Consider the following 57671-nt stretch of genomic DNA (forward strand, 5'->3'; position numbering starts at 1 on the left):
GATGGGCCTGCACTTCATGGACGAAGAGCCGTTCCATACGGTTTATGTCCACGCTCTCGTTCGCGACAAGAACGGCGCGAAGATGTCGAAGTCGAAGGGCAACGTCATCGATCCGCTCGAACTCATCGATGAGTATGGCGCGGACGCGCTGCGCTTCACGCTGGCGATCATGGCGGCGCAGGGTCGCGACGTGAAGCTCGATCCGGCCCGCATCGCCGGCTACCGGAACTTCGGCACCAAGCTCTGGAATGCGACGCGCTTCGCCGAGATGAACGGCGCCGTTCACGGCGGCGATTTCGATCCTAAATCTGCGACCCTCCCGGTCAATCGCTGGATTCTGACGGAACTCACCCGGACTGCGGGCGAGATGACGCGCGCGATGGAGGAATACCGCTTCAACGAGGCCGCCGCGAGCGCCTACCGGTTCGTCTGGAACCAGGTCTGCGACTGGTATCTCGAGCTTCTGAAGCCCGTGTTCATGGCCGGAAGTGCAGACGAGCAGGCCGAAGCACGAGCCTGCGCCGGCTTTGTCCTCGATTCCATCTATCGCCTGCTCCATCCGTTCATGCCGTTCATGACGGAAGAGCTGTGGCGGGTGACAGCCACGGGCGAGGGCCGTGCAACGCTTCTGTGCCACGCCCAATGGCCGACGCCGGACTTCGCCGACGAGGCCGCAGCCGGCGAACTCAACTGGCTGGTCGATCTCGTCACCGGCATCCGGTCGGCGCGTTCAGAGATGAACGTTCCGCCCTCGGCAACGGCCCCGCTGGTCGTGGTTGGTGCATCCGCCGACACCGTCTCGCGGCTGGAACGCCAGCGCGATGCAGTCGGCCGGCTGGCGCGCGCAACGTCGATCGAGCATGCCGAGACGCCGCCGCGGGGTGCGGCACAGATCGTGGTGGGAGAGGCGACCTACTGCCTGCCGCTCGGCCAGTTGATCGATGTGGAAGCCGAAAAGGCGCGGCTCGACAAGGCGATCGGCAAGGTCGATGCGGATCTCGCCAAGATAGGCGGTAAGCTCTCGAACGAAAAGTTCGTCGCCAACGCGAAGCCGGAAGTCGTCGAGGCCGAGCGCGAGAAACTCGCCGACCTCGAAGCTCAGCGCGCCGGTCTGGTAGCAGCCCGCGAGCGGATTGCTGCGGCCGACTGACGACCCTTCGGAGGCGCGGGACAACCAGTCCGCGCCTCCCATCCACCAAGCGACCGCATTGGTGGATCCGACCGCGGAATCCCGTTGCTGACGAGCGTGAATCAGCACCTGTCGACACCCGATGACGGGCTCAAATCAGCCGCTTCACCCACCTTACGTAACGGCAGATCGCGTAAGGAAAGCCCGATATGGCGCTTTGCGGCAGAATGTTGCGCAACGGCAACAAATCCGGGCTCACGGCCAAATCGTGTTCTAAATCGGGCCGTTCCTGCCGCAATCCACCAAAAATTTCGTCGAAACCGCCAGCCGGGGCTCTGAAATAGAGCGATTCCGAGCATCGTCATGCCGCTTAGAAGAAATCGCCCGAATGCGCACATATTGCCATTCCGCAGCGAACAAGTACCCATTTCACCACGCTCGTTTGACTAGACTGATCGGGGAGGGGTTACCATGAAGCGTGCACTACTTATTTCGACGGCTCTTGGCGTCGCATTTTCGGCCAGCCAGGCTTTTGCCGGCGGTCTGGAACGCGGCGGCTACAACATCGATCTCCTGTTCGATCCGAGCGACTACGCAGCTGACGCCAGCGTGACCTACGTCATGCCGAAGCGCGAACTCGACAACGTCGTGGACGTCAATCCTGCAAACGGCCTGGGTTCGAACGGCATTGGCGGCGGTCAGTCCAGCGGCGTTCGTGACACGGAAAGCTATTTCGTTCCGCGTGTCGGCTTCAAGGCCGGTTTCGCCGAAGCGGCAGACTGCCTCGTGCAGTACTCGCAGCCTTGGGGTGCGCATTCCAATCCGGGTGCTGACTGGGTCGGTGCGAACTCGAACATCGAGACCAAGATCGACAGCCACAGCGCCGACTTCACCTGCTCCTACCGCTTCGCGGTCGGTCCCGGCCAGTTCCGCATCATCGGCGGCGGCTACTACCAGGAAGTCGAAGGCTTCAAGGAGCGTCTTGTCGCTCCGGTTCCGCTTCTCGCACCAGGCGCCGGCTCGGGCGTCGGTCGTCTCGACCTCGAAGGCAACGGCTGGGGCTACCGCGTCGGCGCCGCCTACGAGATGCCCGAGATCGCCCTTCGTGCAAGCCTCGTCTACAATTCCGAAGTCGATCTCGGCGATGTGACAGGTACGCTCGACCTGCGGCAGGTCCCCGGTGCCATCGATCCGACAAACCCGTTCCTCGGCGGCGTCACCGATGTTTTCGGCACGGCGACAATGCCGCAGAGCGTCGAACTCAAGGTTCAATCGGGTGTTGCTCCGGGCTGGCTCGCATTTGGTAGCGTGAAGTGGGTCGACTGGAGCGTCCTGCAGACGCTGCCCTTCTGCCCGACCGCGTTCAGCGCCATTCCTTGCTCGTCAGGTGGCCCGACGGAAGCAACGTCGCTGGAACTGCTCTACCAGGATGGCTGGACAGTGTCGGCGGGTGTCGGCCACAAGTTCTCCGAGACGATCAGCGGTGCTGCATCGCTCACTTGGGATCGTGGCACATCGACAACGCTCGGCACCCAGACAGACACGTGGACGGTGTCCGGTGGCCTGTCCTACACGCCAAGCGAAATGGTTGAACTGCGCTTCGGCGGCGCGCTCGGTGTGCTGACGTCCGGCTCGTCGATCGACAGCGATGTCACCTACGATTTCGGCAACGACTTCGTCGGCGCGCTGCAGGCCGGCGCCAAGATCCGCTTCTGATACAACCTTCAAGTGTTGAATACGAAACCCGGCGCATGCGCCGGGTTTTTTTGTGCTTTGAGCCAAGTCTAAGTCGTCCCGCTACTCTCACTTTTCTCCAATGTGGCGCTTTGGTCACAGTCGTGAGCAGACAAGTTTGCTAACCATTTCGCCGGCATGATCTGCCCCTGTGCCGCCACAAACCGGGGGCAGTTGGAGGGGGCTCGAGGGGGACCGCGATGAACGCGGAGTTCGAGCAAGAGAGAGTGCCGGGGTCGGGTCATTCATGGACGTCAAATCGTTCGACAAATCGAAACTTCCGAGCCGTCATACGACGGTAGGTCCAGCGCGGGCTCCGCACCGGTCGTATCTTTATGCCGTGGGTCTCTCGGCTGAAGAGATCAATCAGCCGCTCGTCGGCGTTGCCAGCTGCTGGAACGAGGCGGCGCCGTGCAACATCTCGCTTATGCGCCAGGCGCAGGTGGTGAAGAAGGGCGTTGCCGCCGCGCGTGGTACCCCGCGCGAATTCTGCACCATCACCGTGACCGACGGCATCGCCATGGGCCACCAGGGCATGAAGGCGTCGCTCGTTTCGCGTGATGTGATCGCCGACAGCGTCGAGCTTACCATGCGTGGCCATTGCTACGATGCCATTGTCGGTCTCGCCGGCTGCGACAAATCCCTGCCGGGCATGATGATGGCGATGGTTCGCCTCAACGTGCCTTCGATCTTCATTTATGGCGGGTCGATCCTGCCCGGCTCGTTTCGCGGACGCCAGATCACCGTTCAGGACGTCTTCGAGGCTGTCGGCCAGCATTCGGTGGGTGCCATGTCGGACGAGGACCTGCTCGAGATCGAACAGGTCGCCTGTCCCTCCGCCGGTTCCTGCGGCGCGCAGTTCACGGCCAACACGATGGCGACCGTCGCCGAGGCGATCGGCCTTGCGCTGCCTTATAGCTGCGGCGCGCCGGCACCATACGAAATTCGCGACCGGTTCTGCTACGCCTCGGGCGAGAAGGTGATGGAGCTCATCGCTCGCAACATCCGTCCGCGCGACATCGTGACGAGGCGGGCGCTCGAAAATGCTGCAGCCGTCGTCGCGGCAACAGGCGGTTCCACGAACGCCGCGCTGCACCTCCCGGCGATCGCGCATGAATGCGGCATCGAGTTCGATCTCTTCGACGTTGCCGAGATCTTCCGCAAGACGCCTTATATCGCCGATTTGAAGCCCGGCGGACGTTATGTCGCCAAGGATATGTTCGAGGCCGGCGGCATTCCGCTCCTGATGAAGACCATGCTCGAGCACGGCTATCTTCATGGCGATTGCATGACCGTCACAGGCCGCACTATCGCCGAAAACATGGAATATGTCCGCTGGAATGAGCAGCAGGATGTCGTTCGCCCAGCCGATAAGCCCATTACGGCAACGGGCGGTGTCGTGGGGCTACGGGGCAACCTCGCGCCGGAAGGCGCGATCGTGAAGGTTGCCGGCATGACGAACCAGAAATTCTCCGGAACCGCGCGCTGCTTCGACAGCGAGGAAGCCTGCTTCGAGGCCGTTAGCCAGCGCGACTACAAGGAAGGCGACGTCATCGTCATTCGCTACGAGGGTCCCAAAGGCGGCCCCGGAATGCGTGAGATGCTGGCGACGACCGCTGCGATCTACGGCCAGGGCATGGGCGACAAGGTCGCACTGATCACCGACGGTCGGTTTTCTGGCGCAACGCGCGGCTTCTGCATCGGCCATGTCGGCCCGGAAGCGGCCGAAGGTGGTCCGATCGGACTGCTGCGCGACGGCGACATCATCGAGATCGATGCTGTCGCCGGCACGCTGAACGTCAAGCTGACGGACGAGGAACTAAAGGCCCGAGCTGCGGATTGGAGACCGCGGGAAAGCGATTACGCCTCAGGCGTGCTCTGGAAATACGCACAGACGGTGGGATCGGCGCGCTACGGCGCTGTGACCCATCCGGGCGGCGCTAAAGAAAAACACTGCTATGCGGATATTTGACATCATGCTGCGTCGGTCGCGTCTTTGTCGGATGATGGGTTTTGTTGCGAGCGTCGCGACCGTTTGCTGTGCGGCAGCGCCGGCGCGTGCATTCGATCCAGATGCCGGCGTGACGCGCGAATCCGGGCCTTTCGATCTCTTCCGCTTCGGCTTTTCCGCTTACAAGAACGGCGACAAGAACGGCGACAAGGACGACGCCGTCGAAGCCTATCGCTATGCCGCCGAAAAGGGTCATCCCGGTGCGCGCTGGGCACTCGCCAACATGTATGCCTATGGCGATGGCGTCGAAGAGAACGACTACGAGGCCTTCAAAATCTACCACGAGATCGCCCAGCAGGGTGTCGAACCGGGGTCCGAAGATCTCGGCTATTTCGTCAATGCCCTGATGTCGCTTGCCGGCTACTACAAGCGTGGCATTCCGGGAAGCCCGGTGGCTGTCGACATGGTGCAGGCTCGCCAGCTCTATTTCCACGCGGCTTCGGCCTTTGGCCTGGCCGATGCGCAGTTCGAGCTCGCTCGTTTGATGATGGACGGGCTGGGTGGCGACGACGATGTCCACCAGGCGAAGAAATGGCTGAACCGCGCGGCTCAGACGGGCCATGCAGGCGCAACCGCGCTGCTGGGGCACCAGCTCTTCACCGAAGGCCAGGTCGTTCGTGGCTTGGCCTATATGACGAGCGGCCTGGAACGGGCAGGCGACGCCGAGAAGATCTGGATCCGCACGCTGCAGGAACAGGCCTTCTCGATCGCAGACGAGAACGACCGTCGCACTGCGATCGCACTGGCCCAGGATCTCATTGCGCGCCAGTAGCTTTCGTCCAGCCGCGACGTTCTGTGATCAGCAGGAGCCGGGTTGGCGCAGCCACGACGTGTTGTTCAGCTCCATGCCACATAGTGCGTTATAACGCTCGCCGTTGACGTCGAGGCAGATCGTATCGCCTTGAGCGACACGCTCTCCCTGATGCCGGCAGCGCCCGCTACCGCCCATTGCGGGATCGTCGCCGCGGTCCTGAGTTTCGCCAATGACACTTTGGCTCGGCCATTCCCGAGCAGGCTCCTGGGCGGACGACGCGCTCGCCATCAGTGCGGACAATAAGAGAACTTTTCCCAGCGTCTTCATTGCTTCACCTCCCGCGCTCCCGTTCGCAGGATAGCGCCGGGGTAGCTGGCTGCGCAATGTCGCCGAATTCGGCCTGCCGTGGTCAGAAGGCCAGGACGGCCGCTGCTGGCACGTGGTCCGACGGCTTTTCCCAGCTGCGCACCTGCCGGTCGATGTCGGCGGATACGAGCTTCGAGGCAGCTTCCGGCGAGAGCAGCAGATGGTCGATCCGGATGCCGTTGTTCTTCTGCCAGGCGCCGGCCTGATAGTCCCAGAATGTATAGAGCGCTGGCGCGTCGCTCACCGCGCGCACCGCGTCGGTCATGCCGAGGTGCTGTAGCATGCGGTAGGCGTTGCGCGTTTCGGGCTGGAACAGGGCATCGCCCAGCCATGCAGCCGGGTTATAGCAATCATAGGGCTCGGGAATGACGTTGTAGTCGCCGGCAATCACGATCGGCTCCTCGAGCGCAAGGCGCCCTTCCAGCCAGGTGTGAAGCCGCTTCATCCAGGCGAGCTTGTAGGGGAATTTCGGCGTGTCGATCGGATTTCCGTTCGGCAGATAGATGCACGCGACCCGCACGACGCCTGAGGCGGTGGAAAAGACCGCTTCCATGAACCGCGCGTGGTCGTCGGCATCGTCTCCGGGAAGACCGCGTAAAACCTCGTCAGGCGATGTGCGCGACAGGATCGCGACGCCGTTGAAGCCCTTCTGGCCGTGAGTCTCGACATGGAAGCCGAGCGTCTCGATCTCAAGCCGCGGGAAGTTCTCGTCGACGGATTTGATCTCCTGAAGGCAGATCACGTCGGCATCCGTCTCCTTCAGCCATGTGAGAAGATTGTCCAGCCGCGCCTTGATTCCGTTGATGTTCCAGGTGACGATTTTCATGCCGATGATCTCGCTCGGGAGGTGAGGCGCCGCGCAGCGACGATCGAAGAAATGGCGGCGGTCACCACGGGTAACAGAACGAGGCTGACGCCGAATGCGAGCAGGGATAGATCATGCGGCTCGTCCGTCAAGGCATGGCGCAGTTCGGTGCCGATGATCACCAACAATCCGGCTGAGATCATCGAGCCGAGCACCAATCGTCGCGCGAGCAACCCGGCCGAATAGCTGACGAGCACAGGCGGCTGGAACCGGCGCCTCGGCCGATCAGATCGAGAAGCTGGTGCCGCAGCCACAGGACGCGATCGCGTTCGGATTGCGGATCTGGAAGCTCTGGCCCATCAAATCATCGACGAAATCGATCTCCGAACCGGCCATGTAGACGAGCGACATGGAATCGATCAGCACCTTTCCCGTGTCTCCGCCGAGAACGAGATCGTCGTCCTGCTGGTCGTCCACCAGATCGAACTTGTAGGAAAACCCTGAGCAGCCGCCACCTTCGACCGAGACGCGCAGGGCCGATTTCGATGGTTCGGCAGCGATGATCGCGGCCACGCGACGGGCGGCGGCCTCCGACAATGTCACTTTCTGGATATCTTGGATGGTCATGATCACTCCGTCGACAGGGCAGCGCAGCGGCAGCAAGAATTCCTGTAACTATATATCTATAGGTATGAAGCCGGCGAGGGGGCGTCAATGGCGCTTGTCTCGTGCTTCAGAGGTGTATGCGGCGACATGGGATGGGCGGAGATGCTGGACAAGAGCCTGCTGGGCTACGGATTTTGCGAACGGGCGCCCTATGCGGCCGACCCGGCGAGCACACGCGGCCGGCTGGTTCCCGAAGAGCAAAGCCGTACCCGCTCCGATTTCCAGCGTGACCGAGACCGTATCATCCATTCCACGGCCTTCAGGCGGCTTGCGCACAAGACTCAGGTTTTCGTGGCGCTCGAAGGCGACCATTATCGCACGCGCCTCACGCACACGATGGAAGTCGCCCAGATCGCCCGCGGTCTCGCCCGGGCGTTGCGGCTGGATGAAGATCTCGCGGAGGCCGTGGCCCTCGTCCACGATTTCGGCCACACGCCTTTCGGCCACACCGGCGAGGATGTGCTCGACGAGGTGCTCGGCCATTGCGGCGGCTTCGACCACAACGCTCAGTCGCTGCGCATCGTCACCGCACTCGAACGTCGCTACGCGAATTTCGATGGCCTGAACCTTACCTGGGAAACGCTGGAGGGCCTGGTCAAGCACAACGGCCCGTTGGTCGGCCCGCATGCAAACGGGGAACCGGTACCGAAGCCGATTCTCGATTTCGACGCGCGGCTCGATCTGGAACTCGACAGCTTCGCGAGCCTGGAGGCGCAGGTGGCGGCGATCGCCGATGACATCGCCTACAACACGCACGACATCGACGACGGCCTGCGGGCGGGCCTGCTGACGCTGGAGATGCTCGAAGAGGTCCCATTCCTGGCCGACATGCTCGCATCGATGCGGGCGCAGCATCCCGATCTCGATGCGGGACGCATCGCTCATGAGATCATGCGCCGCCAGATCACCTCCATGGTCGAGGACGTCATCACCGTCGCCCAGACACGCATCGGCGAGGACAATCCGCAATCGTCCGGCGACATCCGCGCCGCGGGCCGGGCGTTTGCCGTGTTTTCGGAAGAAATGGACGCGACGGACAAGGCGTTGAAGCGCTTCCTTTTCGCCAACCTTTATCGTCATCCGGACGTGATGCGGGTTCGCAAGGCGGCGGCCCAGGTGCTGCACGACCTGTTCGACGCCTTGATGGACGATCCGAGCCTGATGAAAGGTCATTTCTGGCAGGACGGCGTCGTGGGCGCATCGGGCGACGACAAGGCGCGCCATGTCGCCGACTATCTGGCCGGGATGACGGACACCTACGCGCTGTCGATGCACCGGCGATTGTTTGACCATACGCCTGAATTGCGTTAGCGCAGGCCCGACTTCCCGCTTCCCCGTCGTGACGGCGTGCGCGCTCTTCAACGCCGTGGACGACTGCATTTCGGACTGAAACGATGAATCTGTTCAAAGACTTCGAAGGCCGCATCAAGAGTGGGCTTCAAACCCTTGAAGACATTGCAGCTGCCGAAGGTTTGCCGCTTGATCGTATTGCCGTGGAGCCGCCACGCGACACCACCCATGGCGACGTTGCGACGAATGCGGCGCTGGTTCTCGCCAAGCCGCTGGGCATGAACCCGCGAGCGCTTGCCGAACGCATCGTACCGGTTCTGGAAGCCGACCCCGACATCGCTGCCGTCTCGATCGCGGGGCCTGGCTTCATCAACATGAAGCTGTCGCCGGCCTATTGGCAGAAGCTTCTTGCCTATGTCCTGAAGCAGGGCACCGATTTCGGTCGCTCCGAGCTCGGCGTCGGCAAGGCCGTCAACGTCGAATATGTTTCGGCCAACCCGACGGGCCCGATGCATGTCGGCCACTGCCGCGGCGCCGTCGTCGGCGACACGCTCGCCAACCTGCTTGGCTTTGCTGGCTACGAAGTCACCAAGGAATATTACATCAACGATGCCGGCGCGCAGATCCAGGTGCTCGCCCGTTCCGCCTATCTCCGATACCTCGAAGCGCTCGGCGAAACGATCGGCGAGATCCCGTCCGGCCTCTATCCGGGCGACTATCTCGTGCCGGTGGGCGAGGCGCTGAAGGATGAGTTCGGCGATGATCTGAAGCATATGCCGGAAGAAGAGTGGCTGCCGCTCGTCTCGGATCGCGCGATCGACGCGATGATGGTGATGATCCGCGCCGATCTCGCCCAGTTGAACGTCGTGCATGACGTCTTCTATTCGGAACGCTCGCTCCATGCCGAAAATGGCGGCGCGATCCTATCAGCGATCAACGATCTTACCTTTAAGGGTCACGTATACAAGGGCACGTTGCCGCCGCCGAAGGGCCAGTTGCCGGAAGACTGGGAAGACCGCGAGCAGACGCTGTTCCGCTCGACGGCGGTCGGTGACGACATCGACCGGCCGCTGGTCAAATCCGATGGCACCTTCACCTATTTCGCCGCCGATGTCGCCTATTTCCGCGACAAGTTCGAGCGGCATTTCGACGAGATGATCTATGTGCTCGGTGCCGACCACGGCGGCTATGTGAAGCGGCTGGAGGCCGTTGCCCGCGCCGTTTCCGAAGGCAAGTCCAAGCTCACAGTACTCTTGTGCCAGCTGGTCAAGCTCTACCGCAACGGCGAGCCCGTGCGCATGTCGAAGCGCTCGGGCGATTTCGTCACCCTGCGCGAAGTGGTGGAAGAGGTCGGCCGCGACGCCGTGCGCTTCATGATGATCTACCGCAAGAGCAGCGAGCCGCTCGATTTCGATTTCGCCAAGGTCACCGAACAGTCGAAAGACAATCCGGTGTTTTACGTCCAGTACGCCCATGCGCGCTGTGCCAGCGTGATGCGGCAGGCTGCCGAAGCGTTTCCGGGTGTGGCACTCGACGACGCCGCATTCGCTGAAAATCTCGACCTGCTGACCGATCCGAGCGAACTGCAGCTCATCGGAAAACTCGCCGAATACCCGCGCATGGTGGAAAGCGCTGCCATCTCACAAGAGCCTCATAAGATCGCATTCTACCTCTACGATCTGGCCAGTGAATTCCATGGGCACTGGAACAAGGGTAAGGATTTTCCGGAATTACGCTTTGTTAACGATAAAAATCGAGAATTAAGCTTCGCCAGATTGGGTCTGGTGCGCGCAGTTGCCTCAGTCCTTCGTTCCGGACTGACCTTGACGGGCACTGAAGCACCAGAAGAAATGCGGTAGCAAAGCCACCATTTCCCCACAATAGTCTGGCATCCGAAACCGGTTTTGCGGGCGAGTGAGTGGTTATGGCTGACAATCAAAGGACGCGTTACACGGGTAGAGACGCGCCGTTCCTGTCGGATGGCGATCCTCTTGCGGAGCTCGCACGTATTGCGGGCTTCGATCAGCCCGAGGAGGAAGTGGTCGAGCAGCACTCGACTTCGACCGAGGACGCGGATGCATCCGCATTCGATCTCGAAGCTGAGCTCATGCGCTCGATCGGCCTCGAAGATGCCCCCGAAATCACGCCGGAGACGGTCGAAGTCCAACAGTCCGATAGGCACCAGCCCGTCGAATTGAGCGAAGAAGAAATCCCCGCTTTCCTCAAGGCGCGGCCCTCGCTGGTCGAATCGGATGAGCCTTCTCCCGTCGCAAGCGCGCTGCAGGTCGTCGTCGAAGAGCCGATCATGGCGTCGGCCGCTGACGAAGCGTTGCCGGACCAGACCGAGCTTTCGGACGAACTGCTGACGTTCGACCCTTCGGTTTCAGAGGTTGATGCTCACTCCACCGCCGATGCCGAGCTTGCAATCGATCAGCGCTTGGACGCGGTTGGGGAGACAGCTCCGGTTGCCGACATCGATGAAGCCGTTGCAGGCGAGGCGATGTTTGAACTGGACGAGTCCGCGGCGCTCGCGTTTGCCGAAGAAACGGCGGTCGAAGAGGATTTCGGTAGTGTCGAGGAATTCGATGCCACCGATGAGGCGCAACTCAGCGACGAGATCCTGCGTTCGTTCGACGAGGATCTCGAAACCGCATCGCTCGATGAGCACGCTGTCGAGGCATGGGAGCCTGCCACGGCACCGGGTCCTCTGCCGGCGCTTGCCGCCTACGCCCAGCCGGCCGAGACCGGTGCTCTCACGGATTTTTCTGCGGTTGACGGTTCGGACGACGATGCCGTCTGGCGCGAGATGGTTCAGTACGCGCTGCCTCGCAGCGATGTGCAGAACGCCGTAGCCGCTCCCTCAGAGACAGAGCAGGACTATTTTGAGCCAGAGCATGTCGATGCGGACGCTGTGGCCGAAGACGTCCATGCCGAGCCTGTGTCGGTAGCGCCGATCGCAGCTGCCATCGCTCCAGCCCCTGTCCTGGCCAACGATCACTGGGATATCGCCGACGAGCTCGAGGCCGCGTTTGCCGATTACGGTTCGCCGAAGGCAGCGGTAATTTCCGAGCCGTCCGCCGAAGTGAATCAGCCGGAAGCCGAGCTCGAACCCTTGGCCTTAACCGAAGATTTCTCCGAAGACGATCCATCGCTTGCTCTTGCCCTCGATCTTCCGGAGGCGCCCGAAGTCGCGCCGTTCGAAGTCTATGAGGCTGGCCCCGAGGCCCATGCCGAACCGGCTGCCGTCGTCGCTGAATCCTCTGAGCCAGCAGGCGACGCCGACGTCGAATTTTACGAAAGCGCCGAACTTTTCGCCGAAGAGCCGGCCGTAGAGTTTGCGCCAAAGCCTCAGCCCGAGGCCGAACAGGAGCCGGAAATCGAGCTCGATTTCTCGGCACTTGCGAATCTCGATTTCAACGAGCCGCAGGATGAACCGGCGGACGAACCGCTGGTTTCCGCTGTCGCCGAGCCCGAGACGGCGCAACCCGATCCCTTTGTCGAAGAACTTCCCTTCGACAACGCCTTCGACGAGCAGCAGGCAGCCGTGGCGATGGCCACGGACCATGCCTTTGCGGATATCGATCCGTTGTCGTCCGACGAAGCATCGTTCAACGATGAACAGGACATCAATTTCGACTTCTCGGACTTTGAGTTCGAATTGCAGGATGCAGGGCCGGCAGATCCGGTGCCTGCCGAACATGCAGCCGCTTCCGAGCAGGTCGCGGACGAACCTTTTGCAGAGGAGACAGCCCAGCAGGATCAGCCGGTAGAGCCAACGATCTCGCCGGCTCCAATCCTTGCCGGTGCGACGGTGGTCGCCGCCGCGCCAGCCCTCGCATCGCTGCTCGGTCGGCGGGCGAGCGAGCCCACGCCGCCCCGCGTCGAGCCTCTGCGGAACGATCCTGCACGCGCTGAGCCCCAGCGCAGTGAGACGGTGCGGCTCGAGCCTGCGCGGTTCGAGCCTGTTCGCCCGGAGCCTGTACGTTCAGAGCCTGCGCGTCAGGAAGCCTTGTCGTTTGAAGCGGCCGTTGCCTGCCGGCCGAAGCCGATCCGTCAGGAGCCCGCCGCGCCGGCGGTGCTGCCGTTCGAGTTTCACGATGTCGCCGACACGAGCGATGTGATCGAGCAGGTCCGCGAAATCGAAGTTCCCGATCTGCCGGAAGACGAAGAATTGCCGCGCGCCGACACCAGCGACGATTTCGATCTATCCGGTCTCGAAGCAGAGTTCGCCGACATCCTGGCACGCAACGACACGAGCGATGCCGCCGAACCATCGACGGCGCAGAACACCTCTGCGTCCGCCGTCGTGATCCCTCTGGCATCTGCAAGGCCCGAAGCCCCGCGGCGGGATCCTGAGCAGATCGACTTCAGGGACTTCGATTTCAGCCAGGCCTCCCGTCCAGCCAGCCCTGCGACCGACCATGAGAAAGAAAGAGATGTCGACGATATCTCGTTCGCGGATCTGGAGCGTGGCGAAATCGCTAAAGGTGCTGTCGCTCAAGGCGCCGCTGGTCGGCGTCCGGCTTGGAAGACCGGTGCTGCGGCGCTGGCCATCATTGCGGCTGCGGGTCTTGCCGCCTACGCTTTCATGGGCAACCCTGGCGGCGGCAGTGGCGAACCCCGCATCATTGCGGCGAGCGAAGAGCCGATCAAGGTCGCTCCTGAAGATCCGGGCGGGCGCACGGTCCCGAACCAGGATCAGGCTGTCTATGGACAGGTCGATGGCAGCAGCGCCAACGGCGACGACATCAATCTGATCTCCCGTGCCGAGGAACCCGTCGACGTCGTCCAGCGCACGGTCGATCCCAACGTTTTGCCGCTGGAGGGTCGCCCGTTCTCCGGTGGAGCGCCCGAAGACGACATGGACGTGATGGATGAGGAGGTGGCGGCCCTTCCCCAAGACGATCTCGCCATGCGTGGCGCGGTGAACGATGAGGATCCGCTGGGCGTCGCACCCCGCATGGTTCGCACCTCCGTCGTTCGTGCCGATGGAACGCTCGTCCCCGCCGCTCCGGTCGACCTCTCGGCGGCAGCCGATGTGCCGGTGGTTGGCCAGGATGCGCAGTTGCCTGGCGACGAAGCAGAAGGGATTGCCTCGATCAGCGACCAGGCCGCCTTGGATGCCACCCAATTGATCGCAGCCGCCGAAGCGAGCGCAGGTCTCACCGATGGCACCGCTCAGGTGCCGGCTGATCAGGCCGCGGCGTCGACCCTCGATGGTACGGCGTCGCCTGCGCCGGGTGTCCCGCTGCCGCAACCTCGGCCGAACGCGGCTTCTGCGCCTGCTGTGTCCAACGAGCGGCTTCAAGCCGAAGTGCCGCCAACTTCAGCGGAATCGGTGGCGCCGGTCAGAACGGTTCAGACGACCACCTTCAGCAATCCGGCTCAGCCGACCCCGGGTGACCGGCCGGCAGACCAGCCGGTGACGATCGTCGGGCAGACCTCGACAGCTGCAGGGCAAACGCCGCAGCAGGCAGCGCCCGCCGAGCAGCCTGTGCAAACAGCTGCCGTCGCCCCGTCCACCGCGCTGGACAATCCGGGTGGCTACGTGGTGCAGATCGCGTCGCAGCCGACGCAAGAATCGGCGCAGTCGACCTACACCAGTCTGGCCTCGCGCTATGGCTCGATCATCGGGGGCCGCCAGGTTCAGATCCAGCCAGCGGAAATCGCGGATCGCGGAACGTTCTACCGCGTGCGGGTCGCAGGCGGTTCACGCGAAGAGGCCGTTGCGCTCTGCGAGCAGTACCAGGCGGCAGGTGGAAGCTGCTTCGTCGCCCGCTGAACCGGTATCGGGAAAGATGTTGATGGCCGGGTGGTCCGCTACCCGCTCTTCGTCGCGGCAGCTATCATCGCCCGATGACCGAATCAAAAGCGATGATCCTGGGCCTTAAAGGTCCTGAAATTCTTCCGGAAGAGCGCAGCTTCTTCGAAGCGGAGCGTCCTTGGGGGTATATTCTCTTTGCCCGCAACATCGTCAATGCGGATCAACTTCGCGCCCTGACGGCAGACCTGCGGTCGATCGCCGGAGACCGGCCCGTGCCAATCTTCATCGATCAGGAGGGCGGACGCGTCCAGAGGCTGAGACAGCCATTTGCACCGAACTATCCGCCGGGCGCCCGACTGGGAGACATCTATCGACAGGACCGGCAGAGCGGCTTGCGTGCCGCCTGGTTGTTGTCGCGCATCCATGCCTTCGACCTCCATCGTTTCGGCATCAATGCCGATTGTCTTCCGGTTCTCGATGTTCCGATTCCCGGCAGCCATGATGTCATCGGCGATCGTGCTTATGGCACCGATCCGATTACGGTCGCGGAGATGGGCGAGGCGGCCATGCAGGGCCTTCTGGCGGGTGGTGTTCTTCCGGTCATCAAGCACATTCCCGGCCACGGCCGGTCGCGTGGAGATTCGCACTTGGAGCTGCCGGTCGTGGATGCCACGATCGAAGAGCTGGAAGCGACCGATTTCAGGCCCTTCGCTGCACTGAACAAGGCGCCGATGGCGATGACGGCGCATGTCGTCTACCGCGCGATCGATCCCGATCATCCGGCTACGACATCCAAAAAGGTCATCGCCGACATCATCCGAGGCCAGATGGGCTTCGACGGGCTGCTCATGTCGGACGATGTCTCGATGAAGGCGCTGGCGGGCTCCTTTGCAGACCGAACGCGCGCGATTTTCGCTGCCGGCTGCGATGTCGCTTTGCACTGCAACGGGGACATGGGCGAGATGACCGCGATCGCGGCGGAAACGCCAATCCTGGAAGGTCGCCCGCTCGAGCGTGCCGAAGCCGCGCTTGATGGCCTTTCGCATAGGGAAAATGCGGACGAACGGACAATTCGCGATGAATTTGAGGGACTGACCCAAGCCGTGGCTTGAGAGAGCTGTCAGATGCTGCCGAAGCCTGTCGATACCAGTAGCCATACGACCGCACGCTCGGAGGATCCAACGCCTTGGGATGCACCTGAACGCCGGCCGGACGAAGCTCTGCATATCGATGTCGATGGTTTCGAAGGCCCGCTCGATCTGCTGCTGCACCTGGCGCGGCACCAGCGCGTTGACCTCGCGCGCATCTCGATTCTGGCGCTTGCCGAGCAGTATCTCGAATTCATCGACAAGGCGCGGCAGGTGCGGCTCGAACTCGCGGCCGATTACCTCGTCATGGCGGCCTGGCTCGCTTACCTGAAATCGCGGCTTCTCTTGCCGAAACCCGCCAAGGATGACGAGCCGAGCGGCGAAGAGTTGGCAGCGCAACTCGCCTTCCGGCTGAAGCGCCTCGAAGCCATGCGCGATGCCGCGGCACGCCTCGTCAACCGCAACCGGCTCGGCCGCGACGTGTTTTCGCGAGGCGCACCGGAGGAAATCGAAGTCGAACGCGGCTCGAAGTTCCAGGCATCGCTCTACGATCTCCTGATCGCATATGCCTCGCAGCGCCAGCGCCTTGCCGTCACCACGGTGACGATCGCCTCGCGGGCGGTCTGGTCGCTTGCCGATGCCCGCGCGATCCTGACGCGCATGGTCGGCACGATCGACGAATGGACCGCGCTCGATCAGTTCCTTGTGCGCTACCTGTCGCGGCCCGAAGAACGCGCCAGCGCCATGGCCAGTGCCTTCGCGGCATCGTTGGAACTGGTGCGGGAAGGGCATCTCGACATCAGGCAGGCCGAGCCCTTCGCCCCGATCTACCTGCGACGGGGCCCCAAGGCGGGATCGCTGCCGGATGGCTGATATCGTTCCTACCAAGCCCGGTCAGCAAGTCAAGGTGACAACGCTCGACGCCGATATCGAAGAGGCCGCGCGTATCGCCGAAGCGCTCGTTTTCGCATCGGCCGAGCCCGTCGAAGAAGCGCTGATCGTCCGCAAGCTCCCGCAGGGCGTCAACGTTCGGTCCGTGATGGACCGTCTCGTGCAGCAATACGCCGACCGCGGCGTGAACCTCGTCCGGGTCGGCGATGCCTGGGCGTTTCGCACGGCCGCCGATCTTGCCTTCCTGATCCGGGACGAAAAGACCGAGATACGCAAATTGTCGCGGGCCGGGCTCGAGGTCCTGGCGATCATCGCTTATCACCAGCCAGTCACGCGGGCCGAGATCGAGGAAATTCGCGGTGTGGCGACGTCCAAGGGTACGCTGGACGTGCTGCTGGAATCCGGCTGGGTGCGCATGCGCGGCCGCCGCCGGTCTCCAGGGCGTCCGGTGACCTACGGAACGACGACCGGATTTCTGGATCATTTCGGCCTGGCCGAGCTCGGCGATCTTCCAGGTGTCGAAGAACTGAAGGGTGCCGGTCTCCTTTCGGGGCGCATTCCCGCCAACTTCAGCTTCCCGATGCCGGGGGAAGGCGACGAACTCGCCGAAGATGAGGACCCGATCACGCAGATGGACCTCGAAGAGCTCGGTCTGCTTGCTCCCCGCGGCGAAGAGAATTGAATGCACTGCGGAATAGATCGCTCGGCCAGCCGTTTATCAGCTTGAAGACTGACGCCCAATCGATTGCACGTGCGCATTGATTGGGCTAACCACTGGCAGGATCGAATTTGAAAGGGGCGGGCTCGTATCCCACATGAGGGAAGCGGGCGTGCCGCATGGGAGATTGTGATGGGTAGCTTTAGCATCTGGCACTGGCTGATCGTTCTGGTCGTCGTTCTGCTTCTTTTCGGCCGTGGCAAGATCCCCGAGCTGATGGGCGACGTCGCAAAAGGCATCAAGAGTTTCAAGCGCGGAATGAACGACGACGAGACTGCGGCAACGCCCGACAGTTCCAAGACGGTCGAGCATCAGGCTGAAGAGCGCAAGGATCGGGTGAGCTAAGTCGGCCTGACCGCCTTTAGAGCTCAGCGCGAGGAGCGTTCAATTCGATGTTCGACCTAGGTTGGGGAGAAATCCTCGTCATCGCGATCGTGCTGATCCTCGTCGTCGGCCCGAAGGACTTGCCGCGTGTTTTGCGGACGTTCGGGCGGTCGATGACGAAGCTCAGATCCATGGCCGGAGAATTCCGCAGCCAGTTTGACGAGGCCTTGAAGGAAGCGGAGCTCGATGACGTTCGAAAGACCGTCAACGACGCCCGCAAGCTCAATCCGGCCCGCGAATTGCGTGATGCGCTGAACCCGCTGAAGCAGGCCGGCGACGAAATCCGCTCCGATATCAACCGGGCGATGCGCGACAAGCCAACCGTCGCGCAGAAGGATCCTTCGGCTCCGGCACCCGGTTCGGAACCAGCGGACCCCGCACCGGCACAGACGGTCGCGGCTGCTGCTTCGTCGACTGCTACGTCGTCGATTGCTGCAGCATCCGCCACGTCGGCTTCAGCATCATCCGCTGCGGCCGTTTCGAAGACAGCTACGGTCGCGAAACCGGCAGCGACCGCAAAGCCTGTCGCTCCAGTCAAACCGGCCGCACCCGCCAAGCCGGCTTCGTCCAGCAGCGGCTCGCCAAAGAGCGCAGCCGGAGTCGCCAAGCCGGAAGTTGTGAGCGCGGCAACGGTTGGCGCGCCTCCGAGCAGTGTACGCAAGCCAACGGCCGCGAAGACACCCAGGTCCAAGCCGTCGGCACCGGCCGGTGCTGCCAATCCGAAGCCGAACCAGGCGTCTGCCGATAAGCCTGCTGCGGCCCCAAGGGCCCGCGCAGCAGCGAAAAAGACAGGTGAAGCGTGAGCGCGGATATCGAGGACAAGCCACAGCCACTGATCGAGCACCTGATCGAGCTTCGTTCGAGGCTCATGTGGGCCGTCGGCGCATTCTTCCTTGCCTTCCTTCTGTGCTTTTTCTACGCGCAGCCGCTGTTCAACATCCTCGTTTATCCATTCCAGTGGGCCGTCAGCTGGGCTGGCCTGGATGGCCGCGAGGTCGAGCTTATCTACACCGCGCCTCAGGAATTCTTCTTCACGCAGATCAAGATCGGCATGTTCGGTGGCTTCGTGCTCGCCTTTCCGGTCATCGCCGCGCAGATCTACAAGTTCGTTGCGCCAGGCCTCTACAAGAACGAAAAACAGGCATTCCTTCCGTTCCTGGTCGCATCACCGATCCTGTTCCTGATCGGTGGGGCGCTCGTCTATTTCTTCTTCACGCCCATGGTCATGTGGTTCTTCCTGGCGATGGAACAGACCGGCGCCGGTGGTGAAGTCGCCATCCAGCTGCTCCCGCGCGTTTCGGAATATCTCGGGCTCGTCATGACCCTGATTTTTGCGTTCGGGCTTGTGTTCCAGCTGCCCGTGGTGACGACGCTGATGGTGAAGACCGGCCTGATCTCCGTTCAGGCACTGATCGACAAGCGCAAATTCGCGATCGTCATCGCGTTCGTGGCTGCCGCAATTTTGACCCCGCCGGACCCGGTGAGCCAGATCGGCCTCGCCCTGCCGACGATCCTTCTCTACGAAATCTCGATCATGATCGGCCGCCGGATCGAAAAGCAGCGCAAGAGCGACCAAGCCAAGGATGAGGCAGCCGTAGCGCCGTCGGACGATTGACGGCCCGGCTGGGCGCATGCGCGGAGTAGGACTTCCGCTTCCCGCTCAAATCGCGTAGAGCGCGCGCAGTTCTATACGCCAAATCCACGCACCTCGAAGACTTCTGGACGCGCCATGCTCGATATCAAATGGATCCGTGACAATCCCGGCCTCATGGACCAGGCGTTGAAGAAGCGCGGTGCGGAGCCGATTGCCGAGCGTCTGATCGCGCTCGACGAAGCACGCCGTGCCGAGATCGCGCGTCTCCAGGACATGCAGTCGCGTCGAAATTCCGCGTCCAAGGAAATCGGCGCCGCCATGGCCGCCGGCGACAAGGAACGTGCCGAGGCACTGAAGGCCGAAGTCGCGGGTCTCAAGCAGGCGATGCAGGACAGCGAAGAGGCCGCCCGTCGCAACGATGAGGAGTTGTCGGCTGCTCTCAGCGTGCTGCCGAACATCCCCGCCGACGACGTGCCGGAGGGCGCCGATGAGGGCGACAACGTCGAAATCCGCACCCACGGCGAAAAGCCGACCTGGAACCACCCCGCCAAGGAGCATTTCGAGATCGGCGAAGCGCTTGGCGGCATGGATTTCGAGGGTGCCTCCAAAATATCCGGCTCACGCTTCACGGTCCTGAAGGGCGATCTCGCGCGGCTGGAGCGCGCGCTTGGCCAGTTCATGCTGGATCTGCACACGACCGAACATGGCTATACGGAAGTTTCGCCTCCTTTGCTGGTGCGCGACCCGGCCCTGTTCGGCACGGGCCAGCTGCCGAAGTTCGAGGAAGATCTCTTCAAGACCGGCGACGGCCGCTATCTCATCCCGACCGCCGAAGTGCCTTTGACGAACCTCGTGCGGGACGAGATCGTCGACGTCGCCGATTTGCCGCTGCGCTTTACGGCGCTGACTCCGAGCTTCCGTTCGGAAGCGGGTTCGGCCGGCCGCGACACACGCGGCATGCTTCGCCAGCACCAGTTCATGAAATGCGAACTCGTCTCGATCACCGATGCCGAGAATTCGGTCGCGGAGCATGAGCGCATGACGGCTTGCGCCGAGGAGGTGTTGAAGCGCCTTGGCCTGCATTACCGTGTCGTGACGCTGTGCACCGGCGACATGGGCTTCAGCGCCCGCAAGACTTACGACATCGAAGTGTGGCTGCCTGGCCAGAACGCCTATCGCGAAATTTCATCCTGCTCGGTCTGCGGCGATTTCCAGGCGCGTCGGATGAATGCCCGCTACCGCGTGGCAGGCGAGAAGACGACGCGTTTCGTCCACACGCTGAACGGCTCGGGCATTGCCGTTGGCCGCGCGCTGATCGCCGTTCTCGAGAATTATCTGAACGCGGATGGGTCCGTTACCATCCCCGAGGTCCTGGTGCCGCACATGGGTGGCAAGACGCGGATCGAAGCGATCCGCTAGTTCAAACGATAAGGGGAGCGGAACGCTTGCGCATTCTTCTGACCAATGACGACGGCATCCATGCCGAAGGCCTGAAGGTACTGGAGCGCATCGCGGCGACGCTGTCGGACGATGTCTGGGTCGTGGCGCCCGAGACCGACCAGAGCGGGCTTGCCCACTCGCTGACCCTGTCGGAGCCGTTGCGGCTGCGCAAAGAAGGCGATCGGCGCTTCGCGCTGCGCGGGACGCCTACCGATTGCGTCATTATGGGCGTGCGTGAAGTGATGGACAGTCCGCCGGATCTCGTGCTGTCCGGCGTCAACGCAGGCCAGAACATCGCCGAAGACGTGTCCTATTCCGGCACTGTTGCCGGTGCGATCGAAGGCACGCTGCTCGGCATCAGGTCGATTGCACTCAGCCAGGCGTTCCTGTCCCATCGTGAACGTCGCATCGACTGGGAGACGGTGGGCCGCCACGCGCCGGCACTGTTGAAGCGTCTCATTGATCTCGAAATACCGCGCGACACCTTCCTGAACGTCAATTTCCCGCCATGCGGTCCAGAAGCGGTCGCGGGTGTGAAGGTCGCCTCCCAGGCGCGCCGGCTGCATGGACTGTCGATGGAGAAGCGCGCGGATGGGCGCGGCTTTCCCTATTACTGGCTGCGGTTTTCACGCGACGCCGCGGAGGATGTCGCGCCGGGCACCGATGTGGAAGCGATGGCGGAGAATCGCATCTCGGTAACGCCGCTTAAACTGGATATGACCGATTATAAGTTTCAGGCGCACCTGGCAGAGGTGCTGCAAGACGCAGCAGAGTGATCGTCGTCCTTGATTGACAGCCGAAATCCTCTTGGAGAGATCGAAGGCTTTGCGAGCCTCTTGCTGCGTTTGCGGCGGGAAGGCATCGCGGACGCGACCTTGCTTGCCGCCTTGGAAGAGACTCCGCGCTCGCAGTTCGTACCGCCGATCCATGCGGGTCTGGCGTACTCGTCGCGAATGATCCCCATCGAGTGCGGCACCTTCATGGAAGGGGCGGACCTGATGGCCCGTCTCCTCTACCAGCTCGATCTGAAGGCTGGGCAAAGGGTGCTGGAGGTCGGAACCGGCTCAGGATTCGCCGCAGCCGTCATGGCCCGCATCGTCGATCGGGTGGTCAGCGTCGAGCGCTACCGCACGCTGCACGCCATTGCCCAGCAGCGGCTCGATCATTTTGGCCTGCGCAACGTCGCTCTCAAGCTCGCCGATGGCCGACAGGGCATTGCCGGCGAGGGGACGTTCGATCGCATATTCGTTGCCGGCGCCTTCGAGCAGATGCCGAGAAGCTTCGTCGATCATTTGGCCCCTGAAGGTCAGATGTTGACTGGCATCATCAAGGAAAACGGCAGGGTCGTCCTGTCGAGGCTGACCCGCATCGGCAATCGCTTCGAACGCACCGATGGCGCCGAGCTGCCATACCTGCCGCTAGTTCCCGGCGTCGCCGCCCGCATTTAGTGCGAAATCCCCAAATTCGATCGGCTTTTCGGCAGGTTATTCGCATCTCCAACACGACAAACTGTGCCTCATTAACCGGCAGGTAACATTAACGAGGCTTAATGACGGTCATGCGTATCTGCGTCGTCTTGGGGCTCTACATGCGAACGATTGGTCCTTCCACCTCCGCCAAATCCGCCCGCGTCATCGGCGCGGCACTGCTGGCCGTCCTTCTCGCCGGCTGCAGCTCCGAATCCCTGAGGCTCGGCGGTCTCGACAATTTCACCACCGCCACGGTGCCGACCCCGCAGGCAACCGTCGGGCAAGGCGGTATGGGGCAGGGTATGGCTGCGCCTCAGCAGGCAGCGGTCTCCCAGCCTTACCCAGGCGATCAGTCCAGCTCTTCCGGTCAGTATGCGCTTGCGCCGACCAGTGGCGTGCAGCGTTCGCAGCTGGCGCCGACATCGTCCGCTCCGATGGCGCCGGATACCATGACGACCGCAACGAACCCGGTTGCCACGACGCCGGTCATGCAGCCGGCAACGGCGAGCGCCAATCGACCGCGCGGCTGGTCCACCGAAGGCGCACCACGCGTCACGGTGCAGCCGAACGAAACGCTTTTCAGCATCTCGCAGCGCTACAGTGTGCCCGTCGAGCAGATCATGCAGGCGAACGGCATCACCGATGCGTCCCAGATCAGAAGCGGTCAGCAAATCGTGATCCCAGGCTATAGCCGCGGCGGTACGGTCGCTTCGGCGGCACCTGCGCAGCCGGCAGCTTCTGCGACGCAGCAGACGGCTGCCGCTTCGCCGGCCGTAGACCCGCGTCTCGCTGAACGTTCACTCAACGAACAGGCATCCGCGCTGGGTGCTCCTTCCGCAGGCGGTTCGAGCTACACCGTCAAGGCGGGTGATACTCTGAGCAAGATTTCGCGCGAGACAGGCGTCTCAGTCGCGGCATTGCGTCAGGCAAACAACATCACCGGCGACAACATTCGCCTTGGCCAGACGCTGAACCTGGGTGGAACTGCATCGCCTCAGCCGGCCACGACCGCTGTGGCCCAGGCACCGGCTCAGCAGCCACGCGTCGATCCGCAGCAGACGGCTGCCGTAACCGCTCAGCCGCAGCAGCCTGCTGCGCCACAGCAAAGCTATACGCCGCCGGCCGCCAGCGAACCTGCTGCCCGGATCGATGAAGCCGTCGGCAACGACGTCGCTGCGATCGCACCGGAAGCAACTGGCATCGGCAAGCTTCGTTGGCCGGTCCGCGGCCAGGTCGTCACAGGGTTCGGTGCCCAGGATGGCAGCGTGCGCAACGACGGCATCGACATTTCGGTGCCGGAAGGTTCCGAGATCAAGGCCGCCGAAAATGGCGTCGTGATCTATGCGGGCTCAGGGCTCAAGGAGTACGGCAACACCGTCTTGGTTCGTCACGACAGCGGGCTCGTCACAGTCTACGGCCATGCGAGCGAGCTCAAGGTCAATCGCGGCGACAATGTCACGCGCGGTCAGGTCATCGCGGCATCGGGCATGACGGGCACTGCCAGCCAGCCGAAAGTCCACTTCGAGGTGCGTGAAAACGCCACGCCGGTCGATCCGACCCGCTTCCTCGACTGACGGTTTCGACAAATGTTTCAGAGATCGCGGCGCCCTTGTGGCGCCGCTTTCGTTTGGGCGTTCAGTTGCGCACGGCAGTCAGCGACTTGCCGCTGCGTCCGGCGAGGTCCTGGATGTACTGCCACGCGACGCGGCCAGACCGATCACCACGCGTCGTTGCCCATTCGAGCGATTCCCGCCTGAGCGTATCCGCATCGACATCGAGGCCGTAGTGGCGGGCATAGGATGTCACCATGGCGAGATAGTCGTCCTGGCTGCATTTGTGGAAGCCGAGCCAAAGCCCGAAGCGATCCGACAGGGATACTTTTTCCTCCACCGCCTCCGACGGGTTGATGGCCGTCGAGCGTTCGTTCTCCATCATGTCGCGCGGCAACAAATGGCGGCGGTTGGAGGTCGCGTAGAACAGCACATTCTCCGGACGTCCTTCGATCCCGCCATCGAGCGCCGCCTTCAGCGATTTGTAGTCCGTGTCGTCGTGGTCGAAGGAAAGATCGTCGCAGAACAACAGGATGCGGTAAGCGGTCTCGAGGCGCAGCAGCGCCATCAGGCGTGGCAGAAGGGCAATGTCCTCGCGGTGGATTTCCACCAGCTTGAGCGGGGGAAGGGCGGGATCGGCGCTTGTCGTCAGCGTCGCATGCGTCGCCTTGATCAGGGATGACTTGCCCATGCCGCGGGCGCCCCAAAGCAGCACGTTGTTGGCCGCAAGCCCGTCGGCGAACCGTTGCGTGTTCTCGACGAAAATGTCGCGGACGCGATCGATGCCCTTGATGAGGCCAAGGTCGATGCGGTTCGGCTGGGGGACCGGCTTCAGCGTTCCGGTTTCACCCTCGAAGAGGAAACATTGGGCTGCGGCCAGGTCCGGTTTGGGCCACTGACGGCCGCCTCGTTCGACAGCCATGCGCAGCAAACGCACTTCCTCGATCAACTCGCTCAACACTGCCTTCGTCATTAGCCTTGACCCTGCCTCCGCCAACGTTGAGGGCGCGGTTAGCACGACGCGCCCTCCGGCGAAAGACGACGGCTTGGATGACGCGGCCACTTCGGTTGCATTCCAAGGCGTCGTGGCTATATTCCGCGCACGCCAAGGGGGGCAGAAAAGCCGCCGCAACGAGTTTTCCGAAGGAGCCAATTCATGTTCGTCACTCCGGCCTATGCGCAGTCCGCCGGCGGCGGCGCCGAGATCGTCATGTCGATCCTGCCGTTCATCCTGATTTTCGTCATCATGTACTTCCTCATCATCCGCCCCCAGCGCCAGCAGATGAAGAAGCGCGAGGAAATGCTCAAGGGCATCCGTCGCGGCGACCAGATCGTCACCGGTGGTGGCATCATGGCGCGCGTCACGAAAGTGATCGACGACACGGAACTGGAAGCGGAAATTGCCGAAGGCACCAAGGTGCGCATCGCGCGCGCGCTGATCGCAGACGTCCGCGTCAAGGGCGAGCCGGTCAAGGAATAGTCCTTCGCCGTAGAAAGACCATTCTGCGCTCCTAGAGGGGGCGCTTAGACCGCGGACCGATGGCGCCATCGGTCCGCAATCCAATTGGAAGCACCCGTCATGCTGTATTTCGCCCGCTGGAAAACCATCCTCATCTGGCTCGTGGTTCTCGCCGGCGTCATCGTCGCGGCACCGAACCTCGTCTCGCAGGAACGGCTGGCGGCATTGCCCGATTGGCTGCCCAAGCGGCAGATGACGCTGGGGCTCGATCTGCAGGGCGGCGTCCACCTTCTGCTGGAAATCGACCGCGACGACATCGTCGAAGAACGGCTCCGCACTGCCGAAAGCGATGTCCGGCAATATCTGCGCGATGCGGGTATCGGCTACACCGGGCTTGTACGCTCGGACAATTCGGTACGCGTCCGCATTCGCGATGCCGAGCAGCTGGCAGCCGCGCGCACGGCATTGCAACCGCTGACGGCGCCGGTCAACTCCGGCCTGTTCGGCGGCGGAACGGTCAGCGAAATCTCCATCGAAGAGCCTGAAACCGGTGTCCTGAACATCGGTTTGACCGATGCCGGTATCGATTACCGCATGTCTTCCGCAGTTGCCCAGTCGGTCGAAGTGGTTCGCCGCCGTATCGACGAACTCGGCACCACTGAGCCGACCATCCAGCGCCAGGGCTCCAACCGCGTGCTCGTCCAGGTGCCGGGCGAAGCCGATCCGCAGCGGGTCAAGGATCTGATCGGCCAGACCGCTCGACTGTCGTTCCGCATGGTCGACACGTCCATTCCGGTTCAGGAAGCCATCGACGGGCGCCCGCCGGCCACGTCGGAAGTGCTGCCGTCCGTCGAAGGCGACCAGCCCTATCTCGTCGAAATCCGCGAGCTTGTCTCCGGCGAAAGCCTCACCGATTCCCAGGCCGGTTTCGACCAGCGCACCAACGAGCCGATCGTGACGTTCCGCTTCGATTCGCGCGGCGCCCAGGCGTTCGGCGCGGCAACGCAGCAGAATGTCGGACGCCCCTTTGCGATCGTTCTCGACGACCAGGTGATTTCGGCACCCGTCATCAACGAGCCGATCCTTGGCGGATCAGGCCAGATTTCCGGCAGCTTCACGCCGCAGACCGCCAACGATCTGGCCATCCTCCTGCGCGCCGGTGCGCTGCCGGCGGATCTCACGGTCGTCGAAGAGCGTGCCGTCGGTCCAGGCCTCGGTGCCGATTCTATCTCGGCCGGCCAATTCGCATCGATGATCGGCGGCCTCCTGGTCGTCGTGTTCATGGTCATCGCCTACGGCCAGCTCGGCGTCATCGCCAACATCGCATTGGTCGCCAACGTAACTCTCATCATCGCGATCCTGACATTTCTCGGGGCGACGCTCACCTTGCCCGGCATCGCCGGTATCATTCTCACTATGGGTATGGCGGTCGATTCCAACGTCATCATCTATGAGCGCGTCAAAGAAGAGCGCAGGCAGGGGCGCAGCCTGGTTCAGTCGCTCGACGCAGGCTTTTCACGCGCTATGGCAACGGTTCTCGATGCCAACATGACGACGCTGATCGCGGCCGTGATTCTGTTCTATCTCGGCTCCGGCCCGGTCCGCGGCTTTGCCATCACGCTAGCCATCGGTATCGTCACGACCGTCTTCACGGCTTTCACGTTGACCCGTTGGCTGATTGCGTTCTGGCTGCGTCGCGTCAAGCCGAAGGAAATGCCGAACGGCATGATCACGCTTGTGCCGCCGGATACCAAGATCGGCTTCATGCGCTGGCGCAAGGCGGCGTTTGGCTTCTCGATCGTCTCATCCATCGCCGCGATCGCCATGTTCTTCACCATGGGCCTAAACTACGGCATCGACTTCCTTGGCGGCTCGAGCATCGAAGTGCGTGCGCAATCTGGTGCCGCCGACGTCGCCGACGTTCGCGATAGGCTCGGCGGACTGCAGATCGGCGAAGTCCAGGTTCAGGAATTCGGTGCTGAAAGCGATCTCTTGATCCGGATCGGCTCCGCCGAGGACGACGTAACGACACAGGCGAACGTCGCCGCGGCGCAGCAGGAGCTCGCGGCCGATTACGAAATCCGACGTGTCGAAGTGGTCGGACCGACCGTTTCATCGGAACTGGCGCTGGCGGGCACGATCGGCGTTCTTGCTGCCATGGCGGCAATGCTGGTCTACATCTGGTTGCGGTTCGAATGGCACTTCGGGCTGGGCGCCATCGCCTCGACCATGCATGACGTGATCTTGATGATCGGGTTCTTCGTGCTCTTCGGCATCGAGTTCAATCTGACCAGTATCGCGGCCATCCTCACGATCGTCGGTTATTCGATCAACGATACCGTGGTCGTTTACGACCGCGTGCGTGAAAACCTGCGACGCTACAAGAAGATGCCGCTTGTCGAGCTCCTGGATCTGTCGATGAACCAGACGCTGTCGCGGACGGTGCTAACCGGCATCACCACGCTGTTGGCTCTGACGGCGCTCTACCTCTTCGGTGGGGAGGTCATCGCGTCGTTCACGCTCGCCATGATCATCGGTATCGTCGTCGGCACCTATTCGTCGATCTTCATCGCCGGCCCGATGCTTGTCCTCTTCAACCTTCGTCCGGGCGCGCTGTCGCTTGACGATGGCAACGAGCGGGGCAGCAGCGCAACCGAGGGTGCGATCGACCAGCGTCCTGGAACGGCTTGAGTCCATGGCGAAAGGCATCGTCATTCGCGAAGCACACTTTCCGGGGCGGGCGCCCATCGACGCCTATGGCGATGGGGGATTTCGGTTCGCCGATATGTCCCATCGCGGATCGCTGCTGTGCCTGCCGTCGGGCATCCACGGCTGGACGGCCGAGGAGGGCGCGGCACTCGATGTCGAGCTCTTCGAGCGGGTGCTTGCCGAAGCCGGCGACATCGAGGTTCTGCTCGTTGGGACCGGTCGCGAAATCCGGCCGCTTCCGAAAGAGCTGAAGGCCGCGTTCCGCGCCGCCGGCATGACATCTGATCCGATGAGCACGGGTGCGGCTGTGCGGACCTATAACGTGATGCTCGCCGAATCCCGTGCCGTCGCCGCCGCTTTGATCGTCGTCTGATCATCTATGGATCGCGAGGCCGACGGCACGCTCGAGCAGAACGAAGCGCATTGTATCGCCGAGCTTCGCGAGCTGGACCGCGACCGTTATCTCGCCTGCCTGCTTTCACCTGCATCGGTGCGCGGCGCGCTCGCCGCGCTTTATCTGTTCAACGCCGAGATCGCGCGTGTGCGCGACCTGGTGCGTGAGCCTCTGGCCGGGGAATTGCGCCTTCAGTGGTGGCGGGATGTCATCACCGGTTCCGGCACGAGCACGGGGGCAGGCCACCCGGGTGCCGAGGCGCTCCTTGCGGCCATCGAGCGCCATCGCCTGCCGCGCAACGCCTTCGATCGGTTCATCGAAGCCCGTCTCTTCGATCTTTACGACGACCCGATGCCGGACCGGGCGGCGTTCGAAGCCTATGCCGGCGAGACGGCGGCCACGATCATTCAGCTGGCGGCCGTGATCCTGGGCGGTGAGCAGGCGACGAGCGCGGCTGAAGCGGCGGGCCATGCAGGTGTCGCACAAGCGGTCGCTGGCGCTCTTCTCTTGCTGCCCATCCACCAGGCGCGTGGGCAGCTTGTCGTGCCGGGCGATATTCTCGCGGCCTGCGGTACGGATGCCGAATCGTTCTTGAGTGACCGGCGCCATGAGGAAGCGGTGATCGCTGCTTTGGCCGCCTATGGGCGCGATCATCTTGAGCGCGCACGCAGCGCCGCACGGCGGATGGACAAGGATCTGTTCGCCGCGTTCCTGCCGATGGCGCTGGTGGCTCCAATCCTTGACCGTGCGGTCCGCTCCGGCATGACCATCGAAGATCTGATGCGGATACAGCCACCCCAGTGGCAACGGCAACTGCGGCTGCTGCGCGCCGCTGCCACCGGGCGCTTCTGACGGCGTCGCACTGGCCGCGACGAAGCTGCTTGATAAAGCGCCGGTTCCTTGACAGCTTGACCGGGAGGGGGCGCCGGCTGCAAGGCTGATCTGTGTTTACGCTCTTGGGAGGCGGTTGGAGTGAGTCTTGGTCTGCTCGTCGCCATCGTGATTGGCGGCATCGTGCTCGTCGTCCTGACGGTCCACCGCTCCGGCGGATCGACGCAGGCGACCATCGACGACGCCGGCGCGGCGATCATGGAGTTTGGCAAGGCCTATCCGGCTCTGCCTATTCGCGACGTCGTGCTGACCGCCGATGGCCGTGCGGCATTTTTGCGCCTTGCCGACCAGCAGACAGGCTTCGTCCAGGCGCACGGACGCCACTCGATCGCGCGCCTGCTGCAGGGAGGCGCCGTGCTTGTGTCGGCCGGACCTGAGGCGCGCTCACTCGCCATCGATTTCAAGGAAACCACCTTCAAAGGAGGCGTCTTCGTGTTTGCAACAGCGGAGGACGCCGCCGAAGTGTCGCTTTGGCTGATCGGCGCGCTGATCGCTGCAAGGGATGAAGACCGGCCGCCGCGCGAAGAGAATGGCGATGCCTGAGTTTCCCGAGGTCACCCAGCTGGCGATTCCGCTGTTCATTGCAGCGATGCTTATCGAAATCGTGCTCATCCGGCGGTTCAAAAGGCGCGGTGACTTCGAGACGCGCGATACGCTGGCGAGCCTTATTCTTGGCACCGGCAATGTCGTTTCCGGCCTGTTGCTCGGCTTCGTCTCGTTCGGCGTTCTTATCTGGGCGTGGGACTACCGCATCTTCGATTTCGGGACGTCCTGGTGGGCAATCGCGCTCTGCTTCGTGCTCGATGATCTACGCTACTACTGGTATCACCGCATCGCCCATCGCTCGCGCTGGGTCTGGGCGGAGCACGTGATCCACCATTCCTCGCAGCACTACAATCTTTCCACCGCGCTTCGCCAAAGCTGGACCGGAACCTTCACGGGAATGTTCATCCTGCGGCTGCCGCTAGTGCTGATCGGCTTCCATCCGCTCGTTATCCTGTTCGTCGGCGGGCTCAATCTCGTCTATCAGTTCTGGATCCATACCGAGACGATTGGAAAGATGTGGCGGCCGATCGAATGGATTTTCAATACGCCCTCGCACCACCGCGTGCATCACGCTACCAATCCGCGCTATCTGGACGCCAATTACGCTGGCTGCCTCATCATCTGGGATCGCATGTTCGGGACATTCGTGCCCGAACTGGATAGCGACCAGCCGCGCTATGGCATCGTGCGCAATGTTGGCACCTTCAATCCGATCCGGCTCGCATTTCACGAATGGATCGACATGTTTCAAGACGCGGCACGCCCGGGACTGACGATGCGCCAGCGGCTCGGATACCTGTTCGCGCCGCCTGGGTGGAGCCACGACGGGTCGCGCCAGGGGTCGCTTGAACTCAAGGAAGACTATGTGCGCCAGAATCCCGATCAGATCGGAACGCCCGGCTTGCCTGGGCAGGGCGTAGCCCCGTGACATCCGTCGAGAGGAACCAGTCTTCCGCCACACAGCGCAAGGGCTGGGGTAGCGTGCTCGGCGAGATGTTCGATGGGACGCTCAATGCGCTGCGGCGCTTTCCTGTCGTGGCGCTGCTGCTCGTTCTCATCACCATCGAGGTGAACGGGCGGGTCGGCGAATGGTGGCCGTTGTTCTGGGGTGACCGCGGCTTTGCTTACCCGCTCACGGTCGCGACCATCGCGGCATTGGCCACCTGCCTGTCGCTGCAGTCCCGACGAACCGGAAGACTGCCCGAAATCATCCTCACCGCGCTCGCCGCCCTTCTCGTCTTCTGCCTCGTCGAATGGGAGGAGACCGTTCGTCTCTATGATCCAACCTTCGTGGCTGCGCTTGCCGGCCTCGTCCTCGTCGGGCCGTTCTTTCAGCGGGGAACCAGCGAAAGCTTCTGGCTGTTCGTCGTGCGCTTTCTGTTCGCGGCCGTGCTGGGGCTTCTGGCCTTGCTTCTCTTCGCCGGCGGTTTCTCGGCAATCCTCGCGAGCCTGACATACCTGTTTGGCATCGAGGTGCCGGAACAGGTCTACGGTCATGTGTGGGCAACGGTCGGCTGCTTTGCGGCGCCTCTGTTCGCGCTGGGGCAATTACCGGCGGTGACCGATTTCGACACCCCGGAAAGCGCTCCTGTTCCGGTGCGGCGCGGCATGCAGGTGCTCGGCGATTACGTGGCGGCGCCGTTGCTGATCATCTACGCGGTGCTTCTCCACATCTACGCCGCGAAGATAATCCTGTCGGGCGACTGGCCGGCAGGCCAGGTCGGCTGGCTTGTGCTGACCTTCGGCGTCTGCCTGTTTGCGGCACTCATGGTCATTCATCCGTTTCTCTCCAGCGCCCGGCCTCCAACGCGGCTTCTCCTGCGCTGGTGGCCGGTCATGCTCCCGGTCCCCCTGATCCTGCTTCTGCTGGCAGCCTGGCAGCGCATTTCGGTCTATGGCGTGACGCCGGATCGCTATTTGCTCGTGCTCTTCGCAGCGGTCACGGCGGTCATTCTTCTCGTACAGTTTCGGCCGAGCCATCGTGGCGACATTCGCGTGATGGCGGCACTTCCCGTGCTGGCGCTTCTTGTCGCGTCCTTCGGCCCGCAAGGCGCAGTCAGCATCTCGATCGAAAGCCAGAGCGATCGATTTCGCGATATGGTCGCCAATCCGCCCTTCACCCCGGAAGAGAACTCCGAAGCGCTCGACATTCTCAGCTATCTCGAAGTCGCAGGCGCGCTCGGCACGGTGGAGCCTGAGGTGCTGCCGAGTTCGGCCGAAGCGGGCACGGGCCTGTCGCGCCGGATAGCCGTTGCCTACGGTCTGGATCCAACGCTGCGCGCGACCGGTGAAGAAGGGCAGTTCAGCCGCACTTTCCAGACATCGGGCGTGATCGCCACTGCCGGCTACGACATCCTGATCCTCGATTTCTCGGTTTATCGGGGAACGACCGCGCGCAACTGGGCCGTGCCTGGCTTATCGCAGCCGCTGTCGATCAGCTTAAGGGACAATGCACTGACGCTGCGCCTAAGCGGCGAATCGGTGATTTTCGACGTTCCGATCGACGGCCTTCTGCGCATGGAGGACGGAACGCCGTCGGAAGCAGCGGAGATCACCCTGACAAGCGCAGGGCGCCAAATCAGCATCCAGCCGAACTACGTGACATTCGATCGGTTCGACGAGCCGACGCTCGCGAATATCGGCGGGGTGTTGTTGCTCAGGCTATCCGAATGGAGCGACGCCGGCGCCGCTCAGCAGTGAGCGACGGCCGGGCGTTCTACGCGGCTACTCGGCGGCCTGACGAAAATTGCTATCGCCAAGCCAGGCGGCGCAATCGGCAACCGCGCGGTGCGCCATTGCGCGCTTCTTGGCGATCGTCTTGTCCTTGCCGCGAAAGCGCTTCACGCCTTCCGGCCGCACGATCGCGCCTGGATCCAGTGGCGGAAACAAGCCGAAATTGACATTCATCGGCTGGAACGACCGTTTGCCCGGCTCGTCTTCGGAGACGAGATGGCCACCGGTGATGTGCCCGAGCAACGAACCGAATGCCGACGTCGCAGGCGGAAGGGAGGGCTCGAGGCCTCTAGCTTCCGCTGCAGCGAAGCGCCCGGCCAAGAGACCGATGGCAGCCGATTCGACGTAGCCCTCGCATCCCGTGATCTGTCCGGCAAAGCGGATGTCCGAACGCGCTTTCAGGCGCAGCGTCCTGTCGAGAAGCACCGGCGAATTGAGATAGGTATTGCGGTGCAGACCGCCGAGACGGGCAAATTCGGCATTCTGCAAACCGGGAATCATCCGGAAGATATCGGTCTGCGCGCCGTATTTCAGCTTGGTCTGGAAGCCGACCATGTTGAAGAGCGTGCCGAGCGCATTGTCCTGGCGCAGCTGGACGACGGCGTAGGCCTTCTCGGTCGGCTTGTGGGCGTTGGTCAGGCCCATCGGCTTCATCGGACCGTGGCGAAGAGTTTCACGGCCGCGTTCTGCCATCACCTCGACCGGCAGGCAGCCGTCGAAATAGGGCGTGCCTTCCCAATCCTTGAAGCTGGTCTTGTCACCGGCAAGCAACGCATCGACGAAAGCATTGTATTCGGCTTCCGTCATCGGGCAGTTGATATAGTCCTTGCCCGTTCCGCCGGGGCCGACCTTGTCGTAGCGCGACTGATACCAGCAGATGTCCATGTCGATCGAATCGGCGTGGACGATGGGCGCGATCGCATCGAAGAAGGCGAGCGCATCCGCGCCTGTCACGGCACCGATCGATTCGGCAAGCGAGGGTGCCGTGAGCGGGCCCGTGGCGATGATCGTCCGGCCCCACTCGGCGGGCGGCAGGCCGGTCACTTCCTCGCGCTCGATGGTGACGAGGGGATGTTCGTTGAGTGCCTTCGTGACGCCGTCGGAAAAGCCGACGCGGTCAACGGCGAGCGCGCCGCCTGCCGGCACCTGATTGCGGTCGCCACATGCCATGATGAGCGAACCGGCAAGCCGCATTTCGGCATGCAGGACGCCGACGGCGTTCGTCTCCGCATCGTCCGATCGAAACGAGTTCGAGCAGACGAGCTCGGCGAGGCCGTCTGTGAGGTGGGCATCGGTTCCGCGGATCGGCCGCATCTCGTGGAGGACGACGGGAATGCCTGCCTGCGCTATTTGCCAGGCGGCTTCCGAGCCGGCGAGTCCCCCGCCGATAACGTGAACGGGCTGTGTTTGACCTGCTGTATCTGTCATGCGCGCGTCATATCATTCCGGCGCGGCCAGGCCAACGGGGCGTTTTAGCGCGCCTGGCGTGCGCTGCGGGCAACGTCGAAACGCGTCAGACCGATGTCTTCGAGCGTCTCGTTGGAAAGGCCGCGAAGCGTGTTCATGGTGCGGCGGCGGCTGAGCCACGACCGGGCATTGTTGAGCATAAGCATGGAACTGAACCTGACTGGGATGTGGCGGCGAATGGGCCGTCTCTTGGTGCTGCTTCTACTGCCGATCGGCGAGCGCTAGTAGCGCCAATGTCCCAGGCCAGCCATGCGGGCCCAACACCGCTGAGATCGATCCGAAGCGGCTGCCTTCGAATGCCGATTTTTGAGGCATTTGCCAGCCGCTTGAGCGCTACTTGACGGCGGTCCGCGCCACGATCGGGATATCGCGGCGGGTGAGGCCGAGATCTTCGAGCTCACGGCTCGTCATCTGCTGCAGATCGGTGCAGGCGATACGGTATTGGCGCCAGCGGCGAAACGATTCCGTGAGGCTCATGATGCGCTCCGTCTCCTGCTCTGTCGGCCGCGTCTGGTTCGAATGCCGAAGGCAAACGCTTGCTGAAAACAAGAGCGCCCGCCGGGGGAGGAGATCCGGCGGGCGCACTTTGTTTGATCGGCAGCTGGGAGGAGGAGGGCCACCGATCGCTCGGCCTGACACTGGGAGGAGGAAAATGTCCGGCCGAATTCTTGGATTAGATCGCCTGGCGAGCGATGCGTGCGATGTCAGCGCGGCTTACGCCGATATCGCTGAGTTCGCGGTCCGACATGCGAGCCAGTTCGTTGCGGGTCTGACGGTACTTGCGCCAGTTGTTGAAAGTGCGTGCGACGTTCATTTTCGTGTCCTTCGTATTTCCCAGGCCAGCTCTTGGCGACCCGATTTCGTTGGACTGAATGTAGGCGCGATCGCCCAATTTGTGCAGTGCGAAATAAGCATCGTGGCTATGCGCGCATTGCAGACCGGCTGGGATCGTTAAGATTTGATTCATCTGCACATGCATGGACCAAACCGGCAGGTGCGGCGCATGACCCTTCGATGCCCTGCGATATGCAAGGCATTGGATCAGGCGCTATTTTTGTGGGGGCGGAGGTCTGGACAAAAAAATAACGCCCGCTGGGGGAGGAGGATCCAGCGGGCGTCATTTGTAGCGATGAATGGTTGGGAGGAGGAGAACCATCCATCATATCGGAGAGGCAATGGGAGGAGGAGTTTGCCGCTCCGAATTCTTTGCCGCCTTACGGGCGACCCTCGATCGAAGCGCTGATGTGCGCTGTTCGATGACTTCAACATAAGGCGGTCGAACTGATTTGTGCAGTGCAATATCTGCATGGAAGCCATGCACCTTACGCAACTCTGTCACACGTCAGCTTTTGACCGTCCTTGCTCTCGCAATGTGAGGAGGCGTCCCGTCATATTCAAGAGAAAGGTCGGGCCATCGCAGTGGCGGAGTTGGCGTCGGAACACACCTGCTGCCGGGCGCGCTCCGAGTGATCCTGCTTAGATGTCAAAAAGAGCGGAAAGACAGGGGTAGAATACCCCATTTTTCCTTTGAACCCTCCAGAACGGGTGATATAGAGACGCGCGTTCAAGGCTGGCCCGCTGTGCCTTGAGTGTTGATCTGGCGAGCAGAGCGGGTGTGGTGGAATTGGTAGACACGCCAGATTTAGGTTCTGGTGGCGAAAGCCGTGGGGGTTCAAGTCCCTCCACCCGCACCAGACAGAATTGAACGCCGCTTCCGGCAATTTGAATTCCGGTTCAGCGCTCCTCGACGACGTCGCGAGAGCGCTGCCAAGAACTATCAAGAAGGTGAACGATGCAGGTAACCGAGACCCTGGCCGAAGGCCTGAAGCGCGAGATCAAAGTCGTCGTGCCCGCGCAGGAGATGGAGCAGAAGCTCAACGAGCGCTTGGCCGATGCCAAGAACAAGGTCCGTCTGAACGGCTTCCGCCCCGGCAAGGTGCCGATGTCGCATCTCAAGAAGATGTACGGAAAGTCGTTCATGGCCGATCTCGTCAACGAGATCATCCGCGACAAGCCGGGCGCGATTCTGACCGAGCGCGGCGAGCGCTCTGCCACGCAGCCTGAAATCAAGATGACCGAGGACGAGGCGGAAGCCAACGAGATCCTCGACGCCAAGAAGGACTTCGAGTTCTCGCTGGCCTACGAAGTCATCCCGGCGATTGAACTCAAGGGCGATTCCAAGCTCACGGTCACCCGCGAAGTCGTCGACATTCCGGATGCGGAAGTCGAAGAGCAGGTTCTGCGCATCGCCGAGAACGCCAAGACTTACGAGACCAAGAAGGGCAAGGCTGCTGATGGCGATCGCGTGACGATCGACTATCTCGGCAAGATCGACGGCGAGCCCTTCGATGGCGGCAAGGACGATGATGCCGAACTGGTGATCGGTTCCAACCGTTTCATCCCGGGCTTCGAAGAGCAGCTGGTCGGCGTGAAGGCGGGCGACGAGAAGACGATCAACGTGTCTTTCCCGGATGATTACCCGGCTGCAAACCTCGCCGGCAAGGAAGCCACCTTCGACATCAAGGTCAAGGACGTCGCCGCTGCGGCCGAACTGACGATCGATGACGAACTGGCCAAGAAGCTGGGCCTCGAATCGGCCGAAAAGCTGCGCGAAGTCGTTCGTGGCCAGATCGAGAGCCAGTACGGCCAGATGACCCGCCAGAAGGTGAAGCGTCAGATCCTCGACCAGCTCGACGAACTCTACCAGTTCGATACGCCCGAGACGCTCGTCGATGCCGAGTTCAACAACATCTGGACGCAGATCACCCGCGATCTGGAACAGTCCGGCAAGAGCTTCGAAGACGAAGACACGACCGAGGAAGCAGCGCGCGACGAGTACCGCAAGCTCGCCGAACGCCGCGTCCGCCTCGGCCTGGTTCTTTCCGAGATCGGCGAAAAGGCCGGCGTGAAGGTTGCCGACGAGGAAATGCAGCGCGCCCTCTACGAGCAGGTTCGCCAGTTCCCCGGCCAGGAACGCCAGATCATGGAATACTTCCAGAAGACCCCGGGTGCAGCAGCTTCGCTGCGCGCGCCGATCTTCGAGGAAAAGGTCATCGACCACCTGCTTTCCGAAGCCGACGTCACCGACAAGACCGTCAGCAAGGAAGAGCTGATGGCTGAAGACGAAGACGAGACGGGCAGCAAGGCCGAAGCTTCCGAAAAGAAGCCGGCCAAGAAGAAGGCTGCGAAGAAGGACGAGTCGGCTGCCGCTGACGAGGACGAAAAGAAGCCCGCCAAGAAGAAGGCAGCCAAGAAGGACGACGCGGAAGAGGCCTGATCCTCACTTCGCGTCTCAAAGTTCGACAAGAGGCCGTCCGCTTGATGCGGGCGGCCTTTTTCGTTGCGGGAACCGCGCTATGTGCCGAACATCGAATGGATGAAAGGCTGGCATGACAGTGGCGCGATCGACAGACCACACGGGCGGAACACTCAGATTTCTGCTCGGCGACCAGTTGAGCCGCGACCTCTCCGCTCTGGACGGAGCCGACAAGGATCGCGACGTGATTCTGATGGCGGAAGTGGGCGAAGAGGCGAGCTATGTGCGCCATCATAAGAAGAAGATCGCCTTTCTCTTTTCCGCCATGCGCCATTTTGCACGGGATCTGGAAGGCGCCGGTTTCACCGTTCACTACATCCGCTTCGAAGAGGGCGTGGCGTCGCTAGAGGATGCGCTGAAGCGCGCGATTGACGCGCACAAACCGGAAGCCGTCGTGATGACCGAGGCAGCCGAGCACCGCGTGCTGATGATGCAGAAGGACTGGCGTGAGGGGGCAGGTGTGCCTTTGAAGGTTCTTCCGGACACGCGCTTCTTCTGCTCCCACAAGCGCTTCAAGGAATGGGCCGGCGAGAACCCGAAATCGCTGCGGATGGAATATTTCTACCGCGAGATGCGGCGCTTGACCGGCTATTTGATGGAGGGGGATGCTCCGGAAGGCGGCAAGTGGAACTTCGACCACGACAACCGGGAGAAGCTGCCCGCCGATCTGCAAGCGCCGCAGCGGCCGACCTATGCCGTCGACGACGAGACAAAGGCGGTTCTGGCGCTGGTGGCCGAAAGGTTCGAGGACAATTTCGGCGATCTGGTGCCGTTCAACTATCCCGTGACGCGCCGGCAGGCACTGCATTATCTGGACTGGTTCATCGACACGGCTCTGCCGAATTTCGGCACCTATCAGGATGCCATGCGCCAGGGCGAGCCGTTGCTCTTCCATTCCCACCTGTCGGGCTTGATCAATTGCGGACTACTTTCACCCCGCGAATGCTGCGACCGGGTGGAAGAGGCTTGGCGCAATGGCGCCGTGCCGATCAATGCGGCGGAAGGCTTCATCCGCCAGGTCATCGGATGGCGTGAATTCATCCGCGGCATCTATTGGCTGAAAATGCCGGACTACGCGGGCTCCAATGCCCTGTCTGCTCAAAAGAAGCTGCCCGACTTCTTCTGGACGGCGCAGACCGAGATGAACTGCCTGAAGCAGTCGATCGGCGAAACCTGGGCGAACGCCTATGCCCATCACATCCAGCGCCTGATGGTCATCGGCAATTTCTGCCTGCTCGCGGGGCTCGACCCGAAGGAAGTGCAGGAGTGGTACCTGCTCGTCTACCACGATGCGTATGAGTGGGTGGAAATGCCGAATGTCGTCGGCATGATCCTCTACGCGGATAACAGCTTCTTCGCCTCCAAGCCCTATGCGGCCTCCGGCGCCTATATCGATCGCATGTCGGATTACTGTGGCCATTGCCGATACGACGTGAAGAAGAAGAACGGAGAGAAGGCCTGTCCCTTCAACTATCTCTACTGGGACTTCCTGCTGCGCAACCGCCCGGCCTTCCAGAAGAATCAGCGCATGGGCGTCATCATGAAAAGTCTCGACCGAATGGGCGAGGACAAGATCGATGCCATAAGGCGTGACAGCCGGCGCTTTTTAGATCAGCTGAGCTGAACGGAGAGCCGGTCCGTCACATCAGTTGCAGGCCCCGCAGGCTCGCATGGCCCTGTCGACCGATGATGATGTGGTCATGCACGACGATGCCGAGCGGCTTGCCGGTCTCCACGATCGTGCGCGTCATGTCGATGTCGGCACGCGACGGCGTCGGATCGCCCGATGGGTGGTTGTGGACGAGAATCAGCGCGCTTGCCGAGAGCTCGAGGGCCCGGCGCATGACTTCGCGTGGATAGACGGGCGTATGGTCGACCGTGCCGATCTGCTGAACCTCGTCGGCGATCAGCATGTTCTTCTTGTCGAGAAACAGGATGCGAAACTGTTCCCGCGTCTCGAACGCCATGGCGGCATGGCAATAGTCGATGACTTGCTTCCAGGAAGCCAGCACCTGGCGCGCCGCGATCTCGCCTTTCAGCATGCGCTGGCCGATCGCCGCCACAACCTTGAGATCGAGCGCCGCCGCCTCGCCGATGCCGTCGATCTCGCTCAGGAGATGCGGGGGCGCGCCGAGAACCTCGGAAAGGGAACCGAATCGCGCAATCAGCGCCTTGGCGATGGGCTTCGTATCGCGGCGGGGAAGCATGCGGAAAAGCAGCAGTTCCAGAAGCTCGTAGTCGGCGAGGCCGGACGCCCCCTGGTCGCGAAATCGATCCCTAAGCCGGTCACGATGGCCGTGATAATGCGCTGGCGGCGAAGCGGCTGGCCGAGCCTTGGTGGCGGCAGCGGGCACGGCGTCGTCGATGAAGAACGAGCGCTCGTCGGCTTGGGGCTCGGTCTCAGGCGTCTTTTGCGGTGCCATGGATCAAGCCTCGTTTCAAACGCCGTCAGCCGGGCAGGCCGGGACGGTCAAGACCACCTGGTGAGAGGGTGAAGATTTCGCAACCCGTCTTCGTCACGCCGACCGTGTGTTCATACTGCGCCGAAAGCGAGCGGTCGCGCGTCACGGCCGTCCAGCCATCGGCAAGCACCTTCACATGCGGCTTGCCCAGATTGATCATCGGTTCGATCGTGAAAATCATGCCCGGCCGCATTTCGGGGCCCTCATTGGCGCGACCGTAATGCAGAATGTTGGGCGCATCGTGAAACAGGCGACCGAGCCCATGGCCACAGAAATCGCGAACGACAGAGCAGCGCTCCGCTTCGGCGTAGGACTGGATCGCTTCGCCGATCGCCCCTGTGCGTGCACCGGGTTTCACTGCCGCTATGCCGCGCATCATTGATTCGTGCGTGACTTCGAGCAGCCGTTCGGCAGCGCGTTTGATCTGGCCGACAGGGTACATGCGACTGGAATCGCCATGCCATCCATCGACGACGAGGGTCACGTCTATATTGACGATGTCGCCGTCACGCAGAGGCTTGTCATTCGGAATGCCGTGACAGACGACGTGGTTGATCGAGGTGCAGGATGATTTCGTGTAGCCGCGATAGTTCATCGTGGCGGGCAGGGCGCCGTGGTCGCGGCCGAATTCGAAGACGAACTTGTCGATGGCATCGGTGGTGACACCGGGCACGACCATCGGCGCGAGCGCGTCGAGGCAACGTGCCGTCAGTTGGCAAGCCTTCCGCATCCCTTCGAAGCCATCTTCACCGTAGAGGCGAATCTGCCCGTTGTTCTTCTGTGGCGCCAGTTCTGCGGCGATGTAGCTGACCATCTATGGATGTCCGGTTTTCAGGAGCCGGTCCTCGCGGACCATCATCCCAGGCTCGTCGATCGCGATGAGATCCACAGGACGAATTTCTTCTGATGTGATTTCGCATCGAACGGCAAAAGCTTCAACCCCCCGCTCTACCGCGCGGTCGAAAGCCGCAGCATAATTGGGATCGAGATCGCGGCAAAGCCGCAACCGCGATCCATCGCTGCGCTGAACGAGGAAGAGCATCACGGCGCGGTGGCCCGCCTCGACCATGTCACCAAGCTCGTCCAGATGCCGGGCTCCGCGCGCGGTGACACTGTCGGGAAACTCGAACAGATCCTTCACGCGCGTCATGTGCACGTTTTTCACCTCGACATAGGCGCGGCCGAATCGTGGATCCTCGAGCAGGATGTCGATCCGAGACGCCTGACCGTATTTCTGCTCGCGCTTCAACAGAGCGTAGTCGCCGAGATTCGAGATCAGCCCTGCAAGGATCGCCTCTTCCGCAAGGCGGTTGGGCAGGCCGGTATTGATGCCGACGATCGTGCCGTCGGCCTCCACCAGTTCCAGGCAGTGGCGATATTTACGCGTGGGGCTGTCGTGCTCGGAAAGCCATATCCGCGAGCCCGGGGTCGTCAGGCCCCACATCGACCCCGTGTTGGGGCAGGAGCCGGTGATTTCGGTCCCGTCTTCGAGGATGGCATCGAACAGAAATCGCTTGTAGCGGCTGACCAGCGTCGCCGGCACGAGGGGCGTCTTGAACTTCATTGAGGCGTCAGGCTTTCGCGCGAACGTAAGAGCCCGGCGCATCCTCGATGGGCTTCAGCTTCTTGCCACCGGGCTTACGCGACTTGGCGTCCACCGTTGCGTCCATGCCCTTGAGTTCCGTCAGCCATTGCTGCCAATGCGGCCACCACGACCCCGGATGCTCCTCCGCGGCCTCGACCCAATCCTCGAAGGCGCCAACGGGTGGTCCACCGGTCCAGAACTGATACTTCTTCTTGTCGGGTGGATTGACCACGCCCGCGATGTGCCCGGAGCCGGACAGCACATATTGGACGTCGCCGCCGAAGAACTGACTGCCGATGAAAACCGATTTCGCCGGCGCGATGTGGTCTTCCTTGGTCGCCAGATTGTAGACCGGAACCCGAACGTCCTTCAGCGACAGACGATGCCCTGCTAGCTCCATCTTCCCCATGGAAAGCTTGTTCTCGAGATAGCAGTTGCGCAGGTAGAACGAATGGTTGGCGCAGGGCATTCGCGTTGAATCGGAATTCCAGTACAGCAGGTCGAAGGGCATCGGATCCTTGCCCTTAAGGTAGTTGTTGACGACATACGGCCAGATCAGGTCCGAAGAACGGAGCATGTTGAAGGCCGTCGACATCTTGGAGCCGTCGAGGAAACCCGATTTCTCCATGCCGGCCTCGATCGCCTCGATCTGATCCTCGTCGACGAACACTTTGAGATCGCCTGCATGGGTGAAATCGACCTGCGTCGTCAGGAAGGTCACCGATTTGATCCGCGTGTCCTTTTCCTTTGCATGGAGTGCGAGCGTGGCTGCCAACAAGGTCCCGCCGACACAGTAGCCGATGGCGTTGACGCCGGTTTCGCCCGTCGCCTGCTCGGCCGCGTCGATCGCAAATCCGATGCCGTCGCGCGCATAGGACTCCCAGTCCATGTCGCGGTGGCGCTCGTCCGGGTTCACCCAGGAAATCACGAAGACCGTGTGCCCCTGCGCCACTGCCCAGGCGATGAAGGATTTCTGCGGGTTGAGGTCGAGGATGTAGAACTTGTTGATCCACGGCGGGCAGATGAGAAGAGGGCGCTTCAACACCTTTTCCGTCGTCGGCTCGTATTGGATCACCTGGCAGACATCGCTTTGCGCGATGACCTTGCCGGGCGTCGTCGCCAGGTTTTCGCCGACCTTGAACTTCGATGCATCCGATTGGCGGAGCTTCAGGTCGCCTTTGCCGGCGGCGATGTCCTCGGCCAGCATGCGCATGCCGCGCACGAGATTCTCGCCGTTTTCTGCCACGGTCTCGCGGTAAAGTTCCGGGTTTGTCAGCAGGAAGTTGCTCGGCGACAGCGCGTCCATGATCTGGCGGGTATAGAATTGGGCCTTGTGCTTCAGGTGTGGGTCGAGGCCCTCGGCATCGACGACCAGCTTCTCGGCCCAATCGGACGTAACCCAATACGCACCCCTCAGGAAATCGAAGAACGGATTGTCGTTCCATTCCTTGTCGGCGAAGCGCTTGTCGCCGGCGTGCGCGACCGGCGTGGAAGGCGGAGCGTCTGCACCTGACATGCGCTGGATCGAAGCGTTCCAGATGGTGAAATAGGAGGTGAGAAGATGCGTCTGCGCTTCGATCGCCCGCGACGGATCGGACAACCAATACTCGGAGATTTTCGAGAACGTCTTCACCATGTCGGCATAAGGTTCGGAGATCGTGTCGGCCTTCTCCCCGCTTTCGCGCGGTGCGACCCAGGCCGCGGCTGCACGGCCGAGTTCTTCGAGCATGCGTGCGAGGTTACGCGCGAACGCCTCGGGATCCTTGACGATATAAGGCTCGATTGCCTTTGCGTCGCCGGTCGACGGCTTGTCGCTGCCAGACGCCTTTGTCATGGCCATCCTCCCTCATGCTGCGCTTGGATCGCGCGTCGCCTTAGCGGCTTGTCCCCAAAGCCTACTATACCGAAGCGCTTCATTGTAAGAGAAATAAGACGATGGGATTCGATGTGTCGGCTCGTCGTGCTACCGATGCGGACAGCATGAGGCGGAGTTTGGCGGCGGATGGACGAATGACGAAAGATTTCCGGTGGATTCTTCTTGCCCTCTGCGCAGGGCTCGCGGCGTGCACGTCGAGCGATCCGAATGCGCCGAATTACAACCCGAGCTTCGCAGCGATCAACGATACGCTGAACAAACCGGCGCCGCGGATGCCCGCGCCGTTCGTGGAAGCTGGCACGCGGCGCAGCGGTGTCTTCCCGACCTTCGCCAACCCACCTGCGCGGAGCACGGTTCAGATGACCGAATTGCAGCGCGAGATGCAGCGCGCCGAGTTGGCGGCAGCTCTTGCCGAGCAGCGCAATGATCGCAGCTCTGCAAGCCGCTATCGTGCGCGCGTCGCCGAGCTGCAGGCGCTGGCCCGCAACCATGGGCCGGATCAATTGGCGAGAATCGAAAACTAGTCGCACCGCTTTTCGGCGCGTCTTGAGTGATGGACCGGACGAGAACCGACATCCGCGCCGGCTATGGACTTCGCGACGCGTTGACGCCATAACGCGCCTGTTGAAAACAGCCGGGCGCTCGGCGTTTATCGAGGTTTCTCATGAAGAAATTCCTGCTGCAGTTCTTCACCTGGTGGAACGGCGCAACGCTCAACACGCGGTTCCACACATGGCGTCACGGCGCCGAGGTTGGAACCGATGAGCTCGGCAACGTCTATTATCAGGGCGGCACGGATTCCGAGGGCCGGACGCGGCGCTGGGTCATGTACAATGGTCTCGCGGATGCATCGCGCATTCCTGCGGCTTGGCATGGCTGGATGCATCACCGGACCGACGTAGCGCCGAACGACGAGAATTATCAGCCGCGTGCATGGCAGAAGCCCCACAAGCCGAACCTCACCGGCTCATCGGCCGCTTACCGACCGAAGGGCTCGATCCTGACCGGCACGGAGCGTCCGCGCGTCACCGGCGATTACGATGCCTGGACGCCGAAGTCCTGAGCGATCGACCGGCTGAAACCTTTTGGCCACAATGCGCAGTTAGGTCACGGACTAATCGGCTCGCCGCTCGTCAGGCGCAGGGCTGAGCTGAAAGCGGCTTCAAGGCAGGCGAGCATGACATCTTCGATCAGAAAACATCTCACGGTCTGGGGCGCGAGCGTCGTGCTTGGCGCCGCAGGTCTTGTGTCGCTCGCGACGCCCGAGGCCCAGGCTGCGCGGATCGAAAACCGCGTCGCCGTTTTCTCGGGCATCGACAAGATCACCGGGCGCATCACCACCTTCGACGTCTACATCAATGAAACTGTTCAGTTCGGCGCGCTGCAGGTGACGCCACGCGTCTGCTACACCCGCGACGAGACGGAAGCGCCGAAGACGACGACATTCGTCGAAGTCGACGAGATCACGCTCGACCGCAAGATCAGACGCATTTTCACTGGCTGGATGTTTGCCGATTCGCCGGCTTTGAACGCCGTCGAGCACGCCGTTTACGACGTATGGCTGGATACCTGCAAAATGGAATCGGACGTTCCTGCGCCACAGGAAAGCTGATCTTCTTTCAGGTCATCGAATCAAAAAGGCCGCCGGATGGAAATCCGGCGGCCTTTTTCGTTATCGCTTCAGGACGTTTTACTGAGCCTGGGCGCTCTGAACCAGAGGCGTGATACGGCGCACCGTGACGCGTCGGTTCAGCTGCTCTGCCGCATCCGTGTTGACCTTCAGGAAGCGCTCGCCATAGCCCTGCGTCTGCAGGTTTTCCGGCGGAATCCCGAACACGTTGGTCAGTGCAACGGCGATCGACTCGGCGCGCTGGTCCGAAAGCAGCAGATTGGCTTCGTCGGTACCGACCGCATCGGTGTGACCCTCGAGCAGGAAGATCTCGCTTTCGTTGGTCTCCAGCATGTCGACCATCGCATTTGCGATTTCTTCGAGAGCCGGAACCTGGCTCTCGCTGATGGATGCACTGCCGAAATCGAACGTGATGTTGTCGAGGTCGACGCGGGGCATGATGTCACGAACGCGAGCCGAACGCTTCACTTCCTCAACCGAATAGATTTCGGTCACAGGCTCGATCGGCGGCTGCTCGAAGAACGTGACGTAGTCCGTGTAGTCGTCCGCACGTGTCGAGTCGTAGATGTATTCGTCGACAGGGATGTTCAGCTGCAGCGGCGGCAGGTAGGTGCCCGGATCGACATAGACGTACTGTTCTTCCTGATCGTACTCAGGAGCATAGAACAGTACGACTTCCTGGCCATTCGGCCGAACGCGCGAACGCTGGATGATGTCGCCGTAACGGTTGCGGATCGTGATGATCTGCGCGCCGTTTTCACGTAGGACGACTTCACGCAGACGGCCACGCGGCAGCTCTTCGTAATAGACTTCCTGGGAATCCCGCGCGATACGCTCGCGGTCGTTGCTCTCCACGATGATCCGATTGTTCACCTCATAAACATACCGGTTCTCGGTCTGGTTGATGATGGTGATGTTGTCCGGACGATCATAGGTCGGAACCTGATCGATACGCTGGCCTTGCTCGGCAACGATCGACTGGATTTCGACCTGCGGCGATGCGAACTCACGGGCGATGGCTTGTGCTTCCGCATCCGACGTCGGACGCTGGCTGCGCTGCGTTTCAAGGGCCTCAATACGCTGACGAAGACGCTCGACTTCCTCAGGGTCCTGAGCTGGGACAGGCTGGGCCTGAATCGCTGCATCCGCGCCGGCGGCGTTCGGATCCGCATTCGGATCAACCGTGGCTTCAGCAGGGAGCGGCTCTTCCTTTGCGCTGTCGAGAATGGGAGCGCCGTCTTCTACCTGCAGCATTTCTGGAGCAGGCTGCTCGACTGCACCCTGCTCGCCGCCGGTGGCATCGACAGGAGCTTCCGCTCCGGCAGGGGCTTCGCCCGGTACGACCGGCTCTGTCGGAGCGGCCGCAGGGTCCTCGACAGGCGCGCCGTCAACTGCCGGTTCTTCGGTAACCGGAGCTTCAGGGGCGGCGTCAGCGGGAGCTTCAGTTTCAGGAGCTGCGTCGACCGGAGCTTCTTCCGGAACCGGCACGTCTTCGGCTGCTGGAGCGTCACCTTCTACGGGTGCTTCCTCGGCAGCAGGAGCTTCCTCGACGGCGGGGGCTTCTTCGACGGCAGGCGCTTCTTCCTGCATCGTTTCGACCGGTGCTTCTTCTACCGCAGGGGCTTCTTCTACGGGCGCTTCCTCGACCGGTGCTTCTTCAATGACGGGCGCTTCTTCCGCGGGTGCGGCTTCCGGCGCCGGTGCTTCTTCAACCGCCGGCTCTTCCATCACCGGTGCTTCTTCCGGTGCGGGTGCTGGCTCTGGAGCGGGTTCGGGGGCAGGCTCGGGAGCAGGCTCAGGCGCCGGAGCGGGCTCTGGGGCTGGTTCCGGAGCGGGAGCCGGTTCTGGTGCCGGCTCAGCCGGAATTTCAGGCGGCGCTTCCTGCACAGGCGGCTGCTCTACCGGCGCTTCCTCGACGGGTGGCGCTGCTTCCGGAGCAGGAGCTTCGCCGCCAACGCACGTGCCATCCATCGGGACGGTACCGGGTGGACACTCAGCCTGAGCGAGCAACATGGTGGAGCCAGCTGTGTTGGCAGCCTGCTTAGGCGCAGCAATCGCTCCGCCCGCGGCAATGCTCGCCGCCAATAGAGGAAGAGCCGCTGTCGCCAGCAGCCTCTTTCGAATGACCGACATATCGTGTTCCTTTTTGTTCTCTGTCCCTGCGATCAAAAACGTGTGAACGGGTACCTGGTTCCGCAGGGATCAATTGGACAACAATGTATTTTCGAACGTGAACCCGCCATGAAAGCGTTGTTCATCGAAAGCTGATAACGCAATATTTTCAGAAGGATATATTCGGGTAGGACAGTGCGTCCGCAAGAAGGCCGTCATAGGTTGAGCGGGGCACGTCTATGGCACCGAAGCGCTTCAGGTGGTCCGTTGTGAACTGGGTATCAAGCAGTTGAAACCCACGCCGCTTGAGCCGGTCGACGAGATGCACGAGGCAAATCTTCGACGCATCGGTTGCGGTCGAAAACATGCTCTCGCCGAAGAATGCGGCACCGAGCGAAACACCATAGAGGCCGCCCACGAGTTCGTCGCCTCTCCATGCTTCGACCGAATGGGCGTGTCCGAGCCGATGAAGGTCGTTGTACAAGGCGCGGATCGTCGCATTGATCCATGTGGATTTGCGGCCTGGCCCGGGTTCGGCGCACCCTGCGATGACGGCTGGGAAGGCCGTGTTCACGCTGATGTCGAAGGGAGCCGAGCGCAGTGTGCGGGCAAGGCGCCGGGGCAGATGGAAATCTTCCAGCGGTATGATGCCGCGCACCTCCGGCTCGACCCAGAAGATCGTCGGGTCTTCAGCCGATTCCGCCATCGGAAACAGGCCGCAGCTATAGGCTTTCAGAAGCAGTTCCGGCGTGAGTTCCAGCCGACTGTCCCGTCCGCGCGCCATTGCCGCCTTGCTCTCCGGAAAATGCCGTCAGCCTCGACGAGGGCGTACGGCGATGTTTTCGTCAAAACCCGAGAAGGAGCTCCAGATCATTGGGACTCCTTCAGAAACTCCTCCAGCCAATGGATATCATAGTCGCCATTGGCGATGTCCGGGTTGTTGAGAAGATCCCGGAAGAGAGGGATCGTCGTCTTGATGCCATCGACGACAAACTCGTCGAGCGCACGCCGCAGACGCATCATGCATTCCACGCGCGTGCGTCCGTGAACGATCAGCTTGCCGATGAGGCTGTCGTAATAAGGTGGGATCGCATAGCCCTGATAGACGGCCGAATCGACGCGAACGCCGAGGCCGCCGGGCGTGTGGTAGTGCGTTACAGTGCCCGGTGACGGCACGAATGTGCGCGGATCTTCGGCATTGATGCGGCATTCGATGGCATGGCCATGGAAGCGAACGTCTTCCTGACGCACCGAGAGGCCGCCGCCCGAGGCAACGCGGATCTGTTCATGCACCAGATCGATGCCGGTGATCGCTTCCGTGACCGGATGCTCCACCTGCAGGCGCGTGTTCATTTCGATGAAGTAGAACTCGCCGTTCTCGTAGAGAAACTCGATCGTGCCGGCACCGCGGTATTTCAGCTTCGACATGGCGTCGGCACAGATCTTGCCGATGCGTGCACGCTGTTCCTCGTTCAGGGCAGGGGAATTTGCCTCTTCCCAGACCTTCTGGTGGCGGCGCTGCAGCGAACAGTCGCGCTCGCCGAGATGTATCGCATTGCCCTCGCCATCGCCGAGAACCTGGATCTCGATGTGACGCGGCTTGCCGAGATATTTTTCCAGATAGACCGAATCGTTGCCGAACGCAGAGCCGGCTTCGGAGCGCGCGGTCGACAGCGCCTCGGAAAGATCCGCAGGCGTACGCGCGACCTTCATGCCGCGTCCGCCACCACCGGCCGTCGCCTTGATCAGAACCGGATAGCCGATCTCTTCGGCGATACGGACTGCTTCCGCATCGTCCTGCACTTCGCCTTCCGAGCCGGGCACCACCGGAATGCCGAGCGCTTCGGCCGTCTTCTTGGCGGTGATCTTGTCGCCCATGATCCGAATGTGCTCGGAGGTCGGGCCGATGAAGGTGAGGCCGTGCGCCTCGAGGATTTCCGCGAACTTCGCGTTTTCGGAAAGAAAGCCGTAGCCGGGGTGAACGGCATCCGCGCCCGTGATTTCGCAGGCGGCGACGATCTGGTGGATGTTCAGGTAGCTGTCGCGCGACGGCGGCGGGCCGATGCAGACGCTTTCGTCGGCAAGCCGCACATGCATTGCGTTCTGGTCGGCCGTCGAATGCACGGCAACCGTCTGGATGCCGAGCTCCTTGCAGGCGCGCAGCACGCGAAGGGCGATTTCACCGCGATTGGCTATGAGGACCTTTGAAAACATCGCGGGCGGCCTATTGGATCGTCACGAGCGGCTCGCCGAACTCGACGGGCTGGCCATCTTCGATGAGAATTGCCGTCACCGTGCCGGATTTCGGCGCAGGGATCTGGTTCATCGTCTTCATCGCTTCGATGATCAGGATCGTCTGGCCCTCCTTGACGGCTTGGCCGACTTCGGCAAAAGGCCGCGCGCCGGGCGAGGGGGCCAGATAGGCCGTGCCGACCATCGGCGAGGACAGGATGTCCTTCGGGTTATGCTCGGGTTTGGCCGGCGCAGCTGGCTCGGCAGCAGCGGCAGCAGCTACAGGCGCCGGCGCAGTACCCTGAGAGGCCGGAGCCTGGACGTATTGGGGAGCGGGACTGCGTGAGACGCGGATCCGAAGATCGTCCTGCTCGACCTCGATTTCGGTCAGATTCGTTTCGGTCAGGATGTTCGCGAGATCGCGGATGAGCCCCTGATCGATGCCCGGCTTCTTGTCTGCCATCGGCTTATCGCCCTTCTTCATGATCTGTCAGTTCTTTTGCTGGTTCACGATGCCCGCCAGCGCCTGGAGCGCGAGCGGGTAGCCTGCAGGCCCGAAGCCACAGATGACGCCTTTGACGACAGGCGCAATCATGGTGCGGTGGCGGAAGGCCTCGCGGGCGTGGATGTTGGAAAGATGCAGTTCGACGACGGGGATGCCGATCGCACGGATCGCGTCGTGGAGCGCGATCGACGTGTGGCCATAGGCGCCGGGGTTGATGACGACGCCTTCGGCTGTTTCACCGGCTTCGTGCAGCCAGTCGACCAGCACGCCCTCATGGTTCGTCTGCCGAAACTCCAGCCCGCAGCCAAGCTCGTCGGCCTTCTGCCGGCAGGTCGTCTCGATATCGGCCAGCGTCACGGCGCCATAAATGCCAGGCTCACGCTTGCCGAGCGCATTGAGATTGGGGCCGTTGAGGACGAACAGGGTACCTGGCACGTTCAGCTTCACTCACGATGGGCAGGCCGATGTGTGTCACGCATCCGGCGAGACTTCTGTCATCGTCGGTGGGTTCGTCCATCGGCGCGCAATCAATTTTGTGCGGGTGGTATAACGGTCCAAGTGACGCAACGGAAGGCTTTTGACGCAGACAAAGCCACCATTTGCACGGTTTCGGATAGTCAATCTGCGCTCAAGGTGCGCTTCAGCAAGTCGCGCTGTCGCAGCTGCGCACGTTCTCGATCTTCTGGATCAGAAACTCGGCCCCCATCGCGCCGTAAACCGCCTCGTCGCCGATCACATAGGACGGCGTTCCGGAGATGCCCAGCGCATCGGCAAGCTCGTAGGACTGCCGGATTTGGGCATCGATCTCGGGATCGGCCAGCTTGTCGCGAAGGGCCGCTTCCTCGACGCCTAGTTCGGCCGCAACGGCAAGTGCGGACGCTTCATCGGCGCGCTCACCGGTCATCAGCGCATCCTGGAATTCCCCGTATTGCTCGGGCGCAAGCGCGCGGAAAGCCATGCTGATGCGATGCGCCCCGATGGAATCCGGCCCGAGAATGGGGAATTCCTTCAAGATCACGCGCACATTGTCGTCGCTCGCGATGATCGCCTTCATGTCCGCATGCGCGCGCTTGCAGTAGCCGCAATTGTAATCGAAGAATTCGACGACCGTGACGTCGCCGTCCGGGTTGCCGAGTGCGACGTCTCCCGGCGCTTCGAACAGCGCAGAAGCCGAGGCTGCGATCGCTTCGCCGGCGCGTTCCTGGAGACCGGCTTGCTGCTTCGTCTCGAGCGCCTGTTGTACCTCTATCATCACTTCGGGATTTGCGATCAGATACTCGCGGATGAACGCGCCCATCTCTGCCTTCTCGGCGTCGTCGAAAGCAAGTGCGGGGGTTGTGACGGTGAGAGCTGCACCGAGGAGAAGCGGGCCGCGATGGCGACGCAAGGTACGCAGGAGGCTGTTCATCTGGATCCTGTTCTTTCTCGGCAGTGTCACTGGAGTATCGAGCTCATTGGCCGACGGTGACGATGTCATTGGCACGTGTCCATGCCGGGGTGCCCGGCTGCAGCTTCTGCTGCGCCCGAGCTGCGAAAATGCGCGCTTCCTGCACGTTGCCGGCGCGGAAATAGCCCTCTGCCATGGTCAGTTCGGCATTGGCAACATCCCCTTGCTGGCCATAAGCCTGGGAAAGCTGTCGATAGGCGCTGAGATTGGTTGGATCGGCACCGATCGCTGCCCGCAGATCGCCGATCGCCTGTTCGGCCAGGGCCGGGTTTCCGGTCCGCATCAACGCAAAACCGCGTTGCGCCCGGATCAAGCCGGAATTGTTCGGGTCCAGCTGAGAAGCGCGTTGAAAGGAGTTGGCGGCCGACTCGGCCTGGTTGCCGCTGAGCAGGATTTCGCCCTTGGCCTCATGGAAATACGGGTTGTTCGGCTGCTCGGCGATGAGCGCGTCGATCTTCTGGACTGCCGAGGCGATGTTGCCGGACAACCGCGTCGCGATCGCGTCGCCATAGCGGTAGCCGACATTTGCGGTGTTGCCGTTGAATGCGCGTTGGATCGCCGGATGACCGCCCACATTGGCGGCGATCTTTCCGCGCATGAGGTCGTGTCGCCGCTGCAGCGAGGCATCGACGGGGTTGTTGAAATAGGGGCTGGAGCGGGCGAGGTCTTCGAGGAGAGCGATGCGCTCGCGCGGCAGAGGGTGGCTCTGCTGGTAGGGATCGACCTGAACGCCCGCGAGTGCCAGGCCCTGCGAGAAGCGGTTGAACGTCGCGAGCATGCCGGCGGCCGACTGGCCTGTCGCGTTGAGATAGGTGATTGCCGACTGGTCGGCGTTGATTTCCTCGGTACGGCGATAGCTGAGCAGGCTGCGCTGCGCGATGCCGCCAGAAGCCGCCGCCACGCCCATGCCCGCCGACGCCGTGCCGTCATTGCCCGAGAGAGACCCGGCAGCGACTGCGCCGACGCCGAGAAGACTGCCGACTACTCCGAAAATCTGCGCACGCGCGATTTGCTCGCGAAGCCGTGCCTGGTGCCCGCCCGCGATATGGCCCGCCTCATGGGCAAGAACGCCAATGATCTCGCCGGGCGATTCGGCCAGCAAAAGCGCGCCGGTGTTGATGAAGATGCGGCGCCCGTCGACGAAGGCGTTGAAGGAGCGGTTGTTGACCAGCACGATCTCGATGTTCTGCTGCGTCAGCCCCGCTGCACCGAAGATCGGGCGGGCGTAATCTTTCAAGAGCGCTTCGATTTCGGCGTCGCGAACGATGGCGATGGATTGCGCACTGGCCGTCGGAACGCTCGTCAGAATGGACGAGCAGGCAATGGCGGCAGTAGCCGCGAAGGTCAGTGCCTTGCGCACGAACTTGTGCATGACGTCTCCTATCCCACCGAACGCTCAAACCTAGCGGGTTCCATTGCAGAATTGAACCCGCGGCATTTGGTGCGTGCCGGCCATCGCGCCATTGTGATCGCCGCACCAATCCGGCATTTGTGAGGCCGAAGTGCCCGACCCCCCGACGACGAGGTAATCGTGTTCCCAGTTTCCGCGCGCAGCGCCGTAGAACCCTTTCATGCAATGGATGTGCTTGCCGAGGCCAACCGCCGCCGGGCCGCCGGCCGCAGCGTCGTGTCGCTCGCCGTCGGCCAGCCTTCCCATCCGGCACCGGCCGTCGCGCTCGAAGCGGCACGGCAGGCACTCGAGATCGGCCGGCTCGGCTATACCGACGCGCTCGGAACGCAGTCGCTGCGCCAGGCGATCGCCCAGCACTATGCGGAATACTACGGCACCACCGTCGCGCCGGAGCGAATCGCGGTCATGACGGGCTCGTCCGCCGCATTCAACGTCGCGTTTCTCACGCTTTTCGATGCAGGCGATCGGGTCGCGATCACGCGTCCCGGATATCCCGCATACCGCAACATTCTCGCAGCTCTCGGCCTGCAGCCGGTGGAGATCGCGGTCGGCGAGGAGACCGGTCACACATTGACGCCGGAGGCTCTGAAGGCCGCAGAAGCCGAATTCGGCCGGATCAAGGGCGTCCTGCTCGCCAGCCCAGCCAATCCAACCGGCACGGTCACCGGGCGAGCCGCATTGGCGGCGCTTGCCGACTACTGCGCGCAGACCGGCACGGCCTTCATCTCCGACGAGATCTATCACGGCCTGACATTCGCGGGAGAAGAGACGACCGCGATCGCGCTCAGCGACGAGGCGGTCGTGATCAACTCGTTCTCGAAATACTATTGCATGACGGGCTGGCGCATCGGCTGGATGGTCCTGCCGCAACATCTGGTGCGCGCGGTCGAGCGGGTTACCCAGAGCCTGTACATCTCTGCTCCGGAACTGTCGCAGATTGCTGCCGCCGCTGCATTTCGCGGCAAGGCCGAGCTCGACGGGGTGCGCGAGAATTATCGCGCCAACCGCCAGATCCTGGCGGATCGCCTTCCAGGCCTCGGCTTCCAGATCGCATCGCCCATGGACGGCGCGTTCTACGCCTATGCCGACGTATCGCGCATGACAAACGACACGATGGATTTTGCCTGGAAGATGCTGCGCGAAATCGACGTGGCGATCACGCCGGGGATCGATTTCGACCCCGTTAACGGCCACCGCACCGTCCGGCTGTCCTATGCGGGCGCGACCGAAGACATCGTCGAGGCACTCGATCGCATCGCTGCCTGGGTCTGATCAGAAACGAAAAGACCCGCCTCGAAGGAGGCGGGTCTTTCTTTATTCAGAAGGGGCTTGGTGCCCGCGCGGTCAGAAGAAACCGCGACGCTGCCACCAGCCACCCTTTTTGGGCTTGGCTTCACCTTCCGGCTCGGACTTCTGCCCATTGGAGACCAACTGCGGCTCAGCCGGCTTCGCGGTCTCGACCGGTTCATCCGAGGTCGGTTCAGAGTCGACCGGCGCGCTTTCGGCGACCTCGACCACAGCAGGCTCATCGGCGACCACCGGTGTGACTTCCTGTGTTTCCGGCTCAGCGGCGACGGCGTTCACCTCTTCGGCCGGTGCGGCTTTGGCGGCTTTCTTCGCACGCGGCTTGCGGGCAGGCTTGGCCGGCTCCGCGTCAGCCTCTGCTTCGACGGCATCGGCCTTCTTGCGCGTTGCCCGACGACGCTTCGGCTTCTCGTCAGACGCCGTTGCATCGTCTTCGACCGGCGCCGCTACCGGGTCTTCGGAGACGACGGCTACCGGCTCGCTATCGGCCGGAGCGGCTTCGAGATTTACGGTCTCAACGACCGCACCCTCGACTGCGTCTGCCGCATCCTGATCAGCATGTGCGGAATCGCCATCGCTCGCCTCGTCCTGGGCCGATGTCTCGTCGCCGGAGGCATCGCCATCGGAAGCTCCCAGTTCCTGGCCATCTTCGCCCTGACGATTGCGACGGCCACCACGCTTGCCACGGCGGCGGCGCTTGCGTGGCCGTCCGTCATCGTCCGTCGCCTGGACTTCGGAACCCGACTCTGCGCTGTCCGCTGCATCGTCGTCATCGTCTTCGTCGGTTTCAGTCGAACCGGCTTCGGCTGCGACGGCACCGTTTTCGTCGTCGCGGTCACGGCCCCCACGACGGCGCCTGCGGCGACGCTTCTTCCGGTCTCCGTTCTCGCCGTTCTCGACACGTGTCTCGCTGCGCGTCTCCGCGCGGGCCTCAACAGGCGCTTCGGCAACGACTGCGTCTTCCTCTTCCTCGTCCCAGACAGGACCAGCGACGCCATCGTCATCATCATCGTAATTTGCCAGAGGCACGATGGTTTCGATGCGGACCGGGTTCTCGACCGGGGCTCCGCGATCGATGGCAAGATGCGCCGAACCGATAGAGCCGTCCGCGTCGATGGTGATGGCAACGCCGAAGCGGCGTTCCATCTCCACGATGCTCTGGCGCTTCTGGTTGAGCACGTAGATCGCTGTCGCCGGCATGGTCCGCACCATCAGGTCGTGCGTCGTGCTCTTCAACAGGAACTCCTCGATGGAGCGGATCACATGGAGCGCGACCGACGACTGCGAGCGGACATGGCCCGTACCGCCGCAATGATCGCAGACCTGCGTGGTGGATTCCAGAACCGAGGCGCGGATGCGCTGGCGCGACATTTCCAGGAGGCCGAAATGCGAAATGCGACCGACCTGGATCCGTGCGCGATCGTTCTTGAGCGCATCCTTGAGGCGCTTCTCGACCGACCGGTTGTTGCGCTTCTCTTCCATGTCGATGAAGTCGACGACGATCAGGCCGGCGAGGTCGCGCAGTCTAAGTTGGCGCGCCACTTCATCGGCTGCTTCCAGGTTCGTCTGGAGTGCCGTGTCCTCGATGGAATGTTCGCGTGTGGACCGGCCTGAGTTCACGTCGATCGCAACCAGCGCTTCGGTTTGGTTGATGATGATGTAGCCGCCAGACTTGAGCGTCACCTGCGGCTGCAGCATGCGATCGAGCTGTGCTTCGATGCCAGAGCGGGCGAAGATCGGGTGAACCTCGCGGTAGGGCTGGACCACCTTCGCATGGCTCGGCATCAGCATCTTCATGAAGTCTTTCGCTTCACGATAGCCGTCCTCGCCGGATACGATGATCTCGCTGATGTCCTTGTTGTAGAGATCGCGGATCGAACGCTTGATCAGGCTGCCTTCCTCGTAAACGAGGCACGGCGCCGTGGAAGCGAGCGTCAGGTTCCGGACATTCTCCCAAAGACGCATCAGGTATTCGAAGTCGCGCTTCACCTCGGCCTTGGTACGGTTGGCACCGGCCGTGCGCAGAATGACGCCCATGCCCTGCGGCACTTCAAGCCCGCGGGCCACTTCCTTCAGGCGCTTGCGGTCCTGTGTATTGGTGATCTTGCGGGAAATACCGCCGCCACGTGCCGTGTTCGGCATCAAGACGGAATAGCGACCGGCCAGAGAAAGATAGGTCGTGAGAGCGGCACCCTTGTTGCCGCGCTCTTCCTTGACGACCTGGACGAGAAGGATCTGGCGACGCTTGATGACTTCCTGGATGCGATACTGCTTGCGCGGCTTGCGCGCCGAGCGATCCGGCAGTTCTTCGAGCGCATCTTCGGCACCGACCGATTCGACGCGGCCGCCGCCTTCTTCTTCATGGTCGTCGCCGCCGCGTCGGGCCTGGTTACGGCGTCCGCGGCGTCGCTTGCCGTCTCGTTCGCCGTTGCCGTCGTCTTCGCCTTCGTCGTCGCTGCTTGTGGCCTGATCGTCCTCTTCGTCCTCATCGTCGCCATTGTCAGCGACGGCCTTGCGGAGATCGAGGTTGCTTTCGGGCAGCTTGCCTTCGACGAACTTTGCAGCTTCGAAGTCCACTTCGCCGGGATCGCGCTCGTCGTCACCGCCGCCATCGACCGGCTCTGACACCGACTCGGTTTCGACGATGGCGGCCATCGAGCGCGGATCGCTGTCGTCGTCGTCGGTGTCGTCATCGCCGGTGAAGGATGATGAACCACCGCCCAGATCCTCGACCGCGTCCTCCACGGCCTCCGTCTCGGCATCGGCCTTGCGGCCACGGCGGCGTCCGCGCTTCGCCTTGCGCGCCGGCGCGGCATCGTCCTCGCCGTCGGTGACGTCTTCGCTCGTATCTTCGGCCGGCGCCGAAGCTGCGGCGCGATCGGCTGCCTCGTCGGCTTCGTTTTCGTGACGTGCGCGCTCGGCTTCCGCTTCAGCCTCAGCGGCGAGCAGCGCCTGCCGGTCGGCCAGCGGGATCTGGTAGTAGTCGGGATGGATTTCGGAGAAAGCCAGGAAGCCGTGGCGGTTGCCGCCGTAATCGACGAAGGCGGCCTGGAGTGACGGCTCTACGCGGGTGACTTTCGCGAGGTAGATGTTTCCCCGCAGCTGCTTCTTATGCTGCGATTCGAAATCGAATTCTTCTATGCGGCTGCCGCGTACGACAACGACGCGCGTCTCTTCCTTGTGAGACGCGTCGATAAGCATTTTGTCTGCCATTGAACTTCTGCTCCTCGGCAGCCGCGCAGCCGCGCGCCCGCCGCACCGTCAGGACAGAAGGTCCAACGGAGGGGCGGGGCGACAGATTGCAGGGTGCCGGATGTCGATATTCTCGATCGATGACGCGGGGCGGCGAACTGCGTGTCGGCCAAAGCGCCGGTCGATGACCGCCTGCCTGTCCGCTCCACCGTTCCGAACCCGAATGTCATAAAGAAACCACGAGAATAATTGTTTCCTGAAAGGCCTCATCGAGGCCGATGAAAATGCCCGATGCACGGGCGATGGGGTGGCCGAGGGCCATTAACGAAACCCGGCACAGCCGGGCGAACGCGATTCATGTCGAGGGAGATCGGGGCGGAAGGACGTCGGATGTGCCCGGGTCGGCGCTACTGCGTTTTCGCCACAGTGTCAGCCGCTGTCACGCCGGTTACTATCCCGTCATCGTCCCAATTCCTCTCTTTGCTTTTATGAATTCAAAGTTGATTAGGCAAGGAAATAAAAATGGGCGCTACCACGGTGCGGCATGCCGGATACCGTTGATCGGCCGGGCGACGGCGACGGGGGAAGGGCGGTCCGAACGGGGCGTCAACCCTTCGTTAACCATGTCGGCGCAGTGTCGCAGCGCATCTGGGGCAGACGTTCCGGACTTGTGGTCCAGGCTTGCGTCCTGCTAGCCCAAATGGAGCCACTGGCATCCGCGAACACGGCAATCGATCACGCCATGA

51 protein-coding genes and 1 tRNA gene (1 of these 52 only partly in view) are annotated in these 57671 nt (G+C 62.3%); 31 read left to right on the plus strand and 21 right to left on the minus strand.

From position 1 onward, the window contains the following. The 4 genes from GC125_RS10915 to GC125_RS10930 all read left to right on the plus strand — a co-directional run. On the plus strand, positions 1-1150 hold the 3' end of the coding sequence (locus GC125_RS10915; protein WP_151985690.1) for a valine--tRNA ligase. 1757 nt of this gene lie to the left of the window's left edge; the window shows 1150 of its 2907 coding nt (coding positions 1758-2907); its start codon lies off the left edge, out of view; its stop codon occupies positions 1148-1150. Between the two features lie 450 nt (positions 1151-1600). After that, the gene (locus GC125_RS10920; RefSeq protein ID WP_151985691.1) at positions 1601-2845 is read left to right on the plus strand and encodes an OmpP1/FadL family transporter; all 1245 of its coding nucleotides are present in this window, start codon (positions 1601-1603) and stop codon (positions 2843-2845) included. Between the two features lie 265 nt (positions 2846-3110). Further along, positions 3111-4835 carry a dihydroxy-acid dehydratase gene (ilvD, locus tag GC125_RS10925; RefSeq protein WP_151985692.1) on the plus strand — a complete coding sequence of 575 codons (1725 nt, stop codon included), beginning with the start codon at positions 3111-3113 and terminating at the stop codon, positions 4833-4835. A 31-nt stretch (positions 4836-4866) separates the two neighbouring features. Continuing rightward, positions 4867-5646, plus strand: coding sequence for a tetratricopeptide repeat protein (locus tag GC125_RS10930; RefSeq protein ID WP_199864549.1), 780 nt, complete (start codon positions 4867-4869; stop codon positions 5644-5646). 27 nt (positions 5647-5673) lie between these two features. Here the strand turns inward: GC125_RS10930 and GC125_RS10935 are convergent, their stop codons facing one another. From GC125_RS10935 to erpA, 4 genes are all read right to left on the minus strand, one after another. Continuing rightward, positions 5674-5955: a hypothetical protein gene (locus GC125_RS10935; RefSeq protein ID WP_151985694.1), complete on the minus strand. Its 282-nt coding sequence runs from the start codon at positions 5953-5955 to the stop codon at positions 5674-5676. Positions 5956-6037: 82 nt separating this feature from the next. Then, positions 6038-6820 carry an exodeoxyribonuclease III gene (gene xth, locus GC125_RS10940; protein ID WP_151985695.1) on the minus strand — a complete coding sequence of 261 codons (783 nt, stop codon included), beginning with the start codon at positions 6818-6820 and terminating at the stop codon, positions 6038-6040. Further along, positions 6817-7002 carry a hypothetical protein gene (locus GC125_RS20020; protein WP_199864550.1) on the minus strand — a complete coding sequence of 62 codons (186 nt, stop codon included), beginning with the start codon at positions 7000-7002 and terminating at the stop codon, positions 6817-6819. Before GC125_RS20020 ends, xth begins: the two co-directional genes overlap by 4 nt. Positions 7003-7084: 82 nt before the next feature. Then, on the minus strand, positions 7085-7426 hold the full coding sequence (erpA, locus tag GC125_RS10945; RefSeq protein WP_151985696.1) for an iron-sulfur cluster insertion protein ErpA: 342 nt from the start codon (positions 7424-7426) through the stop codon (positions 7085-7087). 141 nt (positions 7427-7567) lie between these two features. Between erpA and GC125_RS10950 the strand changes: the two genes are divergently transcribed. From GC125_RS10950 to GC125_RS11010, 13 genes are all read left to right on the plus strand, one after another. Next, positions 7568-8776 carry a deoxyguanosinetriphosphate triphosphohydrolase gene (locus tag GC125_RS10950; RefSeq protein WP_199864551.1) on the plus strand — a complete coding sequence of 403 codons (1209 nt, stop codon included), beginning with the start codon at positions 7568-7570 and terminating at the stop codon, positions 8774-8776. An 83-nt stretch (positions 8777-8859) separates the two neighbouring features. Then, positions 8860-10614, plus strand: a complete 1755-nt coding sequence (argS, locus tag GC125_RS10955; RefSeq protein ID WP_151985698.1) for an arginine--tRNA ligase — start codon at positions 8860-8862, stop codon at positions 10612-10614. Between the two features lie 65 nt (positions 10615-10679). Further along, complete coding sequence (locus tag GC125_RS10960; RefSeq protein WP_151985699.1) at positions 10680-14537, plus strand: SPOR domain-containing protein; 3858 nt, start codon at positions 10680-10682, stop codon at positions 14535-14537. 74 nt (positions 14538-14611) lie between these two features. Then, entirely contained in the window at positions 14612-15631 is a 1020-nt protein-coding gene (gene nagZ, locus GC125_RS10965; protein WP_151985700.1) for a beta-N-acetylhexosaminidase, read from the plus strand. Between the two features lie 12 nt (positions 15632-15643). Next, positions 15644-16480 (plus strand): segregation and condensation protein A, encoded by an 837-nt coding sequence (locus GC125_RS10970; RefSeq protein ID WP_151985701.1) that lies wholly within the window; start codon positions 15644-15646, stop codon positions 16478-16480. Next, the gene (scpB, locus tag GC125_RS10975) at positions 16473-17180 is read left to right on the plus strand and encodes an SMC-Scp complex subunit ScpB (RefSeq protein WP_151985702.1); all 708 of its coding nucleotides are present in this window, start codon (positions 16473-16475) and stop codon (positions 17178-17180) included. The genes GC125_RS10970 and scpB overlap by 8 nt, the downstream gene beginning before the upstream one ends. A 168-nt stretch (positions 17181-17348) precedes the next feature. Continuing rightward, on the plus strand, positions 17349-17561 hold the full coding sequence (locus tag GC125_RS10980) for a twin-arginine translocase TatA/TatE family subunit (RefSeq protein ID WP_151985703.1): 213 nt from the start codon (positions 17349-17351) through the stop codon (positions 17559-17561). 47 nt (positions 17562-17608) lie between these two features. Continuing rightward, entirely contained in the window at positions 17609-18403 is a 795-nt protein-coding gene (gene tatB, locus GC125_RS10985) for a Sec-independent protein translocase protein TatB (RefSeq protein ID WP_151985704.1), read from the plus strand. Continuing rightward, positions 18400-19215 (plus strand): twin-arginine translocase subunit TatC, encoded by an 816-nt coding sequence (tatC, locus tag GC125_RS10990; RefSeq protein ID WP_151985705.1) that lies wholly within the window; start codon positions 18400-18402, stop codon positions 19213-19215. Before tatB ends, tatC begins: the two co-directional genes overlap by 4 nt. Before the next feature lie 114 nt (positions 19216-19329). Then, a complete protein-coding gene (gene serS, locus GC125_RS10995; protein ID WP_151985706.1) occupies positions 19330-20613 on the plus strand; it encodes a serine--tRNA ligase in 1284 nt (427 codons plus the stop codon). Positions 20614-20639: 26 nt separating this feature from the next. Then, positions 20640-21410 (plus strand): 5'/3'-nucleotidase SurE, encoded by a 771-nt coding sequence (surE, locus tag GC125_RS11000; protein WP_151985707.1) that lies wholly within the window; start codon positions 20640-20642, stop codon positions 21408-21410. Positions 21411-21419: 9 nt separating this feature from the next. Next, positions 21420-22082: a protein-L-isoaspartate(D-aspartate) O-methyltransferase gene (locus GC125_RS11005; protein ID WP_286165471.1), complete on the plus strand. Its 663-nt coding sequence runs from the start codon at positions 21420-21422 to the stop codon at positions 22080-22082. Positions 22083-22183: 101 nt separating this feature from the next. Next, positions 22184-23677, plus strand: coding sequence for a peptidoglycan DD-metalloendopeptidase family protein (locus GC125_RS11010; protein WP_286165472.1), 1494 nt, complete (start codon positions 22184-22186; stop codon positions 23675-23677). Positions 23678-23738: 61 nt separating this feature from the next. Here GC125_RS11010 and GC125_RS11015 read toward each other — a convergent pair whose 3' ends face one another. Beyond that, entirely contained in the window at positions 23739-24626 is an 888-nt protein-coding gene (locus GC125_RS11015; RefSeq protein WP_151985708.1) for an ATP-binding protein, read from the minus strand. Positions 24627-24809: 183 nt separating this feature from the next. On the opposite strand from GC125_RS11015, the gene yajC reads away from it, so the two are divergent. The 7 genes from yajC (at position 24810) to GC125_RS11050 (ending at position 32352) form a co-directional block, all read left to right on the plus strand. Beyond that, complete coding sequence (gene yajC, locus GC125_RS11020) at positions 24810-25133, plus strand: preprotein translocase subunit YajC (RefSeq protein ID WP_151985709.1); 324 nt, start codon at positions 24810-24812, stop codon at positions 25131-25133. 99 nt (positions 25134-25232) lie between these two features. Beyond that, positions 25233-27803: a protein translocase subunit SecDF gene (gene secDF / locus GC125_RS11025; protein ID WP_151985710.1), complete on the plus strand. Its 2571-nt coding sequence runs from the start codon at positions 25233-25235 to the stop codon at positions 27801-27803. Between the two features lie 4 nt (positions 27804-27807). Beyond that, the gene (locus GC125_RS11030; protein WP_151985711.1) at positions 27808-28194 is read left to right on the plus strand and encodes an Mth938-like domain-containing protein; all 387 of its coding nucleotides are present in this window, start codon (positions 27808-27810) and stop codon (positions 28192-28194) included. Between the two features lie 6 nt (positions 28195-28200). Continuing rightward, positions 28201-29067 (plus strand): phytoene/squalene synthase family protein, encoded by an 867-nt coding sequence (locus GC125_RS11035; protein WP_151985712.1) that lies wholly within the window; start codon positions 28201-28203, stop codon positions 29065-29067. A gap of 120 nt (positions 29068-29187) precedes the next feature. Further along, on the plus strand, positions 29188-29649 hold the full coding sequence (locus GC125_RS11040; RefSeq protein ID WP_151985713.1) for a hypothetical protein: 462 nt from the start codon (positions 29188-29190) through the stop codon (positions 29647-29649). Continuing rightward, entirely contained in the window at positions 29636-30580 is a 945-nt protein-coding gene (locus GC125_RS11045; protein ID WP_151985714.1) for a sterol desaturase family protein, read from the plus strand. Before GC125_RS11040 ends, GC125_RS11045 begins: the two co-directional genes overlap by 14 nt. Beyond that, positions 30577-32352, plus strand: a complete 1776-nt coding sequence (locus GC125_RS11050; RefSeq protein WP_151985715.1) for a DUF4153 domain-containing protein — start codon at positions 30577-30579, stop codon at positions 32350-32352. The genes GC125_RS11045 and GC125_RS11050 overlap by 4 nt, the downstream gene beginning before the upstream one ends. A 24-nt stretch (positions 32353-32376) precedes the next feature. Here GC125_RS11050 and trmFO read toward each other — a convergent pair whose 3' ends face one another. The 4 genes from trmFO to GC125_RS11070 form a co-directional block, all read right to left on the minus strand. Beyond that, positions 32377-33813: a methylenetetrahydrofolate--tRNA-(uracil(54)-C(5))-methyltransferase (FADH(2)-oxidizing) TrmFO gene (trmFO, locus tag GC125_RS11055; RefSeq protein ID WP_151985716.1), complete on the minus strand. Its 1437-nt coding sequence runs from the start codon at positions 33811-33813 to the stop codon at positions 32377-32379. A 44-nt stretch (positions 33814-33857) separates the two neighbouring features. Beyond that, on the minus strand, positions 33858-33998 hold the full coding sequence (locus GC125_RS11060; RefSeq protein ID WP_151985717.1) for a YjiS-like domain-containing protein: 141 nt from the start codon (positions 33996-33998) through the stop codon (positions 33858-33860). A 187-nt stretch (positions 33999-34185) separates the two neighbouring features. Beyond that, complete coding sequence (locus tag GC125_RS11065) at positions 34186-34329, minus strand: DUF1127 domain-containing protein (protein WP_126010501.1); 144 nt, start codon at positions 34327-34329, stop codon at positions 34186-34188. 196 nt (positions 34330-34525) lie between these two features. Beyond that, positions 34526-34666 (minus strand): DUF1127 domain-containing protein, encoded by a 141-nt coding sequence (locus tag GC125_RS11070; RefSeq protein WP_151985718.1) that lies wholly within the window; start codon positions 34664-34666, stop codon positions 34526-34528. Between the two features lie 795 nt (positions 34667-35461). Between GC125_RS11070 and GC125_RS11075 the strand changes: the two genes are divergently transcribed. The 3 genes from GC125_RS11075 to GC125_RS11085 all read left to right on the plus strand — a co-directional run bounded on the left by GC125_RS11075 (position 35462) and on the right by GC125_RS11085 (position 38792). Continuing rightward, positions 35462-35546: transfer RNA gene (locus GC125_RS11075), tRNA-Leu, on the plus strand. Positions 35547-35644: 98 nt separating this feature from the next. Further along, positions 35645-37129 carry a trigger factor gene (gene tig, locus GC125_RS11080; RefSeq protein ID WP_151985719.1) on the plus strand — a complete coding sequence of 495 codons (1485 nt, stop codon included), beginning with the start codon at positions 35645-35647 and terminating at the stop codon, positions 37127-37129. A 112-nt stretch (positions 37130-37241) separates the two neighbouring features. Next, a complete protein-coding gene (locus GC125_RS11085; protein ID WP_151985720.1) occupies positions 37242-38792 on the plus strand; it encodes a cryptochrome/photolyase family protein in 1551 nt (516 codons plus the stop codon). A 16-nt stretch (positions 38793-38808) separates the two neighbouring features. Here the strand turns inward: GC125_RS11085 and radC are convergent, their stop codons facing one another. From radC to GC125_RS11105, 4 genes are read right to left on the minus strand one after another with little or no spacing between them, the layout of a single operon-like run. Further along, a complete protein-coding gene (gene radC / locus GC125_RS11090) occupies positions 38809-39591 on the minus strand; it encodes a RadC family protein (RefSeq protein WP_151985721.1) in 783 nt (260 codons plus the stop codon). A 25-nt stretch (positions 39592-39616) separates the two neighbouring features. Continuing rightward, positions 39617-40444 carry a type I methionyl aminopeptidase gene (map, locus tag GC125_RS11095; RefSeq protein WP_151985722.1) on the minus strand — a complete coding sequence of 276 codons (828 nt, stop codon included), beginning with the start codon at positions 40442-40444 and terminating at the stop codon, positions 39617-39619. After that, positions 40445-41194, minus strand: a complete 750-nt coding sequence (gene sfsA, locus GC125_RS11100) for a DNA/RNA nuclease SfsA (RefSeq protein ID WP_151985723.1) — start codon at positions 41192-41194, stop codon at positions 40445-40447. 7 nt (positions 41195-41201) lie between these two features. After that, on the minus strand, positions 41202-43055 hold the full coding sequence (locus GC125_RS11105; RefSeq protein ID WP_151985724.1) for a PHA/PHB synthase family protein: 1854 nt from the start codon (positions 43053-43055) through the stop codon (positions 41202-41204). 152 nt (positions 43056-43207) lie between these two features. Between GC125_RS11105 and GC125_RS11110 the strand changes: the two genes are divergently transcribed. The 3 genes from GC125_RS11110 to GC125_RS11120 all read left to right on the plus strand — a co-directional run bounded on the left by GC125_RS11110 (position 43208) and on the right by GC125_RS11120 (position 44703). Then, positions 43208-43615: a hypothetical protein gene (locus GC125_RS11110; protein WP_199864552.1), complete on the plus strand. Its 408-nt coding sequence runs from the start codon at positions 43208-43210 to the stop codon at positions 43613-43615. 140 nt (positions 43616-43755) lie between these two features. Beyond that, positions 43756-44154 (plus strand): NADH:ubiquinone oxidoreductase subunit NDUFA12, encoded by a 399-nt coding sequence (locus GC125_RS11115; RefSeq protein ID WP_151985726.1) that lies wholly within the window; start codon positions 43756-43758, stop codon positions 44152-44154. A 114-nt stretch (positions 44155-44268) separates the two neighbouring features. Next, positions 44269-44703 carry a DUF2155 domain-containing protein gene (locus tag GC125_RS11120; RefSeq protein WP_151985727.1) on the plus strand — a complete coding sequence of 145 codons (435 nt, stop codon included), beginning with the start codon at positions 44269-44271 and terminating at the stop codon, positions 44701-44703. Between the two features lie 78 nt (positions 44704-44781). Here the strand turns inward: GC125_RS11120 and GC125_RS11125 are convergent, their stop codons facing one another. The 7 genes from GC125_RS11125 to GC125_RS11155 form a co-directional block, all read right to left on the minus strand. After that, the gene (locus GC125_RS11125; protein ID WP_286165473.1) at positions 44782-46692 is read right to left on the minus strand and encodes an OmpA family protein; all 1911 of its coding nucleotides are present in this window, start codon (positions 46690-46692) and stop codon (positions 44782-44784) included. Positions 46693-47002: 310 nt separating this feature from the next. Then, positions 47003-47617: a leucyl/phenylalanyl-tRNA--protein transferase gene (aat, locus tag GC125_RS11130; protein ID WP_151985729.1), complete on the minus strand. Its 615-nt coding sequence runs from the start codon at positions 47615-47617 to the stop codon at positions 47003-47005. 86 nt (positions 47618-47703) lie between these two features. Next, on the minus strand, positions 47704-49047 hold the full coding sequence (gene accC, locus GC125_RS11135) for an acetyl-CoA carboxylase biotin carboxylase subunit (protein WP_151985730.1): 1344 nt from the start codon (positions 49045-49047) through the stop codon (positions 47704-47706). A gap of 10 nt (positions 49048-49057) precedes the next feature. Further along, positions 49058-49528 (minus strand): acetyl-CoA carboxylase biotin carboxyl carrier protein, encoded by a 471-nt coding sequence (accB, locus tag GC125_RS11140; RefSeq protein WP_151987810.1) that lies wholly within the window; start codon positions 49526-49528, stop codon positions 49058-49060. Between the two features lie 27 nt (positions 49529-49555). Next, complete coding sequence (gene aroQ / locus GC125_RS11145; protein ID WP_151985731.1) at positions 49556-50005, minus strand: type II 3-dehydroquinate dehydratase; 450 nt, start codon at positions 50003-50005, stop codon at positions 49556-49558. 205 nt (positions 50006-50210) lie between these two features. Then, on the minus strand, positions 50211-50978 hold the full coding sequence (locus tag GC125_RS11150; RefSeq protein WP_151985732.1) for a DsbA family protein: 768 nt from the start codon (positions 50976-50978) through the stop codon (positions 50211-50213). Positions 50979-51021: 43 nt separating this feature from the next. Continuing rightward, complete coding sequence (locus tag GC125_RS11155; protein ID WP_502706097.1) at positions 51022-52401, minus strand: M48 family metalloprotease; 1380 nt, start codon at positions 52399-52401, stop codon at positions 51022-51024. Between the two features lie 147 nt (positions 52402-52548). Here GC125_RS11155 and GC125_RS11160 point away from each other — a divergent pair, with 147 nt between their 5' ends. Further along, positions 52549-53700: a pyridoxal phosphate-dependent aminotransferase gene (locus tag GC125_RS11160; RefSeq protein WP_199864553.1), complete on the plus strand. Its 1152-nt coding sequence runs from the start codon at positions 52549-52551 to the stop codon at positions 53698-53700. 72 nt (positions 53701-53772) lie between these two features. On the opposite strand, the gene GC125_RS11165 is transcribed toward GC125_RS11160, so the two are convergent. Next, positions 53773-56946 (minus strand): Rne/Rng family ribonuclease, encoded by a 3174-nt coding sequence (locus tag GC125_RS11165; RefSeq protein ID WP_151985734.1) that lies wholly within the window; start codon positions 56944-56946, stop codon positions 53773-53775. Between the last annotated feature and the right edge of the window lie 725 nt (positions 56947-57671).

This window comes from Rhizobium sp. EC-SD404, from assembly GCF_902498825.1.
Lineage (GTDB): Bacteria > Pseudomonadota > Alphaproteobacteria > Rhizobiales > Rhizobiaceae > Georhizobium.

Bases quoted from the DNA above. Each gene is read 5' to 3' on its own strand.
- GC125_RS10920 (WP_151985691.1), top strand. From the start codon at position 1,601: ATGAAGCGTGCACTACTTATTTCGACGGCTCTTGGCGTCGCATTTTCG.
- ilvD (WP_151985692.1), top strand. From the start codon at position 3,111: ATGGACGTCAAATCGTTCGACAAATCGAAACTTCCGAGCCGTCATACG.
- GC125_RS10930 (WP_199864549.1), top strand. From the start codon at position 4,867: ATGATGGGTTTTGTTGCGAGCGTCGCGACCGTTTGCTGTGCGGCAGCG.
- GC125_RS10935 (WP_151985694.1), bottom strand. From the start codon at position 5,955: ATGAAGACGCTGGGAAAAGTTCTCTTATTGTCCGCACTGATGGCGAGC.
- xth (WP_151985695.1), bottom strand. From the start codon at position 6,820: ATGAAAATCGTCACCTGGAACATCAACGGAATCAAGGCGCGGCTGGAC.
- GC125_RS20020 (WP_199864550.1), bottom strand. From the start codon at position 7,002: ATGATCTCAGCCGGATTGTTGGTGATCATCGGCACCGAACTGCGCCAT.
- erpA (WP_151985696.1), bottom strand. From the start codon at position 7,426: ATGACCATCCAAGATATCCAGAAAGTGACATTGTCGGAGGCCGCCGCC.
- GC125_RS10950 (WP_199864551.1), top strand. From the start codon at position 7,568: ATGCTGGACAAGAGCCTGCTGGGCTACGGATTTTGCGAACGGGCGCCC.
- argS (WP_151985698.1), top strand. From the start codon at position 8,860: ATGAATCTGTTCAAAGACTTCGAAGGCCGCATCAAGAGTGGGCTTCAA.
- GC125_RS10960 (WP_151985699.1), top strand. From the start codon at position 10,680: ATGGCTGACAATCAAAGGACGCGTTACACGGGTAGAGACGCGCCGTTC.
- nagZ (WP_151985700.1), top strand. From the start codon at position 14,612: ATGACCGAATCAAAAGCGATGATCCTGGGCCTTAAAGGTCCTGAAATT.
- GC125_RS10970 (WP_151985701.1), top strand. From the start codon at position 15,644: ATGCTGCCGAAGCCTGTCGATACCAGTAGCCATACGACCGCACGCTCG.
- scpB (WP_151985702.1), top strand. From the start codon at position 16,473: ATGGCTGATATCGTTCCTACCAAGCCCGGTCAGCAAGTCAAGGTGACA.
- GC125_RS10980 (WP_151985703.1), top strand. From the start codon at position 17,349: ATGGGTAGCTTTAGCATCTGGCACTGGCTGATCGTTCTGGTCGTCGTT.
- tatB (WP_151985704.1), top strand. From the start codon at position 17,609: ATGTTCGACCTAGGTTGGGGAGAAATCCTCGTCATCGCGATCGTGCTG.
- serS (WP_151985706.1), top strand. From the start codon at position 19,330: ATGCTCGATATCAAATGGATCCGTGACAATCCCGGCCTCATGGACCAG.
- GC125_RS11010 (WP_286165472.1), top strand. From the start codon at position 22,184: ATGACGGTCATGCGTATCTGCGTCGTCTTGGGGCTCTACATGCGAACG.
- GC125_RS11015 (WP_151985708.1), bottom strand. From the start codon at position 24,626: ATGACGAAGGCAGTGTTGAGCGAGTTGATCGAGGAAGTGCGTTTGCTG.
- yajC (WP_151985709.1), top strand. From the start codon at position 24,810: ATGTTCGTCACTCCGGCCTATGCGCAGTCCGCCGGCGGCGGCGCCGAG.
- secDF (WP_151985710.1), top strand. From the start codon at position 25,233: ATGCTGTATTTCGCCCGCTGGAAAACCATCCTCATCTGGCTCGTGGTT.
- GC125_RS11030 (WP_151985711.1), top strand. From the start codon at position 27,808: ATGGCGAAAGGCATCGTCATTCGCGAAGCACACTTTCCGGGGCGGGCG.
- GC125_RS11035 (WP_151985712.1), top strand. From the start codon at position 28,201: ATGGATCGCGAGGCCGACGGCACGCTCGAGCAGAACGAAGCGCATTGT.
- GC125_RS11045 (WP_151985714.1), top strand. From the start codon at position 29,636: ATGGCGATGCCTGAGTTTCCCGAGGTCACCCAGCTGGCGATTCCGCTG.
- trmFO (WP_151985716.1), bottom strand. From the start codon at position 33,813: ATGACAGATACAGCAGGTCAAACACAGCCCGTTCACGTTATCGGCGGG.
- GC125_RS11060 (WP_151985717.1), bottom strand. From the start codon at position 33,998: ATGCTTATGCTCAACAATGCCCGGTCGTGGCTCAGCCGCCGCCGCACC.
- GC125_RS11065 (WP_126010501.1), bottom strand. From the start codon at position 34,329: ATGAGCCTCACGGAATCGTTTCGCCGCTGGCGCCAATACCGTATCGCC.
- GC125_RS11070 (WP_151985718.1), bottom strand. From the start codon at position 34,666: ATGAACGTCGCACGCACTTTCAACAACTGGCGCAAGTACCGTCAGACC.
- tig (WP_151985719.1), top strand. From the start codon at position 35,645: ATGCAGGTAACCGAGACCCTGGCCGAAGGCCTGAAGCGCGAGATCAAA.
- GC125_RS11085 (WP_151985720.1), top strand. From the start codon at position 37,242: ATGACAGTGGCGCGATCGACAGACCACACGGGCGGAACACTCAGATTT.
- radC (WP_151985721.1), bottom strand. From the start codon at position 39,591: ATGGCACCGCAAAAGACGCCTGAGACCGAGCCCCAAGCCGACGAGCGC.
- map (WP_151985722.1), bottom strand. From the start codon at position 40,444: ATGGTCAGCTACATCGCCGCAGAACTGGCGCCACAGAAGAACAACGGG.
- sfsA (WP_151985723.1), bottom strand. From the start codon at position 41,194: ATGAAGTTCAAGACGCCCCTCGTGCCGGCGACGCTGGTCAGCCGCTAC.
- GC125_RS11105 (WP_151985724.1), bottom strand. From the start codon at position 43,055: ATGGCCATGACAAAGGCGTCTGGCAGCGACAAGCCGTCGACCGGCGAC.
- GC125_RS11115 (WP_151985726.1), top strand. From the start codon at position 43,756: ATGAAGAAATTCCTGCTGCAGTTCTTCACCTGGTGGAACGGCGCAACG.
- GC125_RS11120 (WP_151985727.1), top strand. From the start codon at position 44,269: ATGACATCTTCGATCAGAAAACATCTCACGGTCTGGGGCGCGAGCGTC.
- GC125_RS11125 (WP_286165473.1), bottom strand. From the start codon at position 46,692: ATGGATGGCACGTGCGTTGGCGGCGAAGCTCCTGCTCCGGAAGCAGCG.
- aat (WP_151985729.1), bottom strand. From the start codon at position 47,617: ATGGCGCGCGGACGGGACAGTCGGCTGGAACTCACGCCGGAACTGCTT.
- accC (WP_151985730.1), bottom strand. From the start codon at position 49,047: ATGTTTTCAAAGGTCCTCATAGCCAATCGCGGTGAAATCGCCCTTCGC.
- accB (WP_151987810.1), bottom strand. From the start codon at position 49,528: ATGGCAGACAAGAAGCCGGGCATCGATCAGGGGCTCATCCGCGATCTC.
- GC125_RS11150 (WP_151985732.1), bottom strand. From the start codon at position 50,978: ATGAACAGCCTCCTGCGTACCTTGCGTCGCCATCGCGGCCCGCTTCTC.
- GC125_RS11165 (WP_151985734.1), bottom strand. From the start codon at position 56,946: ATGGCAGACAAAATGCTTATCGACGCGTCTCACAAGGAAGAGACGCGC.